Source organism: Salipiger bermudensis HTCC2601, assembly GCF_000153725.1.
Classification (GTDB): domain Bacteria; phylum Pseudomonadota; class Alphaproteobacteria; order Rhodobacterales; family Rhodobacteraceae; genus Salipiger; species Salipiger bermudensis.
Map to the genome: position 1 here is coordinate 2,105,442 of NZ_DS022276.1, position 55,223 is coordinate 2,160,664.

The window sequence follows — 55,223 nt, forward strand, 5'->3', positions numbered from 1 at the left end:
CAATATTTTCTGCACGTAGGTGAGTATATCGGAACAGCATTCTCGGGTCTCGGTGCCCACTTATAAGTGCAACTTCGGGGACCGACAAACCCATCTCAAAGAAGCGGCTGACTGCTTCATGCCGAAGATCATGAAAACGTAGGGCTCTCAATTTGCTTATAGTCTTCGGCTACTTTGCCCTTAACAGCGCTGCCAGCATTGCTTAAATGCGTTCGCTGAAACAGGGAATATTCTAACCGAACTGTCATCACAGACCTCCAAACATATCTCGCAAACACATCAACTGCAACGGCGGGTCAGTGGGATACGCCTAGCATGGCCGTCCTTTGTCTCTCGGATCGTCAAAGTGGATGTATCCATTGAAACATCACACCACCTCGCGCCCCGTTTGGTTGCGGTCTATGGTCTGCCGGCAGTGGGGGCTTGTGGCGAGGGCCGTTTCGGGGGCGCTGCCCCCGTCCGCGCGAGGCGCGGACTCCCCCGGAGTATTTGTCGACGTAGAGAAGGGGCGGGGCCGGGCCTGTGGCGGGCGGGCGGGCGCTCAGGCCGGCGGTGTCATTCGCCGGGACGTCTGAGCTCGAAGACCTCGCGGATCACCGAGTAGTCGCGGTAGCCAAGCCGGGTCAGCGGCTGGAAGGTGGTCACGTCGAAGCGCCCGTCGACGAGGCAATCGTCGCGGAGATGCACGCCGGTGACCTCTCCGAAGGTGACGAAATTGGCCGCGCCCGGCAGCTTGACGATCTCCACGACCCTGCATTCCAGCGCCGCCGGTGCCGCGGCCACGCGCGGGCAGTCGATGGTCTCGCATTCGGCCTTCTCGAGCCCGGCCAGTTCGAACTCGTCCTTGCCCGCCTCCCAGGGACCGGAGGTCAGGTTCATCGCGTCGCGCATGGCGAACTCGACGATGTTGACGCAGAACGTGCCGGTCTCGCGCAGCTGGGCGACGCTGTCCTTGGTGTCGCCGCGATCGTCCTTGGTGGAGGTCGAGGAGAACATCACCTGCGGCGGCACATAGGCCACTGCATTGAAGAAGCTGTAGGGCGCGAGATTGTCGCCCATCGCGCCACGGGTCGAGATCCAGCCGATCGGGCGTGGCGTGACGATGGCGTTGAACGGGTTGTGGGGCAGGCCGTGGCCATCCTCTGGGCGGTAGAACATTGCTGTCCTCTCAACTGTTTGCAGCTATATGCTGAAACAGATAGGCCGGATCGCGGATGAATGCACGGGAGAAGCGGCGCTGTTCACGCTGTCACAGGAAAAGCCGGGGGACTGGTGGGAGGTCGAGGCGCTCTACGACCTGAGCTTTGCCCCCGGGCGGACGCTGCTCTCGTCCTACCGCCTGCGCGACGACGTGCCGCCGGTGGCCGAGCTGTGCCGGGTGGCGCGCGATGAGAGCGGCATCCTCGGCGGTGCGATCCGCTACTGGCCGGTGCGCATCGGGCACTGGCACGCGCTGCTGCTGGGGCCGGTGGCGGTGCACCCCACGGCGCAGGGCGAGGGGCTGGGCGCGGCGCTGATCCGCGACACCGTCGAACGCGCCCGGGCGCTGGAATGGTCGCGGGTGCTTCTGGTGGGCGACGAGCCCTATTACAGGCGCTTCGGATTCGGGCATCTGAGCGGAGTCGAGATGCCGCCGCCCACCAATCCCGAGCGGATCCTCGGGCTCGAGCTGGTGCCCGGCGCCTGGCAGGGCGTGGCCGGTGAGGTCACCCGTTACGCTTGATTTCCGGCGCCGAGCACCGATCTTCTCTTGGAAGAGAAGGAAGGGCCGCCATGACCGGAACGGAGCTTGTCGCCGTGGACACCAGCAAGGAGATCGCCGCGCTCGCGCGCCGCTACCGCTCGGCGGGGGGCGTGGGGTTGCAGGTGCTCAACATCATCGGCGGGCAGGCCGAGAACCTGCTCGAGCGGTTGCCCGACAAGGTCAAGGACCGGCTCGAGACCGCCACCGAACGAGCGCTCGAGACGGCGATGCGCGCCGCCGCCGGGTCGCGCGGGGTGGTGCCGGACCAGAAGAGCTGGCTCAACACCGCGCTGACCACTGCCATGGGCGCGGCTGGCGGCGCCGGGGGGCTGCCGACGGCGCTGGCCGAGCTGCCGGTGACCACGACGGTGCTGCTGCGCGCCATCCAAGGCATCGCCGCAGAGCACGGCTTTGATCCGAACGATCCCGAGATCCGGCGCGAGTGCCTGGTGGTGTTCGGCGCGGCGGGCCCGCTCGAGCATGACGATGGCGCCGACATGGGGTTCCTGTCGGCACGGGTCACGCTGACCGGCACCACGGTGCACGGGCTGATCCGGAGCGTCTCGCCGAAGCTGGCGGCGGTGATGGGCCAGAAGCTCGCGGCGCAGACCGTGCCGGTGCTCGGGGCGGCGGCAGGGGCGGCGACGAATTTCGCCTATACCAGCTACTACCAGCAGATGGCCTTCGTGCATTTCGGCCTGCTGAAGCTGGCGCGCGACAGCGGTCAGGAACGCGCCGCGCTGGTCGATGCGCTGCGCGCCGAGATGCGCCGGGGTTAACCACTTTTTCGGGTTTCGGCGCTAGTTAGGGCAGGCGGGTCGGCAAAGCCGGTCCGCTCGGCGCTCTGGCGAAGGTGCGGGCTGCGGGATGTTCAGCTGGTGCCGGCGGTCTTGTGGACCCTGCTCGCCTTGGGGCCGGTCCCGCGCAGAATGTGCGGGAAGTGTCTGTGGCCAGAACGGCGCACGGCGCGTCCATGATCGAGGGGGCGTCCGACCAGAGCGATCATCTGGTTGGGCGCTTTTCCAAAGCCCGGCGGCGACGGGGATGAACGGGGCACGGCCTGCGCACGGGGTGAACGGCCCGGGCAAACGGCGCGGGGAGGGCGCGACCGGGGCTGGCGGCCCGGCTCAGCCGTTCCAGCGCAGGTATTCGAGAACCGACTCGCGGACCGATTGCTCACCGCGCTCGCGCGCGTCACAGATCACGTCATAGAGCGCATCGAGATCGGTGCGCATGATCAGGCTCTTCACCGGCCCGATGGAGGCCGGGCGCATCGACAGGCGGTGCAGGCCGATGGCGGCGAGGCAGACCGCCTCGATGGGCCGGCCGGCATCTTCGCCGCAGAAGCTCAGCGGCGTACCGGTCTCCGAGCAGCGCTGCACGATCTGCTCGAGGAAGGTCAGGAAGCTGACATTGAGCGTGTCGTAGCGCCGCCGCACACGCTCGTTCTCGCGGTCGGCGGCGAAGAAGAACTGCTTGAGGTCGTTGCCACCGATCGAGATGAACTCGACATCCTCGAAGAATTTCTTCGAGGCATAGGCGAGGCTCGGGGTCTCGAGCATGGTGCCGATGGTGACCTTCTCGGGGACCGCGTGGCCGAGCTTGCGTTCGATGGCGAGGGCCTTCTCGACCTCGGCGCGCGCGGCTCGGAATTCCTCGTATTGCGCGACGAAGGGGAACATCACCGACAGCGGTCGCCCGCCGGAGGCGCGCAGCAGGGCCTGAATCTGCATCCGCATGACGCCGGGCTTGTCGAGCCCGACGCGGATCGCCCGCCAACCGAGCGCCGGGTTCGGCTCGTCGGTGGGCTTCATGTAGGGCAGCACCTTGTCCGAGCCGATGTCGAGCGTGCGGAACACCACCGGCTTGTCACCGGCGGAATCCATCACCCGCTTGTAGACCTCGACGAGCTCGGTGCGGCGCGGCATCTGGTTGCGGATCAGGAACTGCAGCTCGGTGCGGAACAGCCCCACGCCTTCTGCGCCGGAGGTCGGCAGCGAGGGCAGGTCGGCCAGCAGCCCGGCATTCATCAGCAGGTGCACACGCCTGCCGCAGAGCGAGATCGCCGGCTTCTTGCGGATCGAGGCGTAGCGTTCCTGCGCCTGCGCCTGCATCGCGATCTTGTCGCGGAACGCGGTGACCACGCTGTCATCGGGGCGCAGGTGGACCAGCCCCTGATCGCCATCGACCATGATGTGATCCCCGTTCAGCGCCTCGTTGGTGACGCGACCGGCATGGATCACCAGAGGGATCGCCAGCGCCCGCGCCACGATTGCCGCATGGCTGCCGACGGAGCCCTCCTCGAGCACCAGGCCCTTCAGGCTGCGACCGTAGTCCAGCAGCTCGCCGGGGCCGATGTTGCGGGCCACCAGGATCGGATCGGCGGGCATCTCGGCGCCGGTCTCGCGGCCCTGACCGGTGAGGATTCGCAGCAGCCGGTTCGACAGGTCGTCGAGATCGTGCAGCCGCTCGCGCAGGTAGGGATCGGCGACCTGGCTCATGCGGGCGCGGGCCACGGATTGCTCCTTCTCGACCGCCGCCTCGGCAGAGAGGCCGCGGTCGATGTCCTCCTCCATGCGGGCGCGCCAGCCCTTGGAATTGGCGAACATGCGATACGCTTCGAGCACCTCGAGCTGCTCGCCGCTGGCGCCCTCGAGCATCTCGTCGACGCTGACGCGCAACTCCTCGACGGCGGCTTCGAGCCGGTCGCGCTCGCGCTGGGGATCGTCGGTGACGAGGTTGGTGACCACGACGCGCGGCTCGTGCAGCCAGACATGGCCCTCGGCGGTGCCTTCCTGCCCGGTGATGCCGCGGATCATCGCTGGCTGGGTGTGGCGCGCCTTGAGCGCCGCGCCTTCGCCGATGAAGGCACCGAGCTCGGCCATCTCGGCCAGCACCATCGCCACCACTTCCAGCGCATAGATCTCGTCGGAGGTGAACTCGCGCTTGTCCTTGGTCTGCACCACCAGCACGCCGAGCTTCTCTCCGAGGCGCTGGATCGGCAGGCCGAGGAAGCTCGAATAGATCTCCTCGCCGGTCTCGGGCATGTAACGGAAGCCACGCTCCGAGGGCGCGTCAGCGGTGTTGACCATCTGCCCGGTGCGCGCGACGCGGCCCACAAGGCCCTCGCCGAGCTTCATCCGGGTGTGGTGCACCGCTTCCTGCTTCAGGCCCTCGGTGGCGCACAGCTCGAGCGTCTGCTCGTCACGGAACAGATAGATGGAGCACACTTCGGTGCCCATCGAATCCGCCGTCAGATGCGTGATCTTGTCCAGCCGCTCCTGCCCGGCCGCTTCTTCGGCCATGGTGTCGCGGAGCCGGCCAAGCAGCTTGCGGCTTTCGCTTTCCGTGCCGTCCGGCATGGTGATCAGACCTGTCCCCGTCGCAATATCAGGACGACCCGGGATATTCTCAGGCCGCCTTCTCCAGTTCGAAGGCATCATGCAGTGCCTGAACAGCGAGTTCCATGTATTTCCGGTCGATTAGGACAGAAATCTTGATCTCGGAAGTTGTAATGACGCGGATGTTGATGCCCTCGTCGGACAGCACCTTGAACATCTTCGCGGCGACGCCGGTATGCGAGCGCATCCCGATGCCAACCACCGAGATCTTGCAGACGTCGGTGTCGGCCACGAGGTCGTGGAAATTGATGTCGCCGGCGTCCTTGGACTTCTTCAGCGCCTCTTCCGCGCGCGCCACCTGGTTGGTGGGGCAGGAGAAGGTCATGTCGGTGCGGCCATCTTCGGAGATGTTCTGCACGATCATGTCGACATTCACGCCGGCCTCGGAGAGCGGGGTGAAGATGGCGGCGGCGATGCCCGGACGGTCGGCGACCGAGATCAGGGTCATCTTGGCTTCGTCGCGGGAATGGGCGACCCCGGAGACAACGTTCAGTTCCATGATTTCCTCCTCGTCGCAGACCAGCGTGCCGGCCTCGTCGGATTGTTCCTCGAAGCTCGAGAGCACCCGCAGCTTCACATTGTAGCGCATCGCCAGCTCGACCGAGCGGGTTTGCAGAACCTTGGCCCCGAGAGAGGCCAACTCGAGCATCTCCTCGAACGCGATGCGGTCGAGCTTGCGGGCCTTGTCGCAGATCCGCGGGTCTGTGGTGTAGACCCCGTCGACATCGGTGTAGATGTCGCAGCGCTCGGCCTCGAAGGCGGCGGCGAAGGCGACGGCGGTGGTGTCCGAGCCGCCACGGCCCAGCGTGGTGATGCGGCCCTCGGGCGAGATGCCCTGGAAACCCGCGACCACGGCCACCCGCATGCCCTCGCCGAACTTGCGGGTGATGTTGTCGGTGGGGATGTCGACGATGCGGGCCGCGCTGTGGGCGCTGGTGGTGTTGAGCGGCACCTGCCAGCCCTGCCAGCTGCGCGCGGGGACGTCCATTTCCTGAAGAGTCATGGCCATCAGGCCGGCGGTGACATTCTCGCCCGAGCTTACCACGGCGTCATATTCGCGCGCGTCGAACAGCGGCGATGTCTCTTCGACATAGCCCACGAGCTTGTTGGTCTCGCCGGACATGGCCGAGACGATCACGATCACGTCGTAGCCCTTGGCCACCTCGACGCCGACGCGTTTGGCAGCGCGGCGGATACGATCGAGCGTTGCCACGGACGTGCCGCCGAATTTCATCACGAGAACGGGCATGGGAGTTTCCCCGGATGGCCTTGAATCAGGCGCGGTTTACGCGCAGGCAGCGTTTCGCGCAAGAGGCTCAAGCGCTTGGGGCTGGGGTGCCGGGGCACCGCGCGCGTCGCTCACCGGCGGCGATAGTCCACCGCCTGCAGCCCGCCGTCGTTGACATGGGTCTCCTTGCCCTGGACGACGTCGGTGTTCTGCGCCGTCACCGCGCGCCAGCCCTCGGCCCCACGTTGCAGGACGAAGACGAGGATGGTCTGGCGCGGCCCGGCTGTGCCGCCATCGGGCGGGCGCTGGCCGCTGAGGGTGAAGCGGCAGCGCACCACCGCGTGGTCGGGGCCGAGCCGCCGGGTCTCGATGCGGCCCGGGCGCAGCTCGGTGTCGCTGAAGAAGCTCTTGAGCGCGTAATCGTGGGGCTTGGCGATGGCGTCGCGCCCGGTCCACCAGAGCCCGGTGACGTTGACGAAATCGGCATCCTCGGTGAAAAGCGCCGCGATCTGTGCGCCCTCGCGGCTGGCCCAGGCGCGGGCGAACGCCGCGGGGAAGTCCTGCGGCTCAGTAGGGATGGGCGCGGCCATCCCAGGTCTCGAAGCAGCCGGTGGTCTCGAGGCTCAGCGCCTGCAGCCGGTCGGCAAGGCCGGTGGCGGCTTCCGCGGGGGTGATCTCGGCGGCGGTGCCGCCCATGTCGGTCTGCACCCAGCCGGGATGGTAGATGCCCACCGCGATGCCCTCGGGCTTGAGGTCGACGGCGAGGTTGCGGCCGAGATTCAGTGCCGCGGCCTTTGAGGCGCGGTAGATGTAGCTGCCGCCCGGCGCGCGGGTGTGCGAGGCCATCTGCGACGAGATGATCATGATGCGCGGCGTGGCGCCCCGGCGCAGATGCGGCAGCAGCGCCTGAACGGTCAGGAACACGCCGGTGACGTTGGCGGCGAAACTCTCGGCCCACATCGCGGCGGGGTAGCCGCCCTCGAGCGGCTGGCCCTTGTCGAGATAGACGCCCGCGTTGCAGACCAGCGCCTCGAGCGCGACACCGTCGAGGCGCTCGGCCAGGGCGGCGACCGAGGCCGGATCGGTCACGTCGAGGGTCTCGAGCCCATCGCCGCTGCGGGCAGTGCCGATGACATCGCAGCCCCGCGAGGCCAGCTCGAAGGAGAGCGCCGCGCCGATGCCGCGGTTGGCGCCGGTGATCAGGGCGCGCATCAGTTCGATTTCCGCGTCGGCAGGAAGGGCAGGGGGGCGACGGGGACGCCCTCTTCGATCAGCTTCTTGGCTTCGTCTCCACGGGTCTCGCCCCAGATCGAGCGCGCCGGGGCGTCGCCGGAATGCATGGCGCGGGCCTCGCGGGCAAAGTCGCGACCGACGTAGTCGGAGCTCTTCTCGATCTCCTTGCGCAGCTCCTTCAGGGCCTGTTCGGCCGGATTGGCCGGGGCAGAGAGCGGCGCCTCTGGCGCGGTCCTCGCCTTCTCGCTGCCCACGTTGACGCGCGGCGCCATGAGCTCCTTCTCGACCTCTGTGGAGCCGCAGACGGCACAGCTCACCATGCCGGCGGCGTGCAGCTTGTCGAAGGCGCTCGCGGACTGGAACCAGCTGTCGAAGCGATGGTCCTGCGCGCATCTGAGAGAATACTGGATCATCTTATTTTTCCGGGATTACACTGTAATACCTAGTCGTTCGGGCAGGAATATCAAGCCGAACTACCGTCCAAGCGCGGCGGGGTCGAAGCGCTCCAGAAGCTTTGCGAGCTCCTTTTCCTTGACCATCGAGGCGGCTTTTCTGCGGCTCACCCAGCGGCGCTTGCGCTCGCCGCGCTCGGGAAAGCGCTTTTCGAGCTTGCGCACCTTGACCGGAAAGACCAGCGCGAAATGCGGCTGCGGGTTCGAGCGTTTGCGATAGGCAAAGCCGCCGATGCAGTTGTCGGTGGCCTTGCCCTTGACGCCGGCCTCTTCCCAAGCCTCGCGGGCGGCGGTCTCCTCTGGCTTGCGGCCGCTCATCGGCCAGCCCTTTGGGATCGTCCAGCGATGCCCGCTATGGCTGGTGATCATCAGGATCTGCACCTTGCCGCCGTTCAGCCGGTAGCACAGCGCCGCATATTGCAGGCGGCGGATCTTCTTGATGCGGGGGGTCTTCAGGACCTTGCGGACCGAGGCGTTGGGCATGATGTCGCTTCTTCTGAGTCTCAGCGACCATGCATCCGCTACTCGGGCGGGTCCAGCCGTTGCGTGATCGCAGCGACGAGTTGCGCCATGTCGGTCGCCGGCTGGAGGGTTTCCTGAGCAGCCCGCCCAAGTGCGTCCTGCCGCTCGGACGCGGCGAGCCGGGTGAGGGCCTCGGCCAGCGCCGTTGCATCGGTCACCTCGATTGCGGCGTGGGCGGCAGCCAGCCGGGCAAACGGCGCGGCGTGGTTGGCCACGTCGGGCCCGTGCAGCAGGGCGGTGGCATAGGCTGCGGGTTCGAACGGCGTGTGCCCGCCGCGATCCGTCAGCGTGCCGCCGATGAACAGCCGTCCCGCAAGAGGGTAGAGCAGCCCCATCTCGCCCAGCGTGTCGGCAAGGTAGACCTCGCAACCCTCCGGCGCCTCTCCCTTGCTGCGGCGCGCGCAGCTCAGCCCGGCCTCGCGGATCAGCCGCTCGACCGCATCGCCGCGCTTGGGGTGACGCGGCGCGAGGATCAACCGCAGCTCGGGTTCACGCGCCTGCGCCAGCTTGTGCGCCGCCAGCACGATCTCTTCCTCGCCCTCGTGGGTCGAGGCGGCAAGCCACGTGTGTGTCCGATCGAAACCGGCGGTCAGCGCGGCATCTCGGCGTGGATCGGGGGCATAGAACTCCTTGAGGTTCAGCACCGGTCCGGCGGCCGCCAGCGGCAACCCGGCGGCCAGGTAACGCTCCAGCGAGCCGGCATCCTGCGCCGAGACATAGCTCAGCCGGCGCAGCACGCCCGGCAGCAGCCCGCCGAACAGGCGCCAGCCCTTCGCGGTGCCCTCGCTCAGTCGGCCGCCGATCACGAAGACCGGGCCGGGGCAGGTGTGGATGCGATTGGGCCAGAGCTCGGATTCCAGCGTGACATGCGCCCGCACGTCCCAGTCGCGATGCATCCGCCGGGCCACCCATCCAAGATCCAGCGGCGCCAGCCGCGCGGGCAGGCCCCAGCTTTCGGCCAGCGCCACGCCGCCCTCGGAATTGCAGGTCACGAGCAGCGGCAGGTCGGGCCGGGCCTCCTGCAGCGCGGCGATCAGCGGCTTGGCAGAGGCCAGTTCACCGTTCGAGGCGGCGTGCAGCCAGAGATGCGGTCCGGGCCGGGCGGGGCTTCGGGCCAGCCGCTGGCGCAGGGCGGTCCAGTCGCGCCGCAGCACGAGACGCGCCAGCACGAACGTGGCAAAGATCGAGACGATCAGGCGGTAGAGCAGCATGGCACCCCTTTCCGACGCCCGGCGGCGCCCGCGCGGGGCTTAGGACGGGCCGCGCCGCGAGGCAAGCGGCAGAGGTTTGCGGGGCGCTCAGGCCTCGAGCTCGGCGTCCCAGTAGAGAAAGTCGATCCAGCTGTCATGCAGGTGATTGGGCGGGAACTTGCGCCCGACATTCATCAGCTCGGAGGCGCCGGGCTGGCGCGGGATCTTGCGCAGCGACATGTTGGCCTTGCGCAGCGATTTCGAGCCCTTGCGGAGGTTGCAGGGCGCGCAGGCGGCGACCACGTTCTCCCAGCTGGTGACGCCCCCGGCGGCGCGTGGCACCACGTGGTCGAAGGTCAGTTCGCCCTTCGATCCGCAATACTGGCAGCAGAATTCGTCCCTCAAAAAAAGATTAAAGCGCGTGAAGGCCACGCGCTTTCTCGGTTTTACGTAATCTTTCAGCACCACGACGCTCGGGATCCTGAGCGTCATCGAGGGGCTTCGGACCTCCTCGTCGTATTCGGCGATGATGTCGACCCTGTCGAGGAAGGCCGCCTTCACCGCTTCCTGCCAGGGCCAGAGCGATAGCGGGTAATAGGAAAGAGGCCTGTAATCCGCGTTGAGCACCAGCGCCGGATGCTGCTTCAGCGCCGATGGTTCCCTGACGAAATGCGTTCTGAAATTGCCGTCCATGGAGTGACTCGTTCCCTGCCCTGACTGCCCGTTCGAAGCACCAGAGCGGGACAGCCCGCCCCAGTCTTAAACCACTATATCTCGCGTTTGCCCTCTGGCAAGCCTCGCAATATGCGGTGTCGGGCTCTTGGCTACCCTGTTTTCGTAAAGCTCATATGACAGGCAGTTGCGGGCGGTAAGCGCCGCCGGTGCGGGGGCATCGCTCGACTGGGGCAGAGGGCTGGCTTGCGCGCATGGACCTTGGGGGCCGTCTCTCGGCGCTGCGGTGTCATCCGAAGCTGCCGTTTGGGCTGCGCGCGGTGATCGGCTGTCTCGAGCCCTCTACGGACACCGGGTGGACAGGCCGATCACGGCGCATCATCGACTGCAGTGCTTGTCCATCAGGTCACGCCGCGTTCCGATGAGGATCAGCCCTCGCCGCCCAATGACTTGCGAAACGCTGCAATGGTCATGTCGATCAGCTGTCGATGGATTGCCGCCCGAGAGGCGCCCTCGCCATCGGTGCAGATCGGATCCTCGATGCCTTCCTCCAGCGCAATCTCGGCAGCGTTCGGCTTGCATTCCGCAAACATCGACGCATGGCTGGCGTCTTCGACCACTTGGTAGTCCGCGAGAGGCATTGCCTTCGCGATACCCGATGCCCGAAGGGTCTCCGGGAGCTCGGAAGGGGGGCCGAGGTTCACGATGGACACAGGGACCGAGATGTCGGCAAGCGATGACAGGGCGAAGATATCAGCCGGCGCGGGGTCGATGGCCATGGCGAAACGCACCCGGGGGTCGCTGTTGTCGCGCCCGACGAGCGATTTGTCCATCGCATGGAGATCGACCCCGCTCTGCTGCACCCAGCTGCACAGGGAGGGATTGCTTTCGCCGGTGTCGCAATAGCCGGCAAAAAGCTCGGGATCGAGCCTAGCCCCGACCGTGGACAGGGCGCTGTTGCCACCCATCGACAGGCCCAGAACCCCGATCCGATCGCTTGCAACATGCGGATGGAAGGTTGGGTCCTTCCCGATCGCGTCAAGCGCTTGCGAAAGGTCGGATGGCCGGAGCCAGAGCTTCATGGTCTCTTCTGCAGACCGATCCCTGCCGGTGTTTCCGGGATGCGTCGGGGCGACGACGATAAAGCCGTCCTCGGCCAGTGGCACCGCGATCCAGCTCATCGCCTCGGCCCGGCCCGCCAGGCCCGCTCCGTGGGACAACAGGACGATGGGGAATGTGCCGTCGCGTATCGGCGCCCCCTGTCTCGCCTCGGTTCCCTCGAAGAAAATGTTCTCACCCAGCGTCACGGTCTCGCCAGCCTCGGCGGCAGGATACCAGATCGTCACATCCAGATCGGTCTCGCGTTCATCAGACACGACCGAACGTTTCTCTATGCCAGCGAGGCCGTCGGCCGCGAGCAACTGGCCGCACGATGCGATGACAATCATACCGCCGAGGCCAATCAATCGTGTCATCGAGGTCATGCTGAGGCTCCAAGGGACTGGCGAGTAATCTGTTCTTGGACAACCGGTAGTGTATGTGACGGCATCCGCCAAGTCCGACAGCGGCGCTCTCTGCAAAACAGCCACTCGCGCGAGCCCCGATGGATGGCCGCGTCGCGTTGGCCAGCCCGATCACGGACACCGCCCCTGATACGCAGGGCAGGGCGATGTGGGGGTCTCCAGATGCGGGTTTGGTGGCGCCTGGAGGGCCGGCCCTGATATTGTCAGCGTGAACGACGCACGCTCCCGGTTGAGCCTGGGCCCCGTGATCCCCGGTATGGCGCCGAGGTCAGCCCGGTGGGGTGGCCTCTTCGGGATAGGTGGCCTGACATTGTGCCACGTCGGTCTCGGCGGCCTTGCGCAGGGCGGGGATGGCCTTGGCAAGTTCGGCATCGCGCGCCTGCAGCGCCTCGGCATCGACCGGGATGCGGCGTGTCACCGGCTGGGTGTCGGTGGTCCAGCAGGGATAGATTCCGCCGCCGCTGCGGCACCATCTCTGTCGTTCGACCTGCCGAAACTCGGTCTTGTAGGTGTAGCCCCGGGCAAGATCCTGCGCGATCCTGCTGCGTTCGGACACGGCAGAGCGCCACGGCGCGGCGGCGTCGCGGATGCAGGCTTCGCGCGGGGTGGCGCAGGCGGAGAGGGCAAGCAGCCCGATCAGGGGAATGGCAGCAGTGAGTCTCATGGCACCACCATATACCGGAAGGCGAGCGCGTCGATTGTCTCATATCAAACAGGTGACTATCAAACTGGCCACGATCGCCGTCCGCCACGCCGAAAGCTGTCGCGAGCAGGCGTCGGGTCATTGGCCCCCGCCATGCCGCGTCATGGTCTGCGCGCCATTGGGAAGGGCCGCGACGGAAGCGCCAACTGTCTGCGTTTCATCCTCGACGCGGCGACGCGCGCCGGGATAGTCATGAGCCGAGGGGCCGAACCGCTCGTTCATCGGTCAGAGCGGAACCGGCGGTCCGAGATCAACCGGAGCCCGTGCGCCAGGCCGCGTACTCGGCAGCCCGGAGGCAGGATGCTCAATAGGGGGCGCGGCCCTCGCAGAAGGAGAAATGACGATGAAATACATCGCCCTCATGGCGCTGGCAGCGCTTCCGCTTTCGGCCTGCATGGCAGAAGAGACCCCGGCCACAGGCGATCCTACGGACACCTGCGGCATGTCCGGGTACAGCAGCCTGGTCGGCACGAACGTGGCCGCCGTGACCCTGCCCGCGGACAAGGTCGTGCGGGTGCTCAAGGAGGGCCAGCCGGCGACGATGGATTTCCTCGAGGATCGCCTCAACATCGAGACCGACGACGACGGCATCATCCTGCGCCTCTACTGCGGCTGAGCGGCTTCATATCGCGCGCGTGACCCGGCGCCAATCCGCCGGTTCGTGCCGCCAGGCGGCGGAACCAAACGCTGTCACGGTGGGTTGTCTGGTCAATAACGGGGACGTGAGCGCCCCGCGGAACAGAGACCAGACAGAAGGATATCCGATATGAAAACCGGACCCGTTATCGCCGTTGCCGCCGTTGCCGTCGCCGTGATCGCCATCGGCTCCTACATGATCGATTTCGACGTGACCGACGAGGGCGCGCTGCCCGATGTGGACGTCTCGGTCGAGGGCGGTGAGTTGCCCGAGGTCGACGCCGAGGTCGGCTCGATCGAGACCGGCACCACCACCGAGACCGTGGAAGTTCCGGATGTCGACGTCGATGTCGACACCGAGGAAGCCCAGATCGAACTGCCGACCGTCGAGGTGAACCCGCCGTCGGACGACAGCTGATCCCGCGTCCCCCGGACGTAAGGCACATCAAAGCCCCCTTCGCCCGCAGGCGGAGGGGGCTTTTTTCTGTCTGCCACGGCCCGGTATGGCGCGCGCTTTAATGGCCCGTTTACCAATCCCGGACCATTCTGCGGTCAGGAGGGCGAGACGATGCACCCGGTCGACGAACTACATCACCTGCGCCGCGAGATGTCGAAGCTGATGACACGGGCCGACGCATTGCGGCATGCCCTGCTCGAACGCGGCGCGCCGCGCCGGAGCAACGCCTTCGAGGTCAGGATCACGACGACCCGGCGTCGGACGTTCCTGAAAGACCGGCTCCCGCCGGAGATCCTCGAAGATCCGCGCTACTGGTCTGTGCACTCCACGCAAACCCTGCAGGTGGTCGCCCTTGCGGACGAACCCGACCTTTTCGAGAAAGATGCCGACGACTTCGAAGTCATCGAGAGATGGAGTGCCGCCCCCTAGCGCTTGCGCCGCTTCACGTTGCCGCCGCGCTGGCCAGGGCGGCCCGCGGTCGAGCGTCCTGCCGCCTTGGTTGCCTCTTCCGAGGCGCGGTCCACCGCCTGCTGGCGCGCCAGCGGATCGTCTGCCACCGCGAGGTCGACCGCCTCGAGCCGCTTGATCTCGTCCCGCAGACGGGCCGCCTCCTCGAACTCGAGGTTCTCGGCCGCCTTGCGCATGTCGGTCCGCAGCCCGTTGAGCACGGTCTCGAGATTGGCGCCCTGACGCTTGGGATCGACGGTCGCGGTGACGCGGTTCATGTCAACATCGCCCTGGTAGAGCCCGGCGAGAATGTCGTCGACATTCTTCTTCACGGTCTCGGGCGTGATGCCGTGCTCCTCGTTATAGGCGATCTGCTTCTGGCGGCGGCGGTCGGTCTCGGCCAGCGCCCGCTCCATCGAGCCGGTGATGCGGTCGGCATACATGATCACCCGGCCCTCGGCATTCCGCGCCGCGCGGCCGATGGTCTGGATCAGCGAGGTCTCGGAGCGCAGGAAGCCCTCCTTGTCGGCATCGAGGATGGCCACCAGACCGCATTCGGGGATGTCGAGGCCCTCACGCAGTAGGTTGATGCCGATCAGCACGTCGAACGCCCCGAGGCGCAGGTCGCGCAGGATCTCGATGCGCTCGATCGTGTCGATGTCCGAGTGCATGTAGCGCACCTTGATGCCCTGCTCGTGCAGGTACTCGGTCAGATCCTCGGCCATGCGCTTGGTCAGCACGGTGCAGAGCGTGCGGTAGCCGTCCTGTGTCACCTTGCGGATCTCGTCGAGCAGGTCGTCGACCTGCATCTCAACGGGGCGGATCTCGACCTGTGGGTCGAGCAGGCCGGTGGGGCGGATCACCTGTTCGGTGAAGACGCCGCCGGATTCCTCAAGCTCCCACGCCGCGGGGGTTGCCGAGACGAAGATCGACTGCGGGCGCATAGCGTCCCATTCCTCGAACTTGAGGGGGCGGTTGTCCATGCAGGACGGCAGGCGGAAGCCATGCTCGGCGAGGGTGAACTTGCGCCGGTAGTCGCCGCGATACATGCCGCCGATCTGCGGCACCGAGACGTGGCTCTCGTCGGCGAAGACGATGGCGTTGTCGGGGATGAACTCGAACAGGGTGGGGGGCGGCTCGCCCGGCGCACGGCCGGTGAGATAGCGCGAGTAGTTCTCGATGCCGTTGCACACGCCGGTGGCCTCGAGCATCTCGATATCGAAATTGGTCCGCTGCTCAAGGCGCTGGGCCTCCAGCAGCTTGCCCTCCGAGACCAGCTGGTCGAGTCGCTGCCGCAGCTCCTTCTTGATCTGGATGACGGCCTGATTCATCGTGGGCTTCGGCGTCACGTAGTGCGAGTTGGCGTAGACGCGAATGCGCTCGAAGCTGCCGGTCTTCTGCCCGGTGAGCGGGTCGAACTCGGTGATCGCCTCGAGCTCCTCGCCGAAGAACGACAGACGCCACGCCCGGTCCTCTAGGTGGGCGGGCCAGATCTCGAGACTGTCGCCGCGCACCCGGAACGAGCCGCGCTGGAAGGCCTGATCGTTGCGGCGGTACTGCTGCGTGACCAGATCCGCCATCACCTTGCGCATTTCGTATTCGCTGCCGGCGTGCAGATCCTGCGTCATGGCGCCGTAGGTCTCGACCGAGCCGATGCCGTAGATGCAAGACACCGAGGCCACGATGATCACGTCGTCACGCTCGAGCAGGGAGCGGGTGGCCGAGTGGCGCATCCGGTCGATCTGCTCGTTGATCTGCGATTCCTTCTCGATATAGGTGTCCGAGCGCGCCACGTAGGCCTCGGGTTGGTAGTAATCGTAATACGACACGAAATACTCGACCGAGTTGTCCGGGAAGAAGCCCTTGAACTCTCCGTAAAGTTGTGCGGCTAGCGTCTTGTTGGGGGCGAGGATGATCGCCGGGCGCTGCGTCTCTTCGATCACCTTGGCCATTGTGAAGGTCTTGCCGGTGCCGGTGGCACCGAGCAGCACCTGGTTGCGCTCGCCCTCGTCGATCCCCGAGGACAGCTCGGCGATCGCGGTCGGCTGGTCGCCGGCGGCGTTGAACTCCGTATGCATGACGAAGCGCTTGCCGCCTTCGAGCTTTTCGCGCTCGCGCACGTCCGGGGCAGGGGCGTGCAGGACGGGCTGGGACTTGTCGGAATGGGCATAGGGCATCGGGCGCGGCTCCTCGGGCGGACGGAGAGAAGAATTGATGCCGCGGGGGCGAGATTCAAGGGGGTGGGGCAAGGTGCCGACAAAACGGGCAGACAGCCGGGGTCGGACGGCGCGTGCCCTAACGGGTTGAGCCGTCGGGATTTTGCTTCCATGCGCGCCGAAAAGCCCGGATTTGCGCGCGCCGCGACACACTTTTTCGTTGTAAAATCCGGGTTTCAAAATCTACCTTTTGAAGGCAAGCAGCCGGCCTGGGCCGCCAGAGGTCACGATACCCACCCCTCGCTCCCCCTGTGCCCTTCCGGTCGGACCGGCCGCTGTTTGCACCAGATTCGCCGCTATATGCCGATGATTTGACGACAAGGCGCCGCTGATCCCTTGCCCTGATCGGCCAAATTCCGGATAACGCTGGTGATCTTCAGGAGGGATTCCATGCGTGCACGGATCTACCAGCCGGCCCGGACCGCGATGTCGTCGGGTCAGGGCAAGACGAAACACTGGGTGCTCGAATTCGCCGCAAGCGCGCCGCGCGAGGTCGATCCGCTGATGGGCTGGACGTCGTCCTCTGACACCCAGAGCCAGGTGCGGCTGCGCTTCGACAGCAAGGAAGCGGCGCTCGACTATGCCAAGGAGAATGGCATCGAGGCTACAGTCTCGGAGCCGAACAAGCGCAAGCCCAACGTGCGCGCCCGCGGCTATGCCGAGAACTTCGCGGTGGATCGCCGGGGCGCCTGGACGCACTGAGCGCCCGGAACAGTGCGATCGGGCCCGCGCGTGCGCAGGCAGACAAGGGCGCCCACCGGGCGCCTTTTCCATATCCGGGAGGGGGCATGGAGTTTCTTTTCGACGGCGATCCGGCCGCACGCGCGACCATCCTTCTGGCGCATGGCGCCGGGGCGGCGATGGACACGCCGTGGATGGCTGCGGTGGCGGGAAAGCTCGCGGAGCGTGGTCTCCGGGTCGCAAGGTTCGAGTTCGCCTACATGGCCGGGCGCCGCAGCGGCGGCTCGAAGCGCCCGCCGCCAAAGGTCACGCTGCTGGCCGAGGAATACCGCGCCGCGATTGCGGCGCTGCCGGGAGATGGCCGGCTGATCATCGGCGGCAAGAGCATGGGCGGCCGCGTCGCCAGTCTGATCGCCGATGAGCTGTTCGCGGAGGGTCGGATCGCGGGGCTGCTCTGCCTCGGCTACCCGTTCCATCCAACCGGCAAGCCCGAGACGCTGCGGACCGAGCATCTCGCTGCGCTGCGCCCGCCCACGCTGATCTGCCAGGGCACGCGCGACCCGTTCGGAACGCGGGAGGAGGTGGCGGGCTACGGCCTTTCGCGGGCCATTGCCCTGCACTGGCTGGAAGACGGCGATCACGATCTCAAGCCGCGCAAGCGCGAGACCGGGCTGACGCTCGACGATCACCTTTCCAGCACAGCCGATGCCATCGCGCGCTGGGCCCTGGACCTGGCCTGAGCTCAGGGCGCGGAATACGCGCGCGCGCACATCCCGAATACGCAAAATCTTTTACGGGACCGCGGCGAGAGGCCGCCGGACCGAGGGCGCAGAGCTTGCTCTTCGCACCTGAACGGGGTCAGTGTGCCGCAGGGGACGAGGCTGAGCCTCGGGACGGAGGAAATCCTTTGAGCACAGAAAGAGATATGAGCGTGCCGCGCCAGATCGGCATCGAAACCCGTGGCGCGCTGGGGGTCATCTACCTTCGCAATGCGCCGGTGAACGCACTGGGGCATGCGCTGCGCACGGCGATCAGCGATGCGCATAGGGCCTTTTGCGCAGATCCGGAGATCAAGGCCATCGCATTGGTGGGGCTGCCGAAATTCTTCTCGGCCGGGGCCGATATCCGCGAGTTCGCGACCGGTCGCAAACCGCCTCTGCTGACCGAGGTGATCGCGCAGATCGAGGCGGCGCCCAAGCCGACGCTGGCGTTGATCGGCGGGGTCTGCTTCGGCGGCGGCTTCGAGCTGACGCTGGCTTGCGACATCCGGCTCGCGGCGCCGAACGCGCGCTTCAGCTTCCCCGAGATCCGGCTCGGCAACATTCCCGGCGCTGGCGGCACGCAGAAGCTGCCGCGTCTGGTGGGCGGGCCAGCTGCGCTCGACATCATCGTGACGGCCCGCGAGGTGCGCGCAGAGGAGGCCGCGGCGCTCGGGCTCTGCGCCGAGGTGCTCCCGGATCTCGAGGCCGCCCTGCTGCGGGCCGAGGCGATGGCCGCTGCGGGGATCGAACGCCAGCCCATCGGGGCGCGCGCGGTGCCGGGCGATATTTCCGAGATGGACGCCGCCGCAGAGACTGCCCTGGGGGTGGCGCGTGGCGCACTGGCGGTGACGCGGGCGGTCGAAGGCGTGCGCATGGCCTATGACACGCCGCTGGAGCAGGGGCAGGCGTGGGAGCGCGAGACCTTCATCGAGCTCAACGCCTCGGACCAGTCGCGGGCGCAGCGGCACGTCTTCTTTGCCGAGCGCGAGGCGCGCAAGGTGCCGGATCTGCCACGCGACACCGCGCCGCGCGAGATCACCCGCGCGGCGGTCGTGGGCGCGGACAGCGCGGGCGCCGGCATCGCCATGTGCTTCGCAAGGGCCGGGCTGCCGGTGGTGCTGATCGACACGGACGCGGCTCAGATCGAGCGGGCGCGGGCGCGCATCGCGGAGCTCTGGGATCAGGCGCGTGATGGCGGTGGGATCGACGGTCCCACGCTTGTGGCGCAGCGGGCGCGGCTGGAGCTGTCGACCGAACTGCACGCCGCGGCCTCGGCCGATGTGGTCGTGGCGGCTGTCTCGGAGGACATGACGCAGACGCAAGAGATCTTCTCGGCGCTCGACCGCATCTGCAAGCCGGGGGCGATCCTCGTCAACAATGGCGCGACCCTCGATCTGGACAGCATCGCGCAGGCGACCAGGCGGCCCGGCGATGTCATCGGGATGCATTTCTTGCAGCCCGATGGCGCGGTGCGCCTGCTCGAGGTCGTGCGCGGGGCACGGACTGCCCCAGAGGTCATCGCCACGGTGATGGCCCTGGCGCCACGGCTGGACAAGCAACCGGTGCTCGTCGGGGTCTGCGATGGGCTTGTGGGCAACCGCATGGTCCGCGCGTTCGGTCGCGAGGTGCAGATGCTCGTCGAGGAGGGCGCCACGCCCGATCAGGTCGATGCGGCGCTCGCCGGTTTCGGCGTCGACATCGGCCAGCAGCTCCGCGACGCTTGTGCCGGGGCGCAGGGCCAGCCGCCGCGCGCGCCGCTGACGGAGGACGAGATCCGCCGCCGCTGCCTGTGGCAGCTGGTCAACACGGGCTGCCGGCTCCTTGAGGAGGGCATCGCCCTGCGCGCCAGCGACATCGACGTGATCTTCGTGCACGGCTACGGCTTCCCGCGCTTCAGGGGCGGGCCGATGCACCATGCGGAAGCCGTCGGGCTTTCGAAGGTGCTGGCGGACATCCGTCACTATCACGAGATGCTTGGACCGCGTTGGGCTCCCGCGCCACTGCTCGAACGGGCGGTCCGCGAAGGCCTGTCGCTCGATGCCGCGATGACGTCGGAGGCGGTGGCCTGAGCGGACATCCGGCCCGTGCCGGGCTCAGAGTGCCGGGGGCTCCTCTTGCGGCGGGCGGTTCTAGCTCCCTGCCGCGAGCGCCTGACGCATGTCGAAGACGGTGGCGCGCATCGGCATTTCGTCGACGCGCACCAGGCCCTCTTTCGCGCGTTGGGTGTCGACGATGGTGAACATCACGATGAACAGGAAACCCGAGAACACGAACATCCGCCATGTCAGCCGGCGTCCCAGCAGTCCGGCGCGGTTGCCGAGCAGGAACAGCCCCATCATCGCCGAGGCCAGCAGCACGAGGTGGGTGACCTCTGACATCGGACTGGTCGTCATCTGCAACCGGTAGAGATGCGCGTCGATGGCTTCGTTCACGGCACCGGCGACGAAGGCCTGTATCGGGGGCGGCACCGGGTCTGCGGTCGCCTCGAGAGTCAAAGGCCAGAGCCGGGCCTGCGCGGCGAGCGAGCGGTCTAGGAAGGCCTGTGCCTCCTCCTGAGAGGCCAGCGCGCCATTGCCCGGCAGAAGCCGGGTCTCGGTATAGTCGAGCAATGCCTGCTGCAGCGGCAGGCGTCCGGTTTCGGGCAGGTAATCGGCGCGGAGGAAGGCGGTGCCGAGCGCAGCCGCCTCGTTCACAGTGGCGGCCTTTCGCGCCTGCGCAAGGCTCAGCGCGTCGCCGAAGCTGAAGGCCAGCAGCAGGCCGAGCAGGGCAAGGATCGCGGCAAGGGTCGTCTCGCCAACGACCAGGTCGATCTCCTCACCGGCCCGAAGCAACATCCTGCGGCGCGCCCGCCCGCCCCAGAAGCCGATCACGGCCATCGCTGGCAGGCAGATCAGCAGGATGACGGCGGTGCTGGTGAGTGACAGGAGCGGCAGCTCTATCTGCGTGTAGAGCGACGCGGCGGTGGTGGCGTCCATGGTTCCATCCGGCTGAACAAGAAGTCCCGGAGAACGATGCTACACCGAACCTCCCGGAAAGCCACAAGCTTTGCGACATCGGCGCCAGTATTCGGTCGCGGCTGCGCCGCGCCCGCGCGCGTGCGCTACTGCGCCGGTTGCAGGCGCCAGAGGTTCGGGCCGTCCTGCACGAGGTTCCGCCTCTCGGCGGCGTGCAGCCCGTCCTTGAAAAGCTGCGCGAGATCGTCGCCCACCTCGGGGTTGTAGATATGGTAGAGATGCCCCGACGAGCTGCGCACCTGCAGGTCGCTGAGATCGATGACCTCGACGCCGTCCAGCGCCTCGACCGGGTTGCCGGCCTCGCCGAGGCGGGGATAGCCGTGCAGCTGCGCCGAGAGCGCCAGCGGCCAGTCGCGCTCGGTGACGTAGACCGTGATGCTGGTCGCCAGTGGCCGGATCCGCGGCAACAGGCGCTCGAAGATGCCGAAATCCATGTCCGGGGCCAGCAGCACGACCTCTCCAAGCTGTTCGCCGCTGTTCCGGCTCGCCAGTTCCGCCAGCGCCAGCGCCACGCCCCGCGCGCCGAGGCTGTGGCCCGCCATGTTGACCCGGCCCGGCCCGAAGCGGCCCTCGAGTTCGCTGATCGTATCCGCGAGGTTGGGCACGCTCCAGTAGAGATCTGCCTCGTCATGGGTGTAGTTCAGCGCGTCGCCGTTCGAGGGCCAGCTGAACCACAGGAACTGGCCCATGAGACCGGCATTCTCCTGCAGCGCGGTGGCGCGGCGACAGCCCTTTTCGAAATCGATGTAGAAGCCATGGGTGAAGAGCACTGGCGCGGCATCCTCAACGCCGGTCTCGAAGGCGTCGAGCAGGGCCGCGGGTGCGCTTTCGCGGATGCCGTCGACGCGCAGGATCTCTTCGGGGATGTAGAAGGGCGCGGCCTCTGCCACCGATGACAGCATCGGCAGACGGCGTTCGCCGATGTCGCACCATCCCGCCTTCAGGTCGCTGCGCTCGTCGCCGTAGAACTTGCGCGGATCGCCGAGCCCGGTGCGGTTGCGGATCGTGAGGTAGGGCACGCCGCGCGGGGCCGCTGCCTCTGCCACTGCCTCTGCCGCGACCGTCTCGGCCCGAACCGCGGGCGATGGCCAGAGAGCTGCGGATAGCGCGGCGGCAAGCACGAGGAACCGCAGGCCGCTGGGACAGGTCGTCATCGCGGATCTCCCTTCTCCGTGTGGGCTCGGTCGTGGATGCTGCACGGGGCAGAGCGCCCGTGCAGCCGCGTCAGTCCGGGCCGGGTCAGAGCATCCATTCCACGGGCAGCCAGCTGATGAAGCGCACCACCAGCATCTTGAACCAGCCGGTCTCGGGCTCTTGGGTCAGCACCGTGCGGTCACCGTCCTCGGCGGTTTCGATCCAGACCAGATCGCCGCTCTCGCCGCGCTCCACGTGGTAATATCGCGCCGGGTCGTCCAGCGCCTCGGCCAGTCCGGCGGCCATCTCCGGGCTCGGGATCAGCAGGCCCATCTCGGTGTTGAGGCGGGCCGAGCGCGGATCGAAGTTGAACGAGCCCACGAAGATCCGTTCGCCGTCGACGGTGAAGGTCTTGGCGTGCAGGCTCGAGGCCGAGCCCGCGATCATCTGCGACAGCTGGAGCTCCCGCTTGCGCTCGGCGGCGGGGCGCAATTCGAGAATGGTGACGCCACCGTCGAGCAGCTCATCGCGATAGGTCATGTAGGCGCTGTGCACCGGCGCCACGTCGGTGGCGGCAAGCGCGTTGGTCAGCACCCGGGTCTCGACCCCGGCCTCGGCAAAGCCGGTGAGCACCTCGGTGCCGCTGTCGCCGGGGATGAAATAGGCCGAGACAAGGTCGAAGGAGCTTTGCGGGTCGGCGATCTCGAGGATGCGGGTCAGCAGCAACTGATCCTCGGTCGCCTCGCCGAGCCCTTTTGCCGGATCGTCGCTGAAGAAGTCGACCTCGCCCCATTCCAGAGCGAGCGTGCCGGCCTCGATTTCCTGCACCAGTGGCGTGTCGGTGATGGCGTCGTCGTATTGCGCGGCTTCGGCGCCACTGCGGGCGCTCTCGGCGTGGGCCATGAGGCTGTCGAGCCCATCGGGCGCATCGGGCAGGATCAACTCGGCGGGATAGGCCGACCTGCTGGCCCAGTAGGCATCGAAATTCTCCGAGACCTCTCCGACGACCGGGCCGGCGGCCAGCACGTCGGCGTCGAAGTAGTGCACGCCGGTGCCGTAGTCGAAATAGATGTCGCCGATGTTGCGGCCGCCGAGCACCGTGGCGGCCCCGTCGACGATCATCGCCTTGTTGTGCATCCGCCGGTTCAGACGCGGAAAGTCGAACACATAGGACAACAGCTTCGGGTCGCGCAGGGTGAACGGGTTGAACAGCCGCACCTCGACATTGGGCATCGCGTTGAGCGCGGCGAGCTCGGCATCGAGCCCGGGAACGCCGTTGTCATCGAGCAGCAGCCGCACCCGGACGCCGCGTTCCGCCGCCTTGCGCATCTCGTCGAGCAGGATCCAGCCCGTCGTGTCGGTCTGCCAGATGTAATACTGCATATCGATGCTCTGCTCGGCGTTGCGGGCAAGCAGGATGCGGGCGGCATAGGCCTCGCGCCCGTCCGCCAGCGGCCAGATGCCGCTCTTCCCGGGCTGCGCTTCGGTCGCGGTCATCAACGCGCTGCCGAGCGTGGTCTCGGCGGAGACGGGAATATGAGTGCTGTTGCTGCGGCCTTCGAGATCGGGCAGCGGGTTGAGCAGCCGGAGCACGACGATGGCGATCGCGAGGACGATCACGAGGACAAGAAGAAACCTCAGGAAACGCATGATACACCCCGGCAATTGACCTGTTTTCAATAGGCTAGAACCGGGAACGGAAAGGGTCAACGCTTTCGGGGTGTCGTCGCCGTGGCACTTTTGCCTTTTTAAGGAATATTTCGAATATATCTTTTATCGGCGGCCACGAAGGCACTCGCCGCGCCGCTCCGATCTTTCGCGGCGCAATTCCGGGCGATGGCCTTTCGTATTTCCTCGGTCGCAATCCTGTCATTGCGCGACGCTACCAATCCGGCCGGGCGCAGGCACACTGTGACGAAGGCGCCCCGCAAGGCAGCTATTCGATCGCCGAGTCGCTTTTCGATAGGACGCGCACGGATTTCATTGAATAGTCAGGGTATTGAAGATGGGGCAACGCCCCAGTCAGGAGGAAATGCGATGAAGAATTCAGTCCTTTGGATCATATTTGGTGTGTTGCTCATCATTGGCGGCTTTTTCGCGCTGATGAACCCGTTCGTGGCGACCGTCGCAGCCGAACAGATGGCGGCGTGGATCTTCATCTTCGGCGGGGTGCTGCAGTTCTTCGCAGCGTTCAAGGCCGGCGGTTGGGGGGCGCGCCTCTTCGGGCTCTTGCTCGGCGTGGCCTATGTCGTGCTGGGCTTCAGCCTGCTGTACCACCCGCTTGCGGGCATCGTCACGCTGACCGTGATGGCGGCGATCATGTTCCTCGTGAACGGCGTGCTGAAGATCGTCTTCGCCTTCAGCCTGCGCGGCTCGGGCTTCTTCTGGCTGTCGCTGCTGTCGGGCGTGATCTCGGTGGTGCTGGCGGTGATGGTGTTCGGCAACTTCCTTGCCGCATCGGTCTCGCTTCTGGGCATCCTGCTCGCCATCGAGCTGATCTCGAGCGGCATGACGATGCTGTCCTACGGGTTCTACGTGCGCAAGCACCCCGAGGCGGATGCCGCCTGATCCAGTCACCGGACGTCCCGCACAGGCTGCGGGGCGTCTTCTCACTTTCCCGGCGGGCGGGTTCCGGCATACGCTCGTGCGGGCGCACCGTCGCGCCGGGATGCTTCAGAGGAGTTCGGGGCAAGTGAAGAGAGTGTTGCTAGCGGTGCTGCTGGCGGTTCCCGGCTTTGCCAGCGCCGGGGTCGAGACGCTTCAGGTCGTCGATCAGGCCGAAGAGTGGGCGATGACCAAGGCGACCTGCGCCGAGGCACGGGGGCTGTTCCTCGTCGATCCGGCCAAGGCCGCCGACATGACGGAACATGACGTCATCGCGATGCAGTTCATCTTCGCGTACATGCGCGGCTACGCTGCCGCCAAGGGCGTGAGCTACGGCGCCGTCCTCGCGGAGTTCGGCGCCTTTTGCAAATCCCACCCCGACAGCTTCTGGCTCGCGGACCACTAGGGCAGGGCACGGCCGGCACCATCGCCCGCCGCGCCCGGTCTCATCACTCGGGCCGTTCGTTCAGCCGCAGCACCGTCACGCCGGCCTCATTCGTCAGGCTCAGCAGGCTGCCGTTGCGCACGTAGCCGGTTGCGGCGCCGACGGCGTCGACCATGTCCTGCTCGAGCTTCATGCGCGGCTCGGGGCACATGCGGCGGGTGCCAGCGAATGCCTCGGGGAAAGAAATCGTGCCCGCGACGATCTCGGCGGTGCCGGTGAAGCGATTGCAGCCGCCATACATGGCAAAATTGCCCTCTGCATCGAAGGCGAGGGTCGGCGCATCCTCGACCACCAGAAGGCGGCCGCCGATCTCGGAGACCTGCCACGGAATGCCTGCGATGCCCGGCATGTCAGCCTCCATTGCGATGGGAGCGATCTGCTCCAGGACGATCTCGGGGCGCTCAGGGGCGTTGCGGGTCAGTGCAGGGAACGAGGTGGTGGTGCGCAGCACCGTCGTGCCGTCCTTCGCGACGGTGGCCGCGACCGCGTAGCTCATGCGCGCATCCACATCGTCGGTCTCGTAGGGCAGGCGGATCTCGGCGGGCAGGCTGTCGATCCGGTAGCTGCGCGCGGCCAGCGTCGTCGATGCGGCATCGGCGCGCGAAACGTCGAGCAGTTCGACCTGCATCATCGCTTCGGGTGGCAGGGTCGCGCCATCGGCAAGCCGCACCACGACGTTGAGGTCGGCCGGCTCGGCAAGTGCCGGCGCGGCGACGCAGGCCGCGATGAAGGTGGCCGCGAGGCCGCGGCGCAGGGTTTGGGTTGGTGACATCTGAACTCTCCCACTCTTCCGGTCGTTACAGAGATGGGGACGCGCATCGCCGTTTTCTCGGGTCGCGGCCCCATGACCTTGCGTGACGGGAAGGTCTGCGACGCAGCCGCCGGGTCGACCCGCTTGCACTGTTCGAGGCGAGCGATGTCCGTCACTTTCTTGCCAAAACTGTATCCGCGCGCCTTGCACCTGTCCACGGCGATTGCCTGCGGCCGCGGTCAGCCGGGCTTTCTTCCCACCGCGAAGGCGCTGAGCGCGGCAACATCCCGCACCGCGATCTTGGCATAGCCGGGCTCTACCATTCCCCTCTCGGCCAGCTCTCCAAGCGTGCGGTTCACCACTTTTCGCGAGGCGTTGGCGCTGCGCCCGAGCGCGGTCTGCGACATCGTGATGCGTGGTGCATCGCTCTCGGCAAGGCAGCGCAGGAGGGTGGCGGCGATCCGCCGCTTGGGATCCGCGATCAGCAGCGTGTCGATGGCCTGCAGGCAGAGGTCGATGTTGTGCAGCGCGATGCAGCCGAAGCGTCGCATGTTCTCGGGATCGGCTGCGGCGAGCCGCTCCATCGCGTCGAGCGGCAGGTGAAGGACGGTGCTGTCGACGGTGGCCTCGAGCGTCAGGCGTCGGGGGCCGCCGGTAAAGAAGCCGCCTTCGCCGAACCAGCATCCCGGCGACGCGAGATGAGCGAAATGCGGGCCGGTGTCGCCCGGCGCGATGAACACCGCCAGCGCGCCCTCTGCCAGCCCGAAGAGGCCGCCCGGAGGATCCCCGATCGACACGATCGTGGCGCCGCGCGCGTGCCGCCGCAGGCGGCCGTGACGCCGGACCTCGTTTTGGAAGGAGACCGGCTGGGAGGACAGCCAGCCGGTTTTCCGAAGGGCTTCGAATGACATCTGAAATATTCCCAACTTTGTCCCGAAGGATACAATCCGGACTGTTGCGCGGTGCTAGGCTTTTTGCAACCGCAGTGTGTTTCGCGCGGCCAATTTCGCGCCAATGAATTCAATACGATAAAGGAGTGTTTCACATGGTTTCGAAAAGGATGCTGCTGTCTTTGCCGGTCGCATTGGCGTTGTTGCGCAAATCTAGGGGATTCATCTCGTGAATCCAGCATGCTAGCCGGGCAGCATGAGCAGACCTCCGAAGCCGACCTACAAGACCACCAACTGGCGCAGCTACAATCAGGCGCTGAGGCGGCGCGGATCGCTGACCGTCTGGTTCGATCCCTTGATGCAATGGAAAGCGGCGCCGTCCGGGCGGCGCGGTCGCCAGCAAACCTATAGCGACGCCGCAATCCAGGCCTGTCTCACCCTCAAGGTCCTCCTCGGGCTGCCGCTCCGCCAGACGACGGGGTTCGTGGCGAGCCTGCTGGAACTGTCCGGGCTGGGGTGGTCCGTTCCTGACTTCAGCACGCTGTCACGTCGTCAGAAGACCTTGGACGTCAGCATCCCGTATCGCGGCTCCAAGGGGGCGCTTCACCTGCTAGTAGACAGCACCGGCATCAAGGTGGAGGGCGAAGGCGAGTGGCACACGCGCAAGCATGGCGGCTCGAAACGGCGTGTGTGGCGCAAGATCCACCTCGGGATCGACGAGCAAACATTGGAGATCCGGGCCATCGAGGTCACGTCCAGCAATGTCGGCGATGCGCCGATGCTGCCAGATCTGCTCGCCCAGATTCCGGCGGAGGAGGAGATCGCCACGGTGACGGCCGACGGCGCCTACGACACGCGCGCCTGCCACGATGCCATCGCCGCCCGTGACGCGGCAGCGGTCATTCCGCCGAGGCGGACCGCGAGGCCATGGGAGCCGGACACTGCCGGAGCCCGGGCGCGCAACGAAATCCTGCGGGCGTCAAAGCACCTGGGCAGGGCGCTCTGGCGGAATTGGAGCGGGTACCACCGCCGCAGCCGGGTCGAAACGAAAATGAACTGCGTGAAGCAGCTCGGCCAGCGGCTGATGTCACGGGACTTCGACCGCCAAGTGGCAGAGGTCCAGATCCGCGCGGCGGTCATGAACCGCTTCACGGCTCTCGGCATCCCGATGACCGTGGCCGCAGGATAGGTGTGTCTGGGGAAAGGGGGACTGCGGTCACCAGCTGATTTGTCCAACAACGCCGGTCGCATTGTCGCTGTCCTGTTCAGCGGTTTTCGCGCAGGAGACTCAGCCGAATATTCTGGTGATCTGGGGGGACGATATCGGTTGGACGAACCTGTCTTCCTACGGCATGGGCACGATGGGCTACACCACCCCGAATATCGACCGGATCGCCAATGAGGGCATCCGCTTCACCGACCACTATGCCCAGCCAAGCTGCACCGCCGGCCGGGCCGCCTTCATCACCGGCCAGTACCCGATTCGCTCGGGCATGACGACGGTCGGCCAGCCCGGCTCGGCGCTCGGGCTGCAGGACGGATCGCCGACCCTGGCCGAAGAACTCAAGCAGGTCGGCTACCGGACCGGCCAGTTCGGCAAGAACCACCTCGGCGACCGCAACGAGCACCTGCCCACGGTGCACGGCTTCGACGAGTTCTTCGGCAACCTCTACCACCTGAACACGCAGGAAGAGGCCGAGCAGCGCGATTATCAGAACTTCGGCGAGAAGTTCTCGGGGTCTCTGGAGGCCTATGAGGAGCGGTTCGGCACCCGGGGCGTGCTGCATACCTTTGCCACAGAGACCGAGGACACCACCGAGATGCCGCGCTTCGGCGTGGTCGGCAAGCAGACCATCGAGGACACCGGGCCGCTCACGCAGGAGCGCATGAAGAATTTCGACATGGCCGAGGTGATCCCCAAGGCGATCGACTTCATGTCGTCGGCCAACGAGGCGGGCGAGCCTTTCTTCGTCTGGCTCAACACCAGCCGGATGCACCTTTATACGCGCCTCGACGAGGAATGGCGCTATGCGGCGGAGCAATACACCTCCGAGGCCGATCTCTACGGCTCGGGGATGCTGCAGCACGACCACGATATCGGCTACGTGCTCGACTGGCTCGACGAGCAGGGGCTGAGTGACAACACCATCGTCTGGTACTCGACCGACAACGGCCCGGAGCACAATTCGTGGCCGCATGGGGGCACCTCGCCGTTCCGGGGCGAGAAGATGACCACCTACGAGGGGGGCGTCCGGGTTCCCTCGATGATCCGCTGGCCCGGTCAGTTCGAGCCGAGATCGGTGATGAACGGCATCCAGGGCCACCAGGACATGTTCACGTCGCTGGCCGCCGCCGCCGGGATCGAGGACGTGGCCGCCGAGGTCATGGAGGAGAAGCAGCAGTATATCGATGGTGTGAACAACCTGCCGTACTGGACCGGCGAGGAAGACGCGTCCCGCCGCGATCACATCTTCCACTACTACGAGAGCAAGCTCACCGCCGTGCGCATGGGCCCGTGGAAGTTCCACTTCGCCACCAAGGAAGATTATTACGACAGCCTCTATGCGCGCACCGCGCCGCTGGTCTTCAACATCCGCATGGACCCGTTCGAGAGCTACTCGAGCACCGATGCCTATGGTCACCTGATGCAGAAGGTGTCGTGGCTGATGCAGCCGGTGAACGTGCTGATGCAGCAGCACCTGCAGACGCTGGCGGACTACCCTCCTGTGCAGGGCGGCGCCTCCTTCGACATGTCCAACGTGGCCGAGGACTTCATCAGCAAGTCGATGCAGTAAGGCCTGCGGGTGCGTCGTGCGGCCTGTCGGCGCCCGCACGGCGGCATCCTTGCCCGTCAGATTTCACGACACCAGGAGTCGCGCCACGGGCGCGGCTCCTTGCTGTGTGCCATGCGGTGCGGACCCGTGACCCGCTCGGGACAGCCTGACGACACGTATCCTGGTTCTGGGACATCTTCGGGACCTGCGGGCGATGAAGGTCGGCTGGGCGGATGGAGCTGTCGTGCTTTGCAGGTCCTTCAGGGCCGACGAGCCTTGTCAGCGACCGACCGACTTCGTCATCTGCGTGGCGGAGGAAAAACCGAAGATCGGGTTCAACGGACCAAGCGACAGGACAGACTGCGGCGCAAAGCCCTCACGCTCATAGAGCGCGCGGGCACGCGAATTGGTATCTATGACGTCCAGCCTGATACTCTTCAGCCCCATGGAGGCCGCGTGCCTTTCCACGGCATGGAGAAGCGCTGTTCCGACGCCCCGGCCTCTGGCCTCCGGCTCGACGAATATTCCGTCCATCAGCAGTGACCCGTCGCTGCAGTCTCGCTCCAGCATGTGCAGCAAGAGACCGCGCCACGCGGCACCGATCCATCCGTAGGTGCGCGCAAGATCGCCAAGACCGCCACCGACGAGCGCCCCATTCGGCGTCTTGAAGCCGGCCATCCCGAGAAACTGCCCTTCGTTCGAGACGGCAGAAATGGCGTGGGTCGGGTCCAGTGTGCCTTCGATGAAGGACACGGCCTTGCCTTTCGGTCCAAGCGGATACCGGAGCTTGCGCGAAAAGGCGCGCCAGTATCCACGGGCAGCCTGCAGTCGATGTTCTGCCCGGAAGCCGTCTTCGATGAGAAATGTCTCGCTTGAGTAGATTGTTTTCACGTTAAGATCTCTCCATAATTGAGTGGAGGTGGGTACGAAGACGTCTGATTTCAAATGAATTTACGGGTTGTTCTGTTCGCTGGGAGTGTTCTGGCGTTGACGGCGGGTGCCTTGTTTTGGCGCATGACTGATCATGATGTGGATCGCAGAGTGCGCGAGCCGTTCGATGTCACGGTCTCTGGCATCAAGATTTCGGGCACGATCTGGCTTCCGGACGAAGCGGTGATCGCAGCCGTTGCGATGGTTCACGGGGACGGCGCGCAAGATCGAACGATGGCGGGCGGCTATGCCCCGATGATCAACACTCTTCTGGATCACGGGATCGCTGTTGCCTCCTGGGACAAGCCCGGCGTCGGATTGTCGGAAGGGAACTGGTTGCGTCAGACGATGATGGATCGGGCCGTCGAAGCGCGCCGCGTTCTTCAGCTCCTGGACGAGCGTTTCGTGGACAAGGAAATCGGCGTGCTTGGGTTTTCGCAGGCCGGCTGGGTTCTGCCGTCACTGACACGTGCCGATGCCGACTTTCTGATCCTGATCGGCGCTGCGGTGTCCTGGCAGGATCAGGGAGATTACTTCACCCGGGTCCGGTTGCGCCGCGCGGGCCTTGACGCGCAGGAGATCGAGACCGCCCTTGCCGAGCAGGCCAGCGACGACGACAGAGTGTTTGGCAAAGATGCAACGGTCGCTGATGCACCGCCGGGCATGTCGCCTGATCGTTGGCGGTTCATCCGCCAGAACCGGGGCGCCGATGCGCGGCAGGCCTTGTCTGTGCTGGATCTTCCTGTCCTTGCGCTCTGGGGATCAGAGGACCTCAACGTCGACCCGCAACGAAACGCGGCCGCGTTCCAGGACATGCTCGGCTCGCGAGATGCACCGACCCGCATCCGGATCGTGCCGGATGCGACGCATGGGCTTCTGAAGGCGCGTGCTTACAACTGGCAGCTTTCTGAAGACTGGTCGCCCTATGCGATCGGGAGGTTCCTTGTGGAGGGGCGCCATGCCTTCGCGCCTGGCGCACTGGATCAGATTTCAGACTGGATCGGAGAAAGGGCGGGGATGCAGTAGCAGAGGTTCGTTCAGCGCGCCGCGCCCGCTTCACGCAGCCAACCGGGCGCCGATCCGATGCCGGGACGACCGGTCGGAACCTCTCCCTTCGCAGCGTGTCAGGGGCGCGCGCTTGACGATGACAGCCCCGGGTCGGTGAAATCTCCGCATGTCATGGAACGATCATCTCGCAATGCCGGAAAATTCTTGACCCAAGGGGCGTTGCGGCGAAAGATCAACCTGCAATTGTCGCAGTCCGGCAGGCCCAGAGGCGCGTGCGACCTCGGCCCCGGTCCCATCGGGAGATTTTCATCTTGGTCAAGCTCGCTCTTTCCGCCGCCGCCTATCTCATCGCCAATGCCGTCGGGCTACTGCTCGCCGCCGTGCTGCTTGCGGGATTCGAGATCGACCCGCTCTCCTTCGTCATCGTCGTGGTGGCCTTCTCGATCATTCAGGCGGTGCTCGGGCCGATGATCACCAAGATCTCGCTCAAGCAGCTGCCGCAGTTGATGGGCGGTGTGGCGCTTGTGACGGTCTCCATCGGGCTGCTGATCACCGACCTGCTGCTTGCCGGCATGTCGATCGGTGGCGTGGCCAACTGGCTGGCGGCGACGCTGCTGGTCTGGCTCGGAAGCCTGATCGCGACCATCCTGATCCCGGTCTACGTGTTCAAGCAGCTGGCCGAAGAGGCCAAGAGCAAGAAGAAGACGGCCTGAGACAGGGCCCGGCAAGGGAGCGGGAGCGATGGCGGAGCGCAGTCTCGGGCGGACCCTGTGGACCCTCGTCCTCGCGCTTCTGAACGCCACGCTGATTCTGCTGGCGCTATGCCTCTGGCTGGGCTGGAGCCTGTTCTCGACCGTCGAGCACATCACCGATGACGTGGCCGAGATCACCGGAACCATCCGCCCGTTGCGGGCCGAAATTCGCGACCTGACCAGCCAGATCGGCGAGACCCGCAGCAACCTTGCAGCCCTGCGCGAGGGCGGCGCGGATCTGCAGCTGTGCTCGGCGCTCGAGACGCAACTGGCCAGCGCGGAGGCCCGAGTCGCCGAGCTGACCGATACGCTGAAGGGCATCGAGGACGACCTCTATCCGGCCATCGAGCAGGCGGCGGGCACCGCCTTCGGCAATCTCGGCAGCGCCTTCGCGACGACCTTGCTCGAGGCGGTCGGGCTCGGCCCCGACAGCGCGCTGGTGACCGAGTAGCGCGGGCGTGATTGACTCGCGCGGGACGCCCTCGGTCTGCGCCCCTTCGAATGCCGTCTCAGCGTGGGACGATCGGCTTCGTGCAGAGCCGCAATGGCCCTTGATGCTCGCAGGCGGAGAAACTGGGCGCGACGGCCAGCCTCCTTCAGCGGACCAGTCTCGCGCGCCGTGCCCACAGCGGGCAAATGTGGTGCCCGCGAGGGCGGCAAAGGCACGCAGCTTTGCGCCGCAGGCGTTGGTGGTGACGCCTGTCCGGGTGTTCCGCGCGGCGAGGTCACGAAACCGGGAACTCGCGTTTTCCTTGACCTAGATCACCCCGCACTCGCCTCGATAGGTCTATCCTCGACGCAGATTTCGGACGAGAGCCAATGTCTTTGGATTCACAGGAAATAGCCGTCGCAGGGACGGTGGTCGCGGTTCGGGGCGCCGTTGTCGACGTCACCTTCCCTGGCGAGGCGATCCCGGCGATCAACGATGCGCTCGAGACCGAGGCAGCGGACGGCCGCCGCATCCTGCTCGAGGTCGCGGCGCAGCGGGATCGCACCACCGTGCGCACCATCGCGCTGCACAACACCAACGGGCTCGCGCGCGGCCAGCGCGTCACGACGCTGGGCGGTCCGCTCACCGTGCCGGTGGGCGGGGCGGTGCTGGGCCGTCTGCTCGATGTCACCGGCCGGACCGGCGACCGCAAGGGGCCGCTCCCGGAGGAGGCTCCGCGCCGCGCGATCCACGCCGCGCCGCCGCCGCTGCGGGCGCGCGGCGGGGCGTCGGAGCCGTTTCGCACCGGCATCAAGGTGGTCGATCTGCTGACTCCGCTGGCGCAGGGCGGCAAGGCGGCGATGTTCGGCGGCGCGGGCGTCGGCAAGACGGTACTGGTGATGGAACTGATCCACTCGATGGTGGCAGGCTATGACGGCATCTCGGTGTTCTCGGGCATCGGCGAGCGCTCGCGCGAAGGCCACGAGATGCTGCTCGACATGACCGAGGCCGGGGTGCTCGACCGAACGGTGCTGGTCTATGGCCAGATGAACGAGCCTCCGGGCGCGCGCTGGCGGGTGCCGATGACGGCTCTGACCATCGCCGAGCACTTCCGCGATGCCGAGCAGAAGAACGTGCTGCTTCTCATGGACAACGTGTTCCGCTTCGTGCAGGCGGGCTCGGAGGTCTCGGGCCTGCTCGGGCGACTGCCGAGCCGCGTGGGCTATCAGCCGACGTTGGCCACCGAGGTGGCGGACCTTCAGGAGCGCATCGCTTCGGTGGGCGAGGCCTCGGTCACCGCGATCGAGGCGGTCTACGTGCCGGCGGACGATTTCACCGATCCCGCGGTGGTCGCCATCGCCGGCCACGTGGACTCGATGGTGGTGCTGTCGCGCGCCATGGCCGCGGACGGCATGTACCCGTCGGTCGATCCCATCGCCTCGTCCTCGATCCTGCTCGATCCGCTTCTCGTGGGCGAAGAGCACGTGCGCATCGCCAACGAGGTGCGCCGCTCGATCGAGCATTACCGCGAGCTACAGGACGTCATCGCGCTCCTCGGCATGGAGGAGCTGAGCCGCGATGACCGCAAGGTGGTCGAGCGGGCCCGCCGGTTGCAGCGCTTCCTCACGCAGCCCTTCACGGTGACCGAGGCCTTCACCGGCATGGCCGGCGTCTCGGTCGATCTCGAGGACACCATCGCCGGCTGCCGCGCCATCCTCGAGGGCGCCTGCGACGACTGGGACGAGAGCTCGCTCTTCATGGTGGGCACGCTCGAGGATGCGCGCGCCAAGGAAGACACGGCGCGGGAGGCGGCATCATGAGCGCGCCGCTGCATCTGGTTATCACCACCACGATGGACGTGGTGGTCGACGATGCCGAGGTCACCTCGCTGCGGGCGCAGGACGAGAGCGGCGGCTTCGGCATCCTGCCGGGGCACACCGATTTCCTTACCGTCCTGCCGGCCTCGATCATCCGCTGGCGCAGCGCGGGCAGGCCCGAGCAGTTCGCCGGCGTCCGTGCCGGGCTGCTCTCGGTGAACGGAGGACGCGAGATCGCCATCGCCTGCCGAGACGCCATCCTCGGCGAGGACATCCACGCGCTCGAGGACCGGATCGCCGCTTTCCGCCGGGATCAGGACGATGCCGGGCGGCGCGAGCGTGTCGAGCAGATGCGCCTGCATGCCAATGCCGTGCGCGAGATGATCCGTCTGCTGCGCCCGGGGCAGGGCGACGTGCTGCCGCATCCCTCGGGCGTCGGTGCCGAACAGGGAGAACCGAGATGACCCGGCAGGAGAAAGACGCCGTCGAACACGCCGCGCGCAAGGCCGCAAATCTGGAGCGGATGAAGCAGAGCGATCCCGAGCCCTCGCTCGGCTCGCGGCTCGGCCAGATCGGCATTCTCGGCTGGGCGGTGCTGGTGCCGATGCTGCTGGGCGTGGTGCTGGGCCGGTTTCTCGACCGGGTCGCCGACACCGGCATCATGTTCACCGCCGCCGGGATCTTCCTCGGTGCCGCCATCGGCATGCACGCGGTCTGGAGATGGATGCACAGGCAATGACACCGGATCTCGCATATGCCGCCCTTGGCCTCGTCTCGGGCTTCCTCGTCGGGCTGGCGCATTTCGCCAGCCTGCGCCGGCTCACAGCGCTCTATCTCGAGGGGCGCGCGCCGAAGAAAGCCGTGGTGCTGCAACTTCTGCGACTCGCGCTCGTGGCGCTGGTGCTCTTCGGGCTGGTGCAACTCGGCGCGTTGCCGCTGCTTGCGGGCGCGCTGGGGCTGGTGTTGGGCCGCGAGGTGGTGGTCCGCCGCGCCCGGAGGGAGAGCTGATGCAAAGCCCGCTCGAACATGTTGTCCTGTTCCATGTCGGGCCGGTGCCGATCTCCGAGCCGGTGGTCGTCACCTGGCTGATCATGGCGGGGCTGGGCCTTTTCGCCTTCCTGTCCGCCCGCAAGCTCGCCATCCTGCCCAGCAGGACACAGACCGTGCTCGAGCTCTTCGTCACCGTGCTCGACGACCAGATACGCGAGACGATGCGCCGCGATCCAGCGCCGTTCCGGCCGCTGATCGGCACGCTGCTGCTCTTTGTACTGTTCGCCAACTGGATGTCGCTGATCCCCGGCATCGAGCCGCCCACCGCCCATATCGAGACCGACGCGGCGCTGGCGCTCTGGGTTTTCGTGGCGACCATCGCCTTCGGCATCTCCGGGCGCGGGCTCAGGGGCTATCTCGACACCTTCGTGGAGCCCAGCTGGGTGATGATGCCGCTTAACCTCATCGAGCAGATCACGCGCACCTTCTCGCTCATCATCCGCCTGTTCGGCAACGTCATGTCGGGCGTCTTCGTCGTCGGCATCGTGCTGTCTCTGGCCGGGCTCTTCGTGCCCATCCCGCTGATGGCGCTCGAGCTGCTGACCGGCGCCGTGCAGGCCTACATCTTCGCGATCCTCGCAACCGTCTTCATCGGCGCCGCCGCTGGAGAGAGCGAGGAGATCCCTCTCACCGCCAAGGAGTCTGAGTGACCATGGAAGGCAATCTTGTTGAAATCGTCTCGGTGCTGTCCGCCGCCATCGCAGTGAGCTTCGGCGCCATCGGCCCGGCGCTGGGCGAGGGCCGTGCCGTTGCCGCCGCGATGGACGCCATCGCGCGCCAGCCCGAAGCCGCCGGCACCCTCAGCCGCACCCTGTTCGTGGGCCTCGCCATGATCGAGACCATGGCCATCTACACCCTCGTCATCGCGCTGCTGGTGCTTTTCGCCAACCCTTTCGTCTGATCGGCATATCGCCATGACCATCGACTGGTGGACACTCGGTCTCCAGACCGTCAACGCGGCTATCCTGATCTGGCTGCTCGCCCGGTTCCTGTTCCGCCCGGTGTCCGAAATCATCGCCAAGCGGCAGGCGCTCGCCCATGCGGATCTCGACGCGGCGGAGGCCGCGAAGCAGGCCGCCGAGGCCGAGCGCGAGGCGGCGGTTGCCGCGCGGGCGGAGATCTCGGCCCGCCGCGCTGCCCTGCTCGACGCCGCGCAGGCGGATGCCGAGCGCGAGAAGGCGCGCCTCAAGGAGCAGGCGCAGGCCGAGATCGCCGAGGACCGCCGCCGCGCCGAGGCGGCGCAGGCGCGGGCCGAGGCCGACCGCCGCAAGGAGCTTGACGAACAGGCTGGCTACCTCGCCGCCGACATCGCCGAGCGGCTGCTGCGCCGGCTGCCCGATGCCGCGCGAACCGTGGGCTTCATCGACGGTCTGGTGGTGGCTGTGTCCGAGCTGCCTGCCGCGGTGCGCGATCGTCTGGGCAGCGACGGCCCGGTGCCGGTGCGCGCCGCGCGCATGCTGCTGCCCGAGGAGCGCGCCACGCTCGAGGCCCGCCTCGCCGAGGCGCTGGGCCGCACGCTTACGCTCGAGATCCGCGAGGATCCGGAGCTCATCGCAGGGCTCGAGCTCGACGCCACCAACGCCATCGTGCGCAACCATTTCCGGGCCGACCTGTCCCGGATCACAGCGGAGCTGACACGTCATGACTGATCGCAGCACCGACACCGACTGGCTCGCCCGCAGCCGCGCGCAGCTCGACCGGACCGATCTCGGGGCCGAGGCCAGGGCGGTGGGCCGCGTGGTCCAGCTGGCCGATGGCATCGCCCATGTCTCTGGCCTGCCCTCGGTGAGCCTCGGCGCGCTGCTGAGCGTCGAGAGCGGCGCCTTCGCCTTCGCCCACAGCCTCGGCGCCGAGGAGATCAACGCGGTGTTGCTCGACGAGACCGCGAGCGTGGCGGTGGGCGATCAGGTCAGCGACACCGGCGAGGTGCTGCGGGTGCCGGTGGGCGCCGGCTTTCTCGGCCGCATCGTCGACCCGCTTGGCCGTCCTCTCGACGGCGGCGCGGCCCCTGCGCCGGAGGACTGGCTGCCGGTGGAGCGCCCGGCGCCCGGGATCATCGAGCGCGGCCTCGTCTCCGAGCCGCTCGAGACCGGCGTGCTGGTGGTCGACAGTCTTTTCGCACTGGGCCGCGGGCAGCGCGAGCTGATCGTCGGCGACCGCGCCACCGGAAAGACCGCACTGGCGGTGGACGCGATCATCCACCAGAAGCACAGCGACGTGGTCTGCGTCTATGTCGCCGTCGGCCAGCGCGCCACGGCGATCGAGCGCGTGGTCGCGGCAGTGCGCGAGCACGGCGCCATCGAGCGCTGTATCTTCGTCGTCGGCAGCGCCTCGGCGGCGCCCGGCCTGCAATGGATCGCACCCTTCGCCGGCATGTCGATGGCCGAGCATTTTCGCGACAAGGGGCAGGACGCGCTGATCGTCATCGACGACCTGACCCAGCACGCTGCCACCCACCGCGAGCTGGCGCTGCTGACCCGCGAGCCGCCGGGCCGCGAGGCCTATCCCGGCGACGTGTTCTACCTCCATGCCCGCCTGCTCGAACGCGCGGCCAAGCTCTCGCCCGAGCTCGGTGGCGGCTCGCTCACCGCGCTGCCGCTGGCCGAGACCGATGCCGGCAACCTCTCGGCCTATATTCCGACCAACCTGATCTCGATCACTGACGGCCAGATTGTGCTCAACACGCATCTGTTCTCCACCAACCTGCGCCCGGCGGTCGACGTGGGCCTGTCGGTGAGCCGGGTCGGCGGCAAGGCGCAGGCCCCGGCGCTGCGCAAGGTCTCGGGCCGCGTGCGGCTCGATTACGCGCAGTTCCAGGAGCTCGAGATGTTCACCCGTTTCGGCGGCATCCAGAATGCCCGGGTGAAGGGGCAGATCGCCCGCGGCGAGCGCATCCGCGGGCTGCTCACCCAGCCGCGCTTCTCTGGCCTGCGGCTGGTCGACCAGGTGGCGCTGCTGGCGGCGCTGGCAGACGGCGTGTTCGACACGGTCCCGGTCGGGCGCATGGCCGAACTGCGCCGCAGGCTGCCCGCCAGGCTCGACTCCGAGGCCGCCGACGCGGTCGCCGCGCTTGCCAAGAGCCGTGCGCTCACCGATGAGGCCCGCGCTGCGTTGGTCGCGGTGGTGTCGCGACTGGCGGAGGAGGGGCGCGAGAGGGAGGCCGTGGCGACATGAGCAGCCGGCTCTCGGAGGTCGAGAAGCGCATCGTCACGGTGCACAAGCTCGACGCGGTGATCTCTGCCATGCGCGGCCTCGCGGCGGCGCGGGTGCAGGAGGCCAATCGCCATCTCGAGAGCATCCGTGCCTATGCCACCACCATCGGCGATGCCATCGGCGAGGCGCTGGCCTACGCCACGGGTCTCGGCCTCGACGCGCCGTTGCATGGCGGCGAGGGCAGCCGTCTGGTGGTGCTGTTCGCCGCCGAGCAGGGCTTTGCCGGCACCTATTCCGACAAGGTGTTCCAGGCCATCGAACCGCTCTGGGACGAGACCTGCGAGCTGGTGGTGATCGGCGACCGGGGACATGTCGTTGCCGAGGAGCGCAGGCTCGCCATCGCGTGGTCCGCCCCGATGATCGCGCATCCCTCGCAGGCCCCGGAACTGGCCACTCGGATGACCGACGCGCTGTTCCGGCGCATCACGCTGGAGCCGGTGACCCGCGTCACGCTGGTCCATGCCGATCCCGGCGCCGGCGGGGCGATGATGATCCGCATCAAGGAGCTGGTGCCCTTCGACTATGCCCGGTTTCGACCGTCTGAGCGCCGCCTGCCGCCGCTGGTGACCCTGCCGCCCGAGCGGCTGCTGGCGCAGCTTGTCGAGGAGCACATCTTTGCCGAGCTGATCGAGGCTGTGATGCTGTCCTTCGCTGCCGAGAACGAGGCAAGGATGCGCGCCATGGTGGCCGCCAAGGACAACGTCTCGGAAAGCCTTCAAGCGATGATCGGCGAGGCCCGCCGCCTGCGGCAGGAGGACATCACGCAGGAAATCACCGAGCTGGCGACCAGCAGCCTGGTCTGAGGCCCCATCGCGGGGCCCATTGCAGCCTGTGCACGGGTTTCCTAGGGTCGCGCCGAACCTGTGCCGAGGCGGATGACCATGACAGAGACCACCTATCACGGCGGCCCGATCTTCGACGGGCAGCGCCTGCTGCACGGCCATGCGCTGCGGATCGAGGCCGGCCGCGTGACGGCGCTGGCGCCCGAGGCGGAGCTTGCGGCGGCGGGCGAGGTCGTCGATCTCGGGGGCGATCTGCTGGCGCCGGGCTATGTCGATCTGCAGGTCAATGGCGGCGGCGGGGTGATGGTCAATGACGGCCCCACGGTGTCCGGCCTGGCGACCATCGCCGAAGCTCATCGCAGGCTCGGCAGCACCACGATCCTGCCCACCCTGATCACCGACACGCCCGAGCGTAGCCGCGCCGCGATCGAGGCCGTGGCGCAGGCCATCGCCGAGGGTGTGCCCGGCATCGGCGGGCTGCATCTGGAGGGGCCGCATCTGGCGCTCTCCCGCAAGGGGGCCCATGACGGCGCGCTGATCCGCCCGATGACGGAGGCCGACCTCTCGATGCTCCGCGACGCCGCCCGCCGCCTGCCGGTGCTCAAGGTCACGATCGCCCCCGAGAACACCACTCAAGCGCAGGTGGCCGCACTGGCCGAGGCCGGCGCGCTGGTCTCGCTCGGCCATACCGATGCAAGCTACGACACCTGCCTTGCCTATGCGCGGGCTGGCGCAAGCTGCGTGACGCATCTCTTCAACGCCATGCGCGGCCTCGACAAGCGCGAGCCCGGCGTGGTCGGCGCCGCCCTCGCCAGCCAAGCGCTCGCGGCGGGCCTGATCGCCGACGGCGTGCATGTGCACCCGGCCGCGATGCGCATCGCGCTGGCCGCCCGGCCGGAGGGCATCTTCCTTGTCACCGACGCCATGGCCGTGGCCGGCACCGAGGCGAAAGGTTTCCGCCTCAACGGGCGCGAGATCACCCGCGCCGATGGCCGGCTGGTCCTGCAGGACGGCACGCTGGCCGGGGCCGATCTCGATCTCACCCGTGCCATCAACCTTCTGGTTTCGGATCTGGGCCTGCCGCTCGAACCGGCCCTCGCCATGGCGACCTCGATCCCGGCGCGCCTCGCGAACCTGGGGCAGGGTATCGGAACCCTTGCCGCCGGCGCCCCGGCCCGCGCCATCCGCCTCCGGCACCGCGCTCAGGGGCTCGCCCTCATCGCCCCGCTCTGATCACCCCAAAGAGAAAGGGCGCCGAGCGCACCGCGCGCTCAACGCCCCTGTCTTCTTCTGGCCGAAAATATCCCGGGGGTCCCAGGGGCAGCGCCCCCGGGTCCGGCGTTATCAGCCTGCAGCCATCTCAGGCAACTCAGACCATGCCTTCCGATTTTGCCCAGTCGAGCGCCCGGTCGAGCGCCCGGCCAAAGCGGGCGAGGATCTCGGTCAGGTCGTCTTCGGTGACGATCAGCGGCGGGCAGAAGGCGACGGTCTCGTAGACGTTGCGCACGATCAGCCCTTCCTCGGCGCAGAGCGCCACGACCTTGGCCGCCATCGAGCCCGCCGGCTCGAAGGCCTCGCGGGTGTCGCGGTTCTTGGCCAGCTCGACGCCCGCGATCAGGCCCACGCCGCGCACTTCGCCGACCAGCGGGTGATCGGCGAACTTGCGCAGACCGTCCTGGAACATCGGCTCGAGGCGCTCGGCATTGCCCATCAGATCCTTCTCTTCGATGATCTTCAGGTTCTCGAGGCCCACGGCGCAGGCGACCGGGTGGCCCGAACCGGTGAAGCCGTGGCCGAAGGTGCCGAGCTTGGCGGTGTTGTCGGCAATGGCGTCATAGACCTTGTCGTTCACCACGATCGCGGCGAGCGGCATGTAGGACGAGGTCAGCTGCTTCGAGGTCACAAGGATGTCCGGGGTGAAGCCGAAACGCTCGCAGCCGAAGGGTTTGCCGGTGCGGCCGAAGCCGTTGATGACCTCGTCGGCCACCAGCAGGATGTCGTATTTCTTGCAGATCTCGGCAACGCCGGGCCAGTAGCCCTCGGGCGGCACCATGACGCCGCCGGCGCCCATCACCGGCTCGCCGATGAAGGCGCCGATGGTCTCGGGGCCCTCGGCAAGGATCGTGTCCTCGAGCTCCTTGAGCAGGCGCGCGGTGAACTGCTCCTCGGTCTCGCCCTCTTCGGCGAACTTCCAGTAATGCGGCGTGGTCAGGTGGGTGACCGGAATCGCGGGAAGGTCGAAATCCTTCTGGTTCGCCGGCAGCCCGGTGAGCGAGCCCGACGCGATGGTGATGCCGTGATAGGCCTTGTTGCGCGACAGGAACTTCTTCTTCTCCGGGCGGCCGAGGCCGTTGTTGAGGAACCAGACCATCTTGACGACGGTGTCGTTGGCCTCGGAGCCGGAGTTGGTGAAGAACACCTTGTTGAGCCCTTCCGGGGTCATCTCGACCAGCTTCTCGGCGAGGCGGATCGACGGCTCGTGCGACTTGTGCGCGAAGGTGTGGTAGTAGGGCAGCTTCTTGAGCTGCTCGTAGGCCACGTCGGCGAGGCGGTTTTCGGAGAAGCCCACGGCGACCGACCACAGGCCTGCCAGCGCCTCGTAATATTCCTTGCCCTCGGTGTCATAGACCTTGGCGCCGTCGCCATGGCTCATGATCATCGGACCCTTTTCCTCGTGCAGGCGCATGTTGGTGTAGGGGTGCATCGTGTAGGCGATGTCGGCGGCGTGAAGCGAGTTCGGACGCTGGTTCATGTTGGTCTCCGTATTGGCAGTGGCCCCCGCAGGGCCTGAGGTTTCGGTTGGGGAGAAGGCCGCGGGAGACTCAGGTCCCCGTTGGCGCACAGTTAAGATGACTTTGGGTCAAAGGTCACGGGGAGAATTTGATCAAATCTTTTCCAGTCCGCACCATTCCGCGATGAACAGAGCGATCGTGCCGGTCACGCGCTTCACCGAGGACAGTTTGACGCGCTCGTCGAAGCCGTGGATGGCTTCGGAATAGGGCCCGTAGACAAGGCACGGGGTCTCGCCGTAGATCACGAAGACCCGCCCGTCGAGATAGCCCGGCGTCACGAAGCTCTCGAGCGGCTTGGCGTAGCTCGACATGTGGGCGCGGGCGAGCGTGTCCTCGGCCTCGGTGCCTTCCTCGAGCACGTAGCCCTCCGCGAAGAAGCCGTTGAAGATCACCTCGGGCGGGTTGTTGGCGAGGAACGGGATGCGGTCTGAGACCCGGCGCAGGTGGTCCTCGATCTCGCGCGCGGCGTCCGCGGCCTTGATGCCGGGATAGAGCGCGATACGGCAGTCGAATTCGCACCAGGCCGGCACCGAGGAGGCCCAGTCGCCGCCGGCGATCTTGCCGACGTTGAAGTTGATCGGGTGCTCGAGCTCTTCGAAATACCGGTGCTCGCCCTTCTGGGCGTTCCACGCCTCCTCGAGCTCGCGCAGCCCCTTGATCAGGTCGTAGGCGGCCTCGATGGCGTTGGCCCCGGAGCCGGCCTCGCGCACGTGCACCGGTGCGCCCTGCACCCGGACGCGGAACCACAGCACGCCGGTGTTGGCGCGCACCAGCATGTCATCCTCGGGCTCGGGGATGATCGCGGCATCGGCATTGTAGCCGCGCAGAAGCGCCGCGAGCGCGCCGTTGCCGGTGCATTCCTCTTCGACCACCGATTGCTGGTAGAGCGTGGCGGCGGGTCGGTAGCCGAGGCGCTTGAGCGCATCCACGGCAAAGATATTGGCGGCGATCCCGGCCTTCATGTCTGCGATGCCGCGACCGTAGAGCCAGTCGCCGTCGCGCTTCGGCTCGAAGGGCGGGTGGCTCCACATATCAAGCGGCCCCGTGGGGACAACGTCGACATGGCCGTTGAGCACCAGCGACTTCCCCGTCTCCTCGCGCGGACGTATGGTGCCCACCACGTTGATCGCGTTGGAGTAATCGACCTCGACCGGCGAGAAGCCGGGGTGATGCTTGATGTCGTCCACCTCGATGGTCCAGCGGTCCATCGCGTAGCCGCGGGCCTTCAGCGCGTCATGCAGGAAATCCTGTGCGGTCGCCTCCTGTCCCCGCAGGGACGGATGCCGCCCGAGCGCCTCGGTGAAGGCGATCTGTTCCTCGAAGCCCTCTTCGACGGCGGCGAGGATCTTTTCGGTCAGCTCGGCAGAGAGGGTCATGTCCCGCGCCCCATGAAGCCTTCCATGAAGGAGACCAGCGAAGTGGTGAGGTCCTCGGAGAGGTAGCCGCCTTCCTGCACGATCACCGTGGGGTAGCCGGCGGCGGCGATCATCTCGCCGGCGCGCCGGAAGCCGTCCCAGCTGATCTGCATGCCGAGCAGCGGATCGTTCTCGTGCGCATCGAGCCCGAGGCTCAGCATCAGCGCGCCCGGCTGGTAGGCGGCGATCTTCTCCAGCGCGTCAGCGATGGTCTTCAGCCAGGCCTCGTCGGTGGTGGTGCGGGGCAGGGGGTAGTTGGTGTTGAAGCCCGCGCCCGCGCCGGCGCCGGTCTCGTGGGCGTAGCCGACGAAGAACGGGTAGTAGGTCTCGGGATCGGCGTGGATCGAGATCGTCATCACGTCGTCGCGCTCGTAGAAGATCGCCTGTGTGCCGTTGCCGTGATGCACGTCGATATCCAGCGTCGCGACCTTGTCGTGCTGGCTGCGCAGCCGCGCGGCGGCGACGGCGGAGTTGTTCATCATGCAGTGCCCGGCGGCCATGTCGGCCGAGCTGTGGTGCCCGGCGGGGCGGCAGAGCGCATAGGCGGCGCGATCTCCGGCCAGCACCGCGTCTGCGGCAGCGACGGCGCAGTCGGCGGCCCGGCGCGATGCGGTCCAGGTGTGCTCGCCGATCGGGGCCGAGGTGTCGCCCATGTGCCAGCCGGCGCGCCCGACGATGCTGGCCGGATAGGTCGCGAAGCCGCGCTGCGCAAAGACGTTCGGCACCACCTCGGGGCCGGCATTCGGCAGCGCCTGCCACTGCTCCCAAGCGGTCTCGAGGAAGGTGAGGAAGTCTTCCGTGTGGACCTCCGCGAGCGCATCGCGCGAGGCTTCCGCCGGTTCGATGGCGTCGAGGCCGAGCTGATCGAGCCCCGCCTTCAGCAGCTTTGCGCGCTCGGCCTGCTCGGCGTTGCGCAGGATCTTGCCGTGGGTCAGGCGAAAGACCGGATCGTGGAGGTCGGTCTCGGGGGCATAGAAACACTTCATCAGTCTGGCTTCTCTTCCATGTTGCGGAATTGCTCGACAACGAGGTCGCGGGCGACCTCGATATGGTAGCGCAGCGCCTCGACGGCCTCGGGCTCGTCGTGGCGCAGCATCGCGTCGAGGATGGGTTGGTGGGTGTCGGCCAGCTTCTGGGCGTCATCGTAGAGCCGGCCGATCATCATGATCGTCAGTTCCGACTCCATCGCGATCTGGTCGAACGTGGCGAGGAACTTCGGGTTGCCGGAGCCGGCGCAGATCAGCCGGTGGAATTCCATGTCGGCCTCGACCTGCGTCAGCATGTCGAAGCCGGGGCCGGCGACGCGGCGCATCTCTTCTATCTGCTGAACAAGGCGGGGGCCGCTCTCGCCCATCCCGTCGCGGATCAGACGGCGTACCGCCGCGGTCTCGATCACCAGCCGGAATTCGTAGAGATCGGCCAGTTCGCGCGCCGTGATCGAGCGCACGAAGAAGCCGCGATTGGGCAGGTAGGTCACCAAGCCAGAGTTCTCGAGCAGCCGCGCCGCCTCGCGCACCGGGGCGCGGCTCACACCGAGCTGGCGGGCCACCACCGATTCGGAGAGCCGTTCGCCCTGCGACAGCTGACCGGTCACGATCGCCTTGCTGAGCAGGCGCGCGACGCGCTGAACGAGTCCCTCGCGGTCGAGAGGCTGAAAGCCGTCGTTGTCCTGTTTTGGGTCCATGAAATCGAAACCGAAATGCACAAGTTGCGATCACGCTAATTGTAGGTTTGCCGATTGTCGACAATTTCCTTGACCAAAGATGCGTTCTCGGCCTTTCTTTACGGCAAGCGATGAAAAGGACGACTTTGATGCCCGATGGAGCACCCGCCGACACCGTCACCCAGCTGCGCCGCGATCTGGCTGCCGCCTACCGGCTGATCGCGCATTTCGGAATGGATGACGGCATCTACACCCATATCTCCGCGCGTCTGCCGGATGGTCCGGGTGGCGAGAAGCGCTTCCTTCTGAACCCTTACGGCCTGCGCTTTGACGAGGTGACGGCGGCGAATCTCGTCACCGTGGACGAGACCGGCGCGGTGGTCGACGATCCCTATGGCGCTGGCGTCAACGCGGCCGGCTTCACCATTCACTCGGCCGTGCACATGGCGCGGCACGACGCGGTCTGCGTGCTGCACACCCACACCGTCGCCGGTGTCGCGGTGTCCTCGATCAAGGAGGGGCTGCTGCCGCTGAACCAGTGGTCGGCGCAGTTCTTCAACCGAATCGCCTTCCACGACTACGAAGGCATCGCGCTGAACCTCGAGGAGCGCGAGCGCATCGTGGCCGATCTCGGTGAGAAGCAGGTCATGCTGCTGCGCAACCATGGCACGCTGCTGCTGGGCCGCTCGGTTGCCGAGGCGGTGAAACTGGCGCTGAACCTCGAGCGGTCCTGCAAGGCGCAGGTGGCGGCTCTGGGCATGGGGCAGACGCCGATCGTGCTGCCCGACGATGTCGCCGAGCACACGGCCGGCCAATATCAGAAAATGTATGACAAGATGGAAGGCGCCGGCGGCAAGGATCCCGAGTGGGATGCCTTCCTGCGGATGCTGGAAACCGCCGCTCCCGGCTACAAGGGCTGAGTGGCGACCCGAGAGATAACCAATGCGGCCCGGCGCAGAACCGGGCCCGACACCCCGAAACCAAACTGACAGGGAAAACATGAAACATCTCAAAGCGACGACCTTCCTGATCGCCGCCGCCCTCGCGGCGCCGCTTGCAGCCCAGGAGGCCGGTGGCCGGCTCGACATCGTGGTTCAGCCCGAACCGCCCTCGCTGATGCTGGGCCTGGTGCAGAACGGCCCGACGCAGCTTGTTGCCGGCGACATCTACGAGGGCCTGCTGCGCTACGGCACCGACCTGCAGCCGCAGCCGCTGCTGGCGAAAAGCTGGGAGATCTCGGACGACGGCCTGACCTACACCTTCACGCTCAACGAAGGTGTGAAGTGGCACGACGGCGAGGATTTCACCGCCGAGGACGTGGTGTTCTCTGCCGATGTCTTCCTGCGCGAGACCCACGCCCGCCTGCGCGCCTCGCTGGCCTATGTCGAGAGCATCACCGCGCCGGACGACACCACCGTGGTGTTCCAGCTGAAAGAGCCCTTCGGCCCGTTCATCAGCGTCTTCGAGACCGGCACCATGCCCATCGTGCCCAAGCACATCTATGAAGGCACCGATTTCGCCAACAACGAGATGAACGCCACGCCGATCGGCACCGGCCCGTTCAAGTTCGAGGCCTGGGAAAAGGGCAGCTACATCCACCTCGTGAAGAACGAGGACTACTATGTCGACGGTCTGCCCTATCTCGACGAGGTCTATTACCGCGTGATCCCGGATGCCGCCGCCCGCGCCGTGGCCTTCGAGACCGGCGAAGTGGACGTGCTGCCCGGCGGCTCGGTCGAGAACTGGGACGTGCCGCGTCTGACCGAGATGGACAATGTCTGCTCGACCGGCTCGGGCTGGGAGTTCTTCGCGCCGCACGCATGGATGTGGCTCAACAACCGCGAAGGTCCGACCAGCGACGTGCGCTTCCGCCAGGCGGTGATGTACGCGATGGACCGCGACTTCCAGCGCGACGTGGTGTGGAACGGCTTCGGCAACGTCGCCACCGGCCCGGTCTCGTCGAAGACCAACTTCTACTCGGACGACGTGACGATCTACGATCACAACCCCGAGAAGGCCGAGGAGCTGCTGGCCGAGATGGGCTATGACGGTGAAGAGGTCCGCCTGCTGCCGCTGCCCTATGGCGAAACCTGGCAGCGCTGGGCCGAGGCCATCCGCCAGAACCTGAGCGAGGTCGGCATCAACGTGTCGATCGACAGCACCGACGTCGCGGGCTGGAACGAGAAGACGTCCCAGTGGGACTACGACATGGCCTTCACCTATCTCTACCAGTACGGCGATCCCGCGCTGGGCGTGTCGCGCAACTACACCGCCGACCGCATCCAGAAGGGCAGCCCGTGGAACAATGTCGAAGGCTACGACAACCCCGAGCTCGACGAGAAGTGGTTCGCCGCCGCGACCATGATCTCGCCGGAAGAGCGTCAGGCCGCCTATAACGAGATCCAGCAGGAGATCGTCGACGACGTGCCCGTGGCGTGGCTTCTCGAGCTCGAGTTCCCGACCATCTACCGTTGCGACATCAAGGACCTCGTGACCACCGGCATCGGTGTCAATGACGGCCCGCGCAACGCCTGGATCGAGCAGTAACCCAACCGGTTCGGGCCGGACTGTCCCTTGTCCGGCCTGACCTCGAGGCGCCGCCCCTTCCCCGTGGACGGCGCCTCGGGAAACAGATTCCCCTCCGAGGACGCATGACCATTCTCATCGCAATCCTCTCGCGGCTCGCGAAGGCGGCACTCACGCTGCTTGCCATCGCTGTCCTGAACTTCTGTCTGCTGCACGCAGCGCCGGGTGACCCGGCGGTGGTGCTGGCAGGCGAGGCGGGCGCGGCCGACGAGCAGATGATCGCGCAGCTGCGCGAACGCTTCGGCCTTGACCAGCCGCTTTACGTGCAGCTCGGCAAGTATATCGCCGGCATCGTGCAGCTGGATCTTGGCTATTCCTTCCGCCAGAGCGCCCCGGTGATCGACCTGATCGCCGAGCGGCTGCCGGCAACGCTGTTGCTGACCCTGACCGCCTTCGTGATCTCGCTGACCTGCGGCATCGCGCTGGGCGTCGCCGCCGCCGCCCGCGTCGGCAAGGTCTCGGATTCGCTCCTGACCACGCTGGCGCTGCTGTTCTACGCCACGCCGCTCTACTGGCTGGCGCTGATGGCGGTGCTGGTGTTCTCGGTCTGGCTCGGCTGGCTGCCCGGCTTCGGCTACGAGACCGTGGGCTCCGATTTCTCGGGCTTTGCCCGTGCCATCGACATCCTCAAGCACCTGATCCTGCCGGCGCTGACGCTGGGGCTGTTCTTCATGGCGGTCTACATGCGCATGACGCGGGCCTCGATGCTCGAGGTCTCGACCGCGGACTTCGTCAAGACCGCCAAGGCCAAGGGCCTGTCGGGCCCGGTGATCCGCCGCCGCCACATCCTGCGCAACGCCATCCTGCCGGTGGTCACGCTGGCGGGCCTGCAGGCGGGGCAACTCGTCGGCGGCGCGGTTCTGACCGAGACCGTCTTCGCATGGCCCGGCATCGGCCGGCTGATGTTCGAAAGCCTCGCCGCGCGCGACTACAACACCATTCTCGGGGTATTCCTCGTGTCCGCCGCCATGGTCATCCTGTTCAACATCGTGACCGACATCGTCTACCGGATCGTCGATCCCCGGATCGGAGCGAGGGCCTGAGCCATGTGGAAACGTTTCAGAAGCAATATCGGTGCCATGGTCGGGGTCGTCCTGCTTGTCGCCGTCATCTTCATCGCCATCTTCGCGCCGCTGATCTTCGCCAACACGCCCTGGCAGATGGTGCAGCGCCCGTTCCTCGCGCCGTTTGCGATGGAGAGCCTGCCGCTCGGCACCGACACGCTGGGCCGCGACGTGGCTGCCCAGCTGGCCTATGGCGCACGGGTCTCGCTGCTGGTCGGGCTGGTCTCGACGCTGGTGGCGCTGCTCATCGGGGTACCGCTTGGCGCGCTGGCCGGGTTCTATGGCGGATATGTCGATGAAGGCGCCATGCGCTTCACCGAGTTCTTCCAGACCATCCCGAACTTCGCGCTGGCCATCGTGCTGGTGGCGATCTTCGAGCCGACGCTGGCCTCGATCACGCTCGCCATCGCCATTGTCTCCTGGCCGCCGGTGGCGCGCCTGGTGCGGGCCGAGGTGATGTCGGTGCGCAAGCGCGAGTTCGTCGATGCCGCGACGCTGGCGGGCCTGTCGAAGCCGCGCATCCTGGTGCGGCAGGTGCTGCCCAACACGGTCTCGCCGATCATCGTCATGGCCTCGCTGATGGTCGCCACCGCGATCCTGCTGGAGAGCTCGCTCTCCTTCCTCGGCCTCGGCGATCCCAATGCCATGAGCTGGGGCTACATGATCGGTGCCGCGCGCACGGTGATCCGCTCGGCCTGGTGGCTGAGCTTCTTCCCCGGCATCGCCATCGTCATCACGGTGCTGGCGCTGAACCTCATCGGCGAAGGTCTCAACGACGCGCTGAACCCGCACCTCTCCCGGAAGGGCAAGGCATGAGCACGACACTTTCCATCGAACACCTCACCATCGGCCTGCCGGAGGGCGCGGATCGCCCCTTCGCGGTCGAGGACGTGAGCATGGCCATCGAGAAGGGCGAGATCCTCTGCGTGGTCGGTGAATCCGGCTCTGGCAAGTCGATGACCGCCAACGCGCTGATGGGGCTGTTGCCGCCGGGCGTGAACGTGAAAGCGGGGCGCGCCATGTTCGAGGCCCGCGACGTGCTGCGTCTGCCCGAGGGTGAGAAGCAGGCGCTGCGCGGCGCCAGCATGGCGATGATCTTCCAGGAACCGATGACGGCGCTGAACCCGCTGATGCGCATCGGTGACCAGATCGTCGAGGTGTTCGCCGCGCATGACCGCTACACCCAGTCCGAGCGCCGCGAGAAGGCGCTCGCACTGATCCGCGAAGTGCAGCTGCCCGATCCGGAAAAGATCATCCGCGCCTATCCGTTCCAGCTCTCCGGCGGACAGCGGCAGCGGGCGATGATCGCCATGGCACTGGCGCTCGAGCCGAAGCTGCTGATCGCCGACGAGCCCACGACGGCGCTCGACGTGACGACGCAGGCGCAGATCCTCAAGCTGATCCTCGACCTGCGCGAGAAGCGCGGCATGGCGGTGATGTTCATCACCCATGACTTCGGCGTGGTGGCCGAGATCGCCGACCAGGTGATCGTCATGCGCATGGGCAAGGTGGTCGAGCGCGGCTCTGCCACCGAGGTGCTGGAGAACCCGCAGCACGACTATACCAAGCGTCTGCTCGAGGCGATCCCGACCGGCAAGCTGCCGGAGGCACGGCAGCTCTCGGAGACGCCGGCGCTCGAGATCAAGGGGCTGCGCAAGATCTACCGCACTGGCGGCGGCATGTTCAAACCGGTGCGCGAGGTGCGCGCGGTGGACGATGTCTCGCTCACCGTGGCGCGCGGCGAGGTGCTCGGGCTCGTCGGCGAATCGGGCTCCGGTAAGTCGACGCTCGGGCGCACCGCGGTGCGGCTCGTCACCCCCGATGGCGGGCAGGTGATGGTCGGCGGCACCGATCTTGCGGCGCTGTCCGACGAGGAGCTGCGCAAGCAGCGCCACAAGGTCCAGATGGTGTTCCAGGATCCCTATGCCTCGCTCAACCCGCGCCAGCGCATCATGGGCGCGATCACCGACGGGCCGATCACCCGCGGCATTCCGCGCAAAGAGGCCGAGGCCCGCGCCCGCGAGCTGCTCGAGATCGTGGGGCTGGGGGCGGATGCCGCCAGCCGCTTCCCGCACGAGTTCTCCGGCGGCCAGCGTCAGCGCATCGGCATCGCCCGGGCGCTTGCGATGGACCCCGAGCTGATCATCGCCGACGAGGCGGTCTCGGCGCTCGACGTGTCGATCCAGGCGCAGGTGCTCGACCTGCTGCGGGAGCTGCGCGAGAAGCTCGAGCTGTCGATTCTGTTCATCACCCACGACCTGCGGGTCGCGGCGCAGCTCTGCGACCGCATCGCGGTGATGCAGAAGGGCAAGCTGGTCGAGATCGGGACGGTGCACGACATCTTCCTGAACCCGCAGCAGGAGTACACCCGCAAGCTGCTCGCCGCCGTGCCCGGTGCCGACTGGGACCAGCAGGGAGCGGCCTGAGCATGATCGGGGTCGTCACCAACACCGCGTTCGAGATGTTCGACCGCTTCAGCCCGATCTTCGCAGCCGAGGCGCCGGAGATCACCATCCTGCGCCCCGAGGATGTCGAGCGCCCCGAGGAGGTGTCCTTCGTGTTCACCTTCCGCCCGGCCGACGATGCCTTCGCGCCCTATCCCAATCTGCAGGCGGTGTTCTCCGCCGGGGCCGGGACCGACGCCATCGACGCCTGTCCGTCGCTGCCCGAGGGCGTGCCGGTCTACCGTGTCGAGGATGCCGACCAGGCGCTGCAGATGGCGGGCTATGCGGCCTTTCACGTGCACTGGCATCACCGCCACATGGCGCAATACGTCGCCCAGCAGCGCGACGCCGTGTGGGAGCGTGTGCTGACGGGGCTGTCGCCGACCCACAAGCGGGTTGGCGTGCTGGGCTTCGGGCACATGGGCCGCGCCATTGCCAAGGGCCTCATGGCGCTGGGCTACCCGGTCTCGGCCTATGCGCGCTCGCAGCCCAATCCGCCCGAGCCGGGCGTGCGCCATTTCACCGATGGCCAGATGGACGCTTTCCTCGCCGAGAGCGACATGCTGGTGAACGTGCTGCCTTTGACCGAGCAGACCAAGGGCCTGATCGACGCCGCCTTCCTGCGCAAGCTCCCCGAGGGGGCGGCGCTGATCCACATGGGGCGCGGCGGGCAGGTCGACGAGGCGCAACTGCTCGAGGTGCTCGACGCGGGTCACCTCTGCGGCGCGTCGCTGGATGTCTTCGACACCGAGCCGCTGCCGGCAGAGAGCCCGCTCTGGGGCCATCCCAAGGTGCTCATCACCCCGCATGTGGCGTCGATCCCCGAGGCCACCTTTGTCGTGCGCGGCATCCGCGACCGGATGCGCGCGCTCGTTCCCGCCTGATCCTCTCCTCTTCTCCCCGCAGGACGCCATGACCACCGATCCCAACGACCTCTCCGCCCGCGAACTCGCGGCCCGCGTCCGCTCGGGCGCGCTCTCTGCCAGCTCCGTCATCCGCGATACGCTTGACCGCGTCGCCAAAATGAACCCGCTGGTGAACGCGATCATCCAGGACTGCGGCGCCGACGCCATGGCCGAGGCCGAGGCGCTTGACGCGCGCATCGCCAAGGGCGAGGCGGTGGGGGCGCTGGCGGGCGTGCCGGTGACCATCAAGGTGCTCTCGGATCAGGCGGGCTATGCCTCGACCAACAGCTGCCGCATCTTCAAGGACGTGATGGCGACCGAGGACGCGCCCTTCCTGCGCCACCTGCGCGAGAAGGACGCCATCGTCATCGGGCGGACCAACACGCCGGCCTTCTCTTATCGCTGGTTCTCCACCAACAACTTCTACGGCGACACCAAGAACCCCCACAATGACACGCTGACCGCCGGCGGCTCGTCGGGCGGGGCAGGGGCTGCGGTGGCGACCGGCATGGGCCATATCGGCCACGGCACCGACATCGCGGGCTCGATCCGCTATCCGGCTTATGCCTGCGGCGTGCAGGGGCTGCGCCCGACGCTGGGCCGCGTGCCGATGTTCAACGCCTCTTCCGGCGATCGCGGCGTGGGGCCGCAGCTGATGGCGGTTTCGGGCCCGCTGGCGCGCCGGGTCGACGACCTGCGGCTGGGGCTCGAGGGCATGGCGGGCTACGCGCCCGAGGATGTCTGGAGCGCCCCGGTGCCGCTGGTCGGCCCGACCTACCGCCGCCGCGTGGCGCTGGTGAAGCGCCCGGGCGGCATCGACACCGATCCGCGCATCCTAGAGGATCTCGACCGCGCCGCGGCGATCTTTCGCGCCGCCGGCTGGCAGGTCGACGAGCCTGCCGAGGTTCCGGAAATCCGCGAGGCGGTGGAACTGCAGATCGACCTGTGGCTCTCGGACGATCACGCAACCAAGCTGCGCATGGCGCATGAAGAGGGCGATCCCGGCGCCATCGCGCTGCTCGAGCACTACGCGCCCCGCGCCGAGGCCATCGACGCCAAGCGTTTTGGCGAGGTGTTCCAGCGCCGCGCCACGTTGGCCCGGCACTGGCGCCACTTCCTGCAGGACTACCCGGTGGTGCTGATGCCGGTTTCGGCGGAGCTGCCGTTCAAGCAGGATGCCGACCTTGAAGGTGGCGACGCGGTGGCGCGGCTCTGGGAGGCGCAGCTGCCCCAGATCGCCTTCCCGGCGCTGGGCCTGCCGGGCATCGCCGTGGCCTCGGGGGTGGTCGACACCGTGCCCTCTGGCGTGCACCTGATCGGCGCACCGTGGCGCGAGGACGTGCTCTGCGACGCGGGTGAGGTTCTCGAGCGCGGGTTCGGCTTTCCCGGCCTCGTGTCCTGACAAAGCTTGACAGATGGGGCGCAAAGCCCCATTTGGGACGGTAACGCTGCGCTGCCGCGTGAGCTAGCCGCGCCATTGGGCGGGAGGATCCCTCCCTGTCGGGCGCATCAGCGTTGCCAATACCGATTTCCCCATCACGCAGGGTTCTCGATGCGACGGCCGGATGGCGCGGGATACGCCCGCCTGTCCCGAGGCCGCGCCGCACCCTGACCATGTCGCCCTTCCCGGGCGGCAGGTTCGTACGCCGTATCCGTGCCCGAGGAAGGGTCGTGCGGCCCGACAAAGGATATCTCTTGTTCGATTTCGACATGCTCGGCCTTGCGCCGACCCTCTCCGAAGCCCTGAAGCGCAATGGCTTTTCCGAGCCGACCCCGATCCAGAACCAAGCCATTCCGCTGGCGCTCGAGGGGCACGACGTGCTCGGCCTCGCCCAGACCGGCACCGGCAAGACGCTGGCCTTCGGCCTACCGCTGATCGATGGCCTGCTGGCCCAGCCCGGCAAGCCGGCGCCCAAGACCGTCAAGGCGCTTGTGCTGGCGCCGACCCGCGAGCTGGTCAACCAGATCGCCGACAGCCTGCGTCAGCTCACCGACGGCACCAAGCTGCGCGTCGGCACCGTGGTCGGCGGCCAGTCGATCAACCGCCAGATCAACTTCCTCAGCCGCGGCACCGACATCCTTGTCGCCACGCCGGGCCGTCTCATCGACCTGATGGACCGCAAGGCGGTGGACCTGTCCACCGTGCGCCAGCTGGTGCTCGACGAGGCCGACCAGATGCTCGACATGGGCTTCATCCACGCCCTGCGCCGCATCGCGCCGCAGCTTGGTACCCCGCGCCAGACCATGCTGTTCTCGGCCACCATGCCGAAGCAGATGGAAGAGCTCTCCTCCGCCTACCTGACCAACCCGCGCCGGGTGCAGGTCTCGCCCCCGGGCAAGGCCGCCGACAAGATCACCCAGTCGGTGCATTTCGTCGACAAGGCCGGCAAGCCGTCGAAGCTGCGCGAGCTTCTGGGCCGCGATGACGAGTCGCTGACGCTGGTCTTCGCCCGCACCAAGCACGGTGCCGAGCGGCTGATGAAGGGGCTGGTGGCCGATGGCTACAACGCCGCCTCGATCCACGGCAACAAGAGCCAGGGTCAGCGCGACCGCGCCATCAAGGCGTTCCGCGACGGCGACATCAACGTGCTCGTCGCCACCGACGTGGCGGCCCGCGGCATCGATATCCCCGGCGTGGCCTACGTGGTCAATTACGACCTGCCGGAAGTGCCGGACAACTACGTGCACCGCATCGGCCGCACCGCGCGGGCGGGCCGCGAAGGGGAGGCCATCGCCTTCTGCGCGCCTGACGAGGCCGATCTGCTGCGCCAGATCCAGAAGCTGATGAAGATCGACATCCCCGTCGCTTCCGGTGACGCGCCGACCGAGCTGACCGAGGGCGGCCCGCGCCGTCGTCGCGGTGGCGGCGGCGGTGGCGGCGGCGGCCGGGGCCG

Annotated in this window: 55 protein-coding genes and 1 pseudogene (1 of these 56 only partly in view); 33 read left to right on the plus strand and 23 right to left on the minus strand. The window is 67.0% G+C overall.

All coding sequences use genetic code 11. The annotated features are described in order from the left end of the window. Both R2601_RS27285 and R2601_RS10055 read right to left on the minus strand, forming a co-directional pair. Positions 1 to 94: pseudogene (locus R2601_RS27285) on the minus strand (hypothetical protein); the annotation flags it as partial. A gap of 461 nt (positions 95 to 555) precedes the next feature. Beyond that, positions 556 to 1,158: a flavin reductase family protein gene (locus R2601_RS10055; protein WP_007797452.1), complete on the minus strand. Its 603-nt coding sequence runs from the start codon at positions 1,156 to 1,158 to the stop codon at positions 556 to 558. Between the two features lie 28 nt (positions 1,159 to 1,186). Here R2601_RS10055 and R2601_RS10060 point away from each other — a divergent pair, with 28 nt between their 5' ends. Both R2601_RS10060 and R2601_RS10065 read left to right on the plus strand, forming a co-directional pair. Further along, the gene (locus tag R2601_RS10060) at positions 1,187 to 1,723 is read left to right on the plus strand and encodes a GNAT family N-acetyltransferase (protein ID WP_007797455.1); all 537 of its coding nucleotides are present in this window, start codon (positions 1,187 to 1,189) and stop codon (positions 1,721 to 1,723) included. Positions 1,724 to 1,773: 50 nt separating this feature from the next. Next, on the plus strand, positions 1,774 to 2,523 hold the full coding sequence (locus tag R2601_RS10065; RefSeq protein WP_007797458.1) for an EcsC family protein: 750 nt from the start codon (positions 1,774 to 1,776) through the stop codon (positions 2,521 to 2,523). Positions 2,524 to 2,871: 348 nt separating this feature from the next. On the opposite strand, the gene ptsP is transcribed toward R2601_RS10065, so the two are convergent. From ptsP to R2601_RS10115, 10 genes are all read right to left on the minus strand, one after another. Continuing rightward, on the minus strand, positions 2,872 to 5,106 hold the full coding sequence (gene ptsP / locus R2601_RS10070; RefSeq protein ID WP_007797462.1) for a phosphoenolpyruvate--protein phosphotransferase: 2,235 nt from the start codon (positions 5,104 to 5,106) through the stop codon (positions 2,872 to 2,874). Positions 5,107 to 5,155: 49 nt separating this feature from the next. Continuing rightward, positions 5,156 to 6,394 carry an aspartate kinase gene (locus R2601_RS10075; protein ID WP_007797465.1) on the minus strand — a complete coding sequence of 413 codons (1,239 nt, stop codon included), beginning with the start codon at positions 6,392 to 6,394 and terminating at the stop codon, positions 5,156 to 5,158. Between the two features lie 110 nt (positions 6,395 to 6,504). Continuing rightward, a complete protein-coding gene (locus R2601_RS10080) occupies positions 6,505 to 6,963 on the minus strand; it encodes an SgcJ/EcaC family oxidoreductase (protein WP_007797467.1) in 459 nt (152 codons plus the stop codon). Beyond that, entirely contained in the window at positions 6,941 to 7,585 is a 645-nt protein-coding gene (locus R2601_RS10085; RefSeq protein WP_007797471.1) for an SDR family oxidoreductase, read from the minus strand. Before R2601_RS10085 ends, R2601_RS10080 begins: the two co-directional genes overlap by 23 nt. After that, positions 7,585 to 8,019 carry a DUF1178 family protein gene (locus R2601_RS10090; RefSeq protein ID WP_007797474.1) on the minus strand — a complete coding sequence of 145 codons (435 nt, stop codon included), beginning with the start codon at positions 8,017 to 8,019 and terminating at the stop codon, positions 7,585 to 7,587. Before R2601_RS10090 ends, R2601_RS10085 begins: the two co-directional genes overlap by 1 nt. Before the next feature lie 60 nt (positions 8,020 to 8,079). After that, the gene (locus R2601_RS10095) at positions 8,080 to 8,541 is read right to left on the minus strand and encodes an NUDIX hydrolase (RefSeq protein WP_007797479.1); all 462 of its coding nucleotides are present in this window, start codon (positions 8,539 to 8,541) and stop codon (positions 8,080 to 8,082) included. A gap of 38 nt (positions 8,542 to 8,579) precedes the next feature. Then, positions 8,580 to 9,791: a 3-deoxy-D-manno-octulosonic acid transferase gene (locus R2601_RS10100; protein WP_007797482.1), complete on the minus strand. Its 1,212-nt coding sequence runs from the start codon at positions 9,789 to 9,791 to the stop codon at positions 8,580 to 8,582. Positions 9,792 to 9,878: 87 nt separating this feature from the next. Next, entirely contained in the window at positions 9,879 to 10,463 is a 585-nt protein-coding gene (locus R2601_RS10105; protein ID WP_007797485.1) for an HNH endonuclease, read from the minus strand. A 407-nt stretch (positions 10,464 to 10,870) separates the two neighbouring features. Continuing rightward, entirely contained in the window at positions 10,871 to 11,926 is a 1,056-nt protein-coding gene (locus tag R2601_RS10110; protein ID WP_007797490.1) for an alpha/beta hydrolase family protein, read from the minus strand. Between the two features lie 307 nt (positions 11,927 to 12,233). Next, positions 12,234 to 12,629: a hypothetical protein gene (locus R2601_RS10115; RefSeq protein ID WP_007797492.1), complete on the minus strand. Its 396-nt coding sequence runs from the start codon at positions 12,627 to 12,629 to the stop codon at positions 12,234 to 12,236. Between the two features lie 382 nt (positions 12,630 to 13,011). Here R2601_RS10115 and R2601_RS10120 point away from each other — a divergent pair, with 382 nt between their 5' ends. The 3 genes from R2601_RS10120 to R2601_RS10130 all read left to right on the plus strand — a co-directional run bounded on the left by R2601_RS10120 (position 13,012) and on the right by R2601_RS10130 (position 14,190). Continuing rightward, positions 13,012 to 13,284 carry an I78 family peptidase inhibitor gene (locus tag R2601_RS10120; protein WP_007797494.1) on the plus strand — a complete coding sequence of 91 codons (273 nt, stop codon included), beginning with the start codon at positions 13,012 to 13,014 and terminating at the stop codon, positions 13,282 to 13,284. Between the two features lie 150 nt (positions 13,285 to 13,434). Then, entirely contained in the window at positions 13,435 to 13,722 is a 288-nt protein-coding gene (locus R2601_RS10125) for a hypothetical protein (RefSeq protein WP_007797498.1), read from the plus strand. A gap of 150 nt (positions 13,723 to 13,872) precedes the next feature. Continuing rightward, a complete protein-coding gene (locus R2601_RS10130) occupies positions 13,873 to 14,190 on the plus strand; it encodes a hypothetical protein (protein ID WP_007797500.1) in 318 nt (105 codons plus the stop codon). Here the strand turns inward: R2601_RS10130 and uvrB are convergent. Beyond that, entirely contained in the window at positions 14,187 to 16,385 is a 2,199-nt protein-coding gene (uvrB, locus tag R2601_RS10135) for an excinuclease ABC subunit UvrB (protein WP_007797503.1), read from the minus strand. The two genes, R2601_RS10130 and uvrB, sit on opposite strands and share 4 nt — an antisense overlap. Positions 16,386 to 16,814: 429 nt before the next feature. On the opposite strand from uvrB, the gene R2601_RS10140 reads away from it, so the two are divergent. The 3 genes from R2601_RS10140 (at position 16,815) to R2601_RS10150 (ending at position 19,935) form a co-directional block, all read left to right on the plus strand. Beyond that, complete coding sequence (locus tag R2601_RS10140; protein WP_007797505.1) at positions 16,815 to 17,126, plus strand: ETC complex I subunit; 312 nt, start codon at positions 16,815 to 16,817, stop codon at positions 17,124 to 17,126. An 86-nt stretch (positions 17,127 to 17,212) separates the two neighbouring features. Then, positions 17,213 to 17,845 (plus strand): alpha/beta family hydrolase, encoded by a 633-nt coding sequence (locus tag R2601_RS10145; RefSeq protein WP_007797508.1) that lies wholly within the window; start codon positions 17,213 to 17,215, stop codon positions 17,843 to 17,845. A gap of 185 nt (positions 17,846 to 18,030) precedes the next feature. After that, positions 18,031 to 19,935 carry a 3-hydroxyacyl-CoA dehydrogenase NAD-binding domain-containing protein gene (locus R2601_RS10150; RefSeq protein WP_007797511.1) on the plus strand — a complete coding sequence of 635 codons (1,905 nt, stop codon included), beginning with the start codon at positions 18,031 to 18,033 and terminating at the stop codon, positions 19,933 to 19,935. 60 nt (positions 19,936 to 19,995) lie between these two features. Here R2601_RS10150 and R2601_RS10155 read toward each other — a convergent pair whose 3' ends face one another. The 3 genes from R2601_RS10155 to R2601_RS10165 all read right to left on the minus strand — a co-directional run bounded on the left by R2601_RS10155 (position 19,996) and on the right by R2601_RS10165 (position 23,664). Next, positions 19,996 to 20,841, minus strand: a complete 846-nt coding sequence (locus tag R2601_RS10155; protein WP_007797514.1) for a bestrophin-like domain — start codon at positions 20,839 to 20,841, stop codon at positions 19,996 to 19,998. Positions 20,842 to 20,966: 125 nt separating this feature from the next. Beyond that, on the minus strand, positions 20,967 to 22,034 hold the full coding sequence (locus R2601_RS10160) for an alpha/beta hydrolase (RefSeq protein ID WP_007797517.1): 1,068 nt from the start codon (positions 22,032 to 22,034) through the stop codon (positions 20,967 to 20,969). An 85-nt stretch (positions 22,035 to 22,119) separates the two neighbouring features. Beyond that, the gene (locus tag R2601_RS10165) at positions 22,120 to 23,664 is read right to left on the minus strand and encodes a phospholipase D family protein (RefSeq protein WP_007797520.1); all 1,545 of its coding nucleotides are present in this window, start codon (positions 23,662 to 23,664) and stop codon (positions 22,120 to 22,122) included. A 387-nt stretch (positions 23,665 to 24,051) separates the two neighbouring features. On the opposite strand from R2601_RS10165, the gene R2601_RS10170 reads away from it, so the two are divergent. Beyond that, positions 24,052 to 24,582, plus strand: coding sequence for an HdeD family acid-resistance protein (locus tag R2601_RS10170; protein WP_040544575.1), 531 nt, complete (start codon positions 24,052 to 24,054; stop codon positions 24,580 to 24,582). A gap of 124 nt (positions 24,583 to 24,706) precedes the next feature. After that, complete coding sequence (locus tag R2601_RS10175; RefSeq protein WP_144266901.1) at positions 24,707 to 25,024, plus strand: hypothetical protein; 318 nt, start codon at positions 24,707 to 24,709, stop codon at positions 25,022 to 25,024. A 43-nt stretch (positions 25,025 to 25,067) separates the two neighbouring features. On the opposite strand, the gene R2601_RS10180 is transcribed toward R2601_RS10175, so the two are convergent. Then, positions 25,068 to 25,835 carry an META domain-containing protein gene (locus R2601_RS10180; protein WP_007797529.1) on the minus strand — a complete coding sequence of 256 codons (768 nt, stop codon included), beginning with the start codon at positions 25,833 to 25,835 and terminating at the stop codon, positions 25,068 to 25,070. Positions 25,836 to 26,053: 218 nt separating this feature from the next. Continuing rightward, positions 26,054 to 26,725, minus strand: coding sequence for a Crp/Fnr family transcriptional regulator (locus R2601_RS10185; RefSeq protein ID WP_007797531.1), 672 nt, complete (start codon positions 26,723 to 26,725; stop codon positions 26,054 to 26,056). Between the two features lie 235 nt (positions 26,726 to 26,960). Between R2601_RS10185 and R2601_RS10190 the strand changes: the two genes are divergently transcribed. Both R2601_RS10190 and R2601_RS10195 read left to right on the plus strand, forming a co-directional pair. Then, positions 26,961 to 27,893 carry an IS5-like element ISRssp5 family transposase gene (locus R2601_RS10190; RefSeq protein ID WP_007791754.1) on the plus strand — a complete coding sequence of 311 codons (933 nt, stop codon included), beginning with the start codon at positions 26,961 to 26,963 and terminating at the stop codon, positions 27,891 to 27,893. Positions 27,894 to 28,008: 115 nt separating this feature from the next. Next, complete coding sequence (locus R2601_RS10195) at positions 28,009 to 29,499, plus strand: arylsulfatase (RefSeq protein ID WP_217626367.1); 1,491 nt, start codon at positions 28,009 to 28,011, stop codon at positions 29,497 to 29,499. A 258-nt stretch (positions 29,500 to 29,757) separates the two neighbouring features. On the opposite strand, the gene R2601_RS10200 is transcribed toward R2601_RS10195, so the two are convergent. Further along, the gene (locus tag R2601_RS10200; RefSeq protein ID WP_007797536.1) at positions 29,758 to 30,369 is read right to left on the minus strand and encodes a GNAT family N-acetyltransferase; all 612 of its coding nucleotides are present in this window, start codon (positions 30,367 to 30,369) and stop codon (positions 29,758 to 29,760) included. A gap of 123 nt (positions 30,370 to 30,492) precedes the next feature. Between R2601_RS10200 and R2601_RS10205 the strand changes: the two genes are divergently transcribed. The 13 genes from R2601_RS10205 (at position 30,493) to nagA (ending at position 40,693) form a co-directional block, all read left to right on the plus strand. Next, a complete protein-coding gene (locus R2601_RS10205) occupies positions 30,493 to 31,434 on the plus strand; it encodes an alpha/beta hydrolase family protein (RefSeq protein WP_254656047.1) in 942 nt (313 codons plus the stop codon). A 293-nt stretch (positions 31,435 to 31,727) separates the two neighbouring features. Then, positions 31,728 to 32,129, plus strand: coding sequence for a phage holin family protein (locus R2601_RS10210; protein WP_007797540.1), 402 nt, complete (start codon positions 31,728 to 31,730; stop codon positions 32,127 to 32,129). A 28-nt stretch (positions 32,130 to 32,157) separates the two neighbouring features. Beyond that, on the plus strand, positions 32,158 to 32,619 hold the full coding sequence (locus R2601_RS10215; RefSeq protein ID WP_007797543.1) for a hypothetical protein: 462 nt from the start codon (positions 32,158 to 32,160) through the stop codon (positions 32,617 to 32,619). Positions 32,620 to 32,987: 368 nt separating this feature from the next. Then, positions 32,988 to 34,418 (plus strand): F0F1 ATP synthase subunit beta, encoded by a 1,431-nt coding sequence (atpD, locus tag R2601_RS10220; RefSeq protein ID WP_040544579.1) that lies wholly within the window; start codon positions 32,988 to 32,990, stop codon positions 34,416 to 34,418. Then, positions 34,415 to 34,879 carry a F0F1 ATP synthase subunit epsilon gene (locus tag R2601_RS10225; RefSeq protein ID WP_007797551.1) on the plus strand — a complete coding sequence of 155 codons (465 nt, stop codon included), beginning with the start codon at positions 34,415 to 34,417 and terminating at the stop codon, positions 34,877 to 34,879. The genes atpD and R2601_RS10225 overlap by 4 nt, the downstream gene beginning before the upstream one ends. After that, positions 34,876 to 35,154: an AtpZ/AtpI family protein gene (locus R2601_RS10230; RefSeq protein WP_007797554.1), complete on the plus strand. Its 279-nt coding sequence runs from the start codon at positions 34,876 to 34,878 to the stop codon at positions 35,152 to 35,154. Before R2601_RS10225 ends, R2601_RS10230 begins: the two co-directional genes overlap by 4 nt. Continuing rightward, positions 35,151 to 35,423, plus strand: coding sequence for an N-ATPase subunit AtpR (locus R2601_RS10235; RefSeq protein WP_007797557.1), 273 nt, complete (start codon positions 35,151 to 35,153; stop codon positions 35,421 to 35,423). The genes R2601_RS10230 and R2601_RS10235 overlap by 4 nt, the downstream gene beginning before the upstream one ends. Then, positions 35,420 to 36,115, plus strand: a complete 696-nt coding sequence (locus R2601_RS10240) for a F0F1 ATP synthase subunit A (RefSeq protein WP_217626382.1) — start codon at positions 35,420 to 35,422, stop codon at positions 36,113 to 36,115. The genes R2601_RS10235 and R2601_RS10240 overlap by 4 nt, the downstream gene beginning before the upstream one ends. Positions 36,116 to 36,117: 2 nt before the next feature. After that, positions 36,118 to 36,366 carry a F0F1 ATP synthase subunit C gene (locus R2601_RS10245; protein WP_007797564.1) on the plus strand — a complete coding sequence of 83 codons (249 nt, stop codon included), beginning with the start codon at positions 36,118 to 36,120 and terminating at the stop codon, positions 36,364 to 36,366. A gap of 13 nt (positions 36,367 to 36,379) precedes the next feature. Next, the gene (locus R2601_RS10250) at positions 36,380 to 37,114 is read left to right on the plus strand and encodes a F0F1 ATP synthase subunit delta (protein WP_007797567.1); all 735 of its coding nucleotides are present in this window, start codon (positions 36,380 to 36,382) and stop codon (positions 37,112 to 37,114) included. Next, positions 37,107 to 38,639 (plus strand): F0F1 ATP synthase subunit alpha, encoded by a 1,533-nt coding sequence (locus tag R2601_RS10255; RefSeq protein WP_007797569.1) that lies wholly within the window; start codon positions 37,107 to 37,109, stop codon positions 38,637 to 38,639. The genes R2601_RS10250 and R2601_RS10255 overlap by 8 nt, the downstream gene beginning before the upstream one ends. Then, entirely contained in the window at positions 38,636 to 39,481 is an 846-nt protein-coding gene (locus R2601_RS10260) for a F0F1 ATP synthase subunit gamma (protein WP_007797571.1), read from the plus strand. The genes R2601_RS10255 and R2601_RS10260 overlap by 4 nt, the downstream gene beginning before the upstream one ends. 72 nt (positions 39,482 to 39,553) lie before the next feature. Beyond that, positions 39,554 to 40,693, plus strand: a complete 1,140-nt coding sequence (gene nagA / locus R2601_RS10265; protein WP_007797574.1) for an N-acetylglucosamine-6-phosphate deacetylase — start codon at positions 39,554 to 39,556, stop codon at positions 40,691 to 40,693. Between the two features lie 136 nt (positions 40,694 to 40,829). Here the strand turns inward: nagA and R2601_RS10270 are convergent, their stop codons facing one another. From R2601_RS10270 to R2601_RS10285, 4 genes are all read right to left on the minus strand, one after another. Then, on the minus strand, positions 40,830 to 42,212 hold the full coding sequence (locus tag R2601_RS10270; protein ID WP_007797577.1) for an aspartate aminotransferase family protein: 1,383 nt from the start codon (positions 42,210 to 42,212) through the stop codon (positions 40,830 to 40,832). Between the two features lie 132 nt (positions 42,213 to 42,344). After that, on the minus strand, positions 42,345 to 43,628 hold the full coding sequence (locus R2601_RS10275; RefSeq protein ID WP_007797580.1) for an ArgE/DapE family deacylase: 1,284 nt from the start codon (positions 43,626 to 43,628) through the stop codon (positions 42,345 to 42,347). Next, positions 43,625 to 44,653: a histone deacetylase family protein gene (locus R2601_RS10280; RefSeq protein WP_007797583.1), complete on the minus strand. Its 1,029-nt coding sequence runs from the start codon at positions 44,651 to 44,653 to the stop codon at positions 43,625 to 43,627. The genes R2601_RS10275 and R2601_RS10280 overlap by 4 nt, the downstream gene beginning before the upstream one ends. Continuing rightward, positions 44,653 to 45,351 carry a GntR family transcriptional regulator gene (locus R2601_RS10285; protein WP_040545297.1) on the minus strand — a complete coding sequence of 233 codons (699 nt, stop codon included), beginning with the start codon at positions 45,349 to 45,351 and terminating at the stop codon, positions 44,653 to 44,655. Before R2601_RS10285 ends, R2601_RS10280 begins: the two co-directional genes overlap by 1 nt. 128 nt (positions 45,352 to 45,479) lie before the next feature. On the opposite strand from R2601_RS10285, the gene R2601_RS10290 reads away from it, so the two are divergent. From R2601_RS10290 to R2601_RS10325, 8 genes are all read left to right on the plus strand, one after another. Further along, on the plus strand, positions 45,480 to 46,250 hold the full coding sequence (locus R2601_RS10290; RefSeq protein ID WP_007797587.1) for a class II aldolase/adducin family protein: 771 nt from the start codon (positions 45,480 to 45,482) through the stop codon (positions 46,248 to 46,250). A gap of 79 nt (positions 46,251 to 46,329) precedes the next feature. Continuing rightward, a complete protein-coding gene (locus R2601_RS10295; protein WP_007797590.1) occupies positions 46,330 to 47,877 on the plus strand; it encodes an ABC transporter substrate-binding protein in 1,548 nt (515 codons plus the stop codon). A 104-nt stretch (positions 47,878 to 47,981) separates the two neighbouring features. Further along, positions 47,982 to 48,959: an ABC transporter permease gene (locus R2601_RS10300; RefSeq protein ID WP_007797594.1), complete on the plus strand. Its 978-nt coding sequence runs from the start codon at positions 47,982 to 47,984 to the stop codon at positions 48,957 to 48,959. A gap of 3 nt (positions 48,960 to 48,962) precedes the next feature. Beyond that, entirely contained in the window at positions 48,963 to 49,796 is an 834-nt protein-coding gene (locus R2601_RS10305; RefSeq protein WP_040544582.1) for an ABC transporter permease, read from the plus strand. Then, on the plus strand, positions 49,793 to 51,406 hold the full coding sequence (locus tag R2601_RS10310; RefSeq protein ID WP_007797602.1) for an ABC transporter ATP-binding protein: 1,614 nt from the start codon (positions 49,793 to 49,795) through the stop codon (positions 51,404 to 51,406). The genes R2601_RS10305 and R2601_RS10310 overlap by 4 nt, the downstream gene beginning before the upstream one ends. A 2-nt stretch (positions 51,407 to 51,408) precedes the next feature. Next, entirely contained in the window at positions 51,409 to 52,308 is a 900-nt protein-coding gene (locus R2601_RS10315) for a 2-hydroxyacid dehydrogenase (RefSeq protein ID WP_007797604.1), read from the plus strand. 28 nt (positions 52,309 to 52,336) lie between these two features. Beyond that, entirely contained in the window at positions 52,337 to 53,731 is a 1,395-nt protein-coding gene (locus R2601_RS10320) for an amidase (RefSeq protein ID WP_007797607.1), read from the plus strand. A 293-nt stretch (positions 53,732 to 54,024) separates the two neighbouring features. Further along, positions 54,025 to 55,223: the 5' portion of a DEAD/DEAH box helicase gene (locus tag R2601_RS10325; RefSeq protein ID WP_007797610.1), read on the plus strand. The gene runs 94 nt beyond the window's last position; 1,199 of the gene's 1,293 nt are visible here — the first part of the coding sequence; its start codon is at positions 54,025 to 54,027; its stop codon lies beyond the right edge, outside the window.

Excerpts from the sequence above, each read along its gene's own strand:
- R2601_RS10055 (WP_007797452.1), bottom strand. The coding sequence starts at position 1,158 with ATGTTCTACCGCCCAGAGGATGGCCACGGCCTGCCCCACAACCCGTTC.
- R2601_RS10060 (WP_007797455.1), top strand. The coding sequence starts at position 1,187 with ATGCTGAAACAGATAGGCCGGATCGCGGATGAATGCACGGGAGAAGCG.
- R2601_RS10065 (WP_007797458.1), top strand. The coding sequence starts at position 1,774 with ATGACCGGAACGGAGCTTGTCGCCGTGGACACCAGCAAGGAGATCGCC.
- ptsP (WP_007797462.1), bottom strand. The coding sequence starts at position 5,106 with ATGCCGGACGGCACGGAAAGCGAAAGCCGCAAGCTGCTTGGCCGGCTC.
- R2601_RS10075 (WP_007797465.1), bottom strand. The coding sequence starts at position 6,394 with ATGCCCGTTCTCGTGATGAAATTCGGCGGCACGTCCGTGGCAACGCTC.
- R2601_RS10080 (WP_007797467.1), bottom strand. The coding sequence starts at position 6,963 with ATGGCCGCGCCCATCCCTACTGAGCCGCAGGACTTCCCCGCGGCGTTC.
- R2601_RS10085 (WP_007797471.1), bottom strand. The coding sequence starts at position 7,585 with ATGCGCGCCCTGATCACCGGCGCCAACCGCGGCATCGGCGCGGCGCTC.
- R2601_RS10090 (WP_007797474.1), bottom strand. The coding sequence starts at position 8,019 with ATGATCCAGTATTCTCTCAGATGCGCGCAGGACCATCGCTTCGACAGC.
- R2601_RS10095 (WP_007797479.1), bottom strand. The coding sequence starts at position 8,541 with ATGCCCAACGCCTCGGTCCGCAAGGTCCTGAAGACCCCCCGCATCAAG.
- R2601_RS10100 (WP_007797482.1), bottom strand. The coding sequence starts at position 9,791 with ATGCTGCTCTACCGCCTGATCGTCTCGATCTTTGCCACGTTCGTGCTG.
- R2601_RS10105 (WP_007797485.1), bottom strand. The coding sequence starts at position 10,463 with ATGGACGGCAATTTCAGAACGCATTTCGTCAGGGAACCATCGGCGCTG.
- R2601_RS10110 (WP_007797490.1), bottom strand. The coding sequence starts at position 11,926 with ATGACCTCGATGACACGATTGATTGGCCTCGGCGGTATGATTGTCATC.
- R2601_RS10115 (WP_007797492.1), bottom strand. The coding sequence starts at position 12,629 with ATGAGACTCACTGCTGCCATTCCCCTGATCGGGCTGCTTGCCCTCTCC.
- R2601_RS10120 (WP_007797494.1), top strand. The coding sequence starts at position 13,012 with ATGAAATACATCGCCCTCATGGCGCTGGCAGCGCTTCCGCTTTCGGCC.
- R2601_RS10125 (WP_007797498.1), top strand. The coding sequence starts at position 13,435 with ATGAAAACCGGACCCGTTATCGCCGTTGCCGCCGTTGCCGTCGCCGTG.
- R2601_RS10130 (WP_007797500.1), top strand. The coding sequence starts at position 13,873 with ATGCACCCGGTCGACGAACTACATCACCTGCGCCGCGAGATGTCGAAG.
- uvrB (WP_007797503.1), bottom strand. The coding sequence starts at position 16,385 with ATGCCCTATGCCCATTCCGACAAGTCCCAGCCCGTCCTGCACGCCCCT.
- R2601_RS10140 (WP_007797505.1), top strand. The coding sequence starts at position 16,815 with ATGCGTGCACGGATCTACCAGCCGGCCCGGACCGCGATGTCGTCGGGT.
- R2601_RS10145 (WP_007797508.1), top strand. The coding sequence starts at position 17,213 with ATGGAGTTTCTTTTCGACGGCGATCCGGCCGCACGCGCGACCATCCTT.
- R2601_RS10150 (WP_007797511.1), top strand. The coding sequence starts at position 18,031 with ATGAGCGTGCCGCGCCAGATCGGCATCGAAACCCGTGGCGCGCTGGGG.
- R2601_RS10155 (WP_007797514.1), bottom strand. The coding sequence starts at position 20,841 with ATGGACGCCACCACCGCCGCGTCGCTCTACACGCAGATAGAGCTGCCG.
- R2601_RS10160 (WP_007797517.1), bottom strand. The coding sequence starts at position 22,034 with ATGACGACCTGTCCCAGCGGCCTGCGGTTCCTCGTGCTTGCCGCCGCG.
- R2601_RS10165 (WP_007797520.1), bottom strand. The coding sequence starts at position 23,664 with ATGCGTTTCCTGAGGTTTCTTCTTGTCCTCGTGATCGTCCTCGCGATC.
- R2601_RS10170 (WP_040544575.1), top strand. The coding sequence starts at position 24,052 with ATGAAGAATTCAGTCCTTTGGATCATATTTGGTGTGTTGCTCATCATT.
- R2601_RS10180 (WP_007797529.1), bottom strand. The coding sequence starts at position 25,835 with ATGTCACCAACCCAAACCCTGCGCCGCGGCCTCGCGGCCACCTTCATC.
- R2601_RS10185 (WP_007797531.1), bottom strand. The coding sequence starts at position 26,725 with ATGTCATTCGAAGCCCTTCGGAAAACCGGCTGGCTGTCCTCCCAGCCG.
- R2601_RS10190 (WP_007791754.1), top strand. The coding sequence starts at position 26,961 with ATGAGCAGACCTCCGAAGCCGACCTACAAGACCACCAACTGGCGCAGC.
- R2601_RS10205 (WP_254656047.1), top strand. The coding sequence starts at position 30,493 with ATGACTGATCATGATGTGGATCGCAGAGTGCGCGAGCCGTTCGATGTC.
- R2601_RS10215 (WP_007797543.1), top strand. The coding sequence starts at position 32,158 with ATGGCGGAGCGCAGTCTCGGGCGGACCCTGTGGACCCTCGTCCTCGCG.
- atpD (WP_040544579.1), top strand. The coding sequence starts at position 32,988 with ATGTCTTTGGATTCACAGGAAATAGCCGTCGCAGGGACGGTGGTCGCG.
- R2601_RS10225 (WP_007797551.1), top strand. The coding sequence starts at position 34,415 with ATGAGCGCGCCGCTGCATCTGGTTATCACCACCACGATGGACGTGGTG.
- R2601_RS10230 (WP_007797554.1), top strand. The coding sequence starts at position 34,876 with ATGACCCGGCAGGAGAAAGACGCCGTCGAACACGCCGCGCGCAAGGCC.
- R2601_RS10235 (WP_007797557.1), top strand. The coding sequence starts at position 35,151 with ATGACACCGGATCTCGCATATGCCGCCCTTGGCCTCGTCTCGGGCTTC.
- R2601_RS10245 (WP_007797564.1), top strand. The coding sequence starts at position 36,118 with ATGGAAGGCAATCTTGTTGAAATCGTCTCGGTGCTGTCCGCCGCCATC.
- R2601_RS10250 (WP_007797567.1), top strand. The coding sequence starts at position 36,380 with ATGACCATCGACTGGTGGACACTCGGTCTCCAGACCGTCAACGCGGCT.
- R2601_RS10255 (WP_007797569.1), top strand. The coding sequence starts at position 37,107 with ATGACTGATCGCAGCACCGACACCGACTGGCTCGCCCGCAGCCGCGCG.
- R2601_RS10260 (WP_007797571.1), top strand. The coding sequence starts at position 38,636 with ATGAGCAGCCGGCTCTCGGAGGTCGAGAAGCGCATCGTCACGGTGCAC.
- nagA (WP_007797574.1), top strand. The coding sequence starts at position 39,554 with ATGACCATGACAGAGACCACCTATCACGGCGGCCCGATCTTCGACGGG.
- R2601_RS10270 (WP_007797577.1), bottom strand. The coding sequence starts at position 42,212 with ATGAACCAGCGTCCGAACTCGCTTCACGCCGCCGACATCGCCTACACG.
- R2601_RS10275 (WP_007797580.1), bottom strand. The coding sequence starts at position 43,628 with ATGACCCTCTCTGCCGAGCTGACCGAAAAGATCCTCGCCGCCGTCGAA.
- R2601_RS10280 (WP_007797583.1), bottom strand. The coding sequence starts at position 44,653 with ATGAAGTGTTTCTATGCCCCCGAGACCGACCTCCACGATCCGGTCTTT.
- R2601_RS10285 (WP_040545297.1), bottom strand. The coding sequence starts at position 45,351 with ATGGACCCAAAACAGGACAACGACGGCTTTCAGCCTCTCGACCGCGAG.
- R2601_RS10290 (WP_007797587.1), top strand. The coding sequence starts at position 45,480 with ATGCCCGATGGAGCACCCGCCGACACCGTCACCCAGCTGCGCCGCGAT.
- R2601_RS10295 (WP_007797590.1), top strand. The coding sequence starts at position 46,330 with ATGAAACATCTCAAAGCGACGACCTTCCTGATCGCCGCCGCCCTCGCG.
- R2601_RS10300 (WP_007797594.1), top strand. The coding sequence starts at position 47,982 with ATGACCATTCTCATCGCAATCCTCTCGCGGCTCGCGAAGGCGGCACTC.
- R2601_RS10305 (WP_040544582.1), top strand. The coding sequence starts at position 48,963 with ATGTGGAAACGTTTCAGAAGCAATATCGGTGCCATGGTCGGGGTCGTC.
- R2601_RS10310 (WP_007797602.1), top strand. The coding sequence starts at position 49,793 with ATGAGCACGACACTTTCCATCGAACACCTCACCATCGGCCTGCCGGAG.
- R2601_RS10315 (WP_007797604.1), top strand. The coding sequence starts at position 51,409 with ATGATCGGGGTCGTCACCAACACCGCGTTCGAGATGTTCGACCGCTTC.
- R2601_RS10320 (WP_007797607.1), top strand. The coding sequence starts at position 52,337 with ATGACCACCGATCCCAACGACCTCTCCGCCCGCGAACTCGCGGCCCGC.